This is a genomic window from Chitinophaga filiformis, assembly GCF_900102545.1.
Lineage (GTDB): Bacteria > Bacteroidota > Bacteroidia > Chitinophagales > Chitinophagaceae > Chitinophaga > Chitinophaga filiformis.
Window position 1 is genome coordinate 119252 of record NZ_FNBN01000001.1, and the last position, 57671, is coordinate 176922.

Consider the following 57671-nt stretch of genomic DNA (forward strand, 5'->3'; position numbering starts at 1 on the left):
GATGAGCCAATGATCGTATCAATGTATGATCTTGCGCTGAAAGGCAAACATAACTTGTATAATTCAATGGCAGCGGGTATTGCAGGACGCACCATGGACATCAGGAAAGAGAAGATCCGCGAGAGTCTTACTTCTTTCAAGAGCCTGGAGCACCGCATGGAGTATGTAGCTACTGTGCGCGGAGTGGATTTCATAAATGATAGTAAAGCAACCAACGTAAACTCTCTGTGGTTTGCATTGGAAAGCATGGAACATCCTGTAGTACTCATCATGGGTGGTGTGGATAAAGGAAATGACTACAGCGCGATCCAGGATCTGGTAAAAGAAAAAGTAAAAGCTATTATCTGTCTCGGTGTTGACAATGCCCCTATCCAGGAAGCATTATCCAACGATACACCAGTGATGGTAGATACACGCAATATGAAGGATGCTGTTCAGGCAGCATTCCAGCATGCAACAAAAGGAGATGTAGTATTGCTCTCCCCTGCCTGCGCCAGCTTCGACCTCTTCAAGAATTACGAAGACAGAGGCAAGCAGTTCAAGGAGGCAGTCAAAGAACTGTAACCGGCTTGTTGTCTGAAAGTAATACACTCAGACAACCGGCGCCAAAAGAGTGAAATGGACGTACTTCATAGGACCAAAGGAGACAGAGTGATATGGACGATCGTTATCTTCCTGTCACTGGTAAGCCTGCTCGCTGTTTACAGCGCCACGGGATCGCTGGCGTATCGGGAACAGGGAGGTCACACGGAGTACTATCTATTCAAACAACTGAGCGTACTGGGCATGGGGCTGCTGATCATCTACTTCGCACATCGGGTGAACTATACTATTTACTCACGTGCCGCGCAGATAGGATTTCTTGTCTCTATACCTTTACTCATCTACACACTGGCATTCGGACACAACATCAACGACGCCAGCCGTTGGATAAGACTGCCAGTTATCAACCTGACATTCCAGACATCGGACGTAGCCAAACTGGCCATATTCATGTATGTGAGCAGACAGCTGTCCAAACGGCAGCACGTGATCACTGATTTCAGGAAGGGCTTTTTGCCCATCATTATACCGGTAAGTATCATCTGTATGCTGATCATGCCGGCAAACATGTCTACAGCCTTGCTGCTGGGCGCCAGCTGCATGATTCTGTGCTTTATAGGCCGGGTACCTGTCAGGTTCCTGGCTTCCATGGTCTTAGCTGTAGTGGTACTCGTGTTACTCATGTTTGCCATTGCGAAGATCACCGGCCTTGAAATGCGTACACAAACCTGGATCAACAGGTTGGAACATTTCTCAGGAGATGATAACGCAGAACAACCTTACCAGGTGCAACAGGCGAATATCGCGATTGCCGGCGGAGGCGTACTGGGTAAGGGTCCTGGCAACAGCACACAAAGAAATTTTCTTCCTCATGCATATAGTGACTATATATATGCAACAATTATCGAGGAGTATGGTATCTTTGGCGCCTTTTTGATATTGATGGCCTACATGTTGCTACTCTTACGCAGCATCCGCATATACAGGAAATGCCCTTACGCATTCGGTGCATTTCTCGCAGTAGGACTCAGTGTCACGCTTGTAATACAGGCACTTACAAATATGGCAGTGAATGTGGGCCTGTTCCCCGTAACAGGGGTTACACTACCACTGGTAAGTATGGGAGGTTCTTCCGTAATCTTTACCAGCCTGGCCATCGGAATTATACTCAGCGTATCACGCAATGTGGAAGAACTCGAAGGCAAGAGAATAGAACAGGAGCGGATCGCTAAAGTGATGGAAGAAAACGGTATACAACCGGCAGCTTAAAACAACCAAAGTAAAAACGATACATATGCAACGCAGAATAATCATAGCAGGTGGCGGAACAGGAGGACATATCTTCCCGGCTATTGCTATTGCCAATGCGTTGAAGAAGATAGACCCGGAAACAGAGATCCTTTTTGTAGGCGCCAAAGGAAAGATGGAGATGGAAAAAGTGCCACAGGCAGGCTACAAGATCGAAGGACTCGAAATAGCCGGGTTAAACCGTAGTAACATGTTGAAAAACCTGTTGCTGCCTTTTAAAGTGATCAAAAGCCTGGGACAGGCACGCCGCATTATTGAACGTTTCCAGCCACAGGCAGTGGTGGGCGTTGGCGGTTATGCCAGTTTCCCCATCCTGCGTAAAGCGCAGAGCAAAGGCATCCCGACACTGATACAGGAACAGAACTCCTTCGCCGGTAAAGCCAATATGGTATTGGGCAGGAAAGCAAGGAAGATCTGTACCGGTTACGAAAACATGCAGAAATTCTTCCCTGCTGATAAGATCATCTTCACAGGCAATCCTGTAAGAAATAATATCACGCAGTCGTCCGTAACAAAGGAAGATGCATTGCAGCACTTCGGACTGAAAAGCGGTAAAACAACCGTATTCGCAGTGGGCGGCAGCCTTGGCGCGAAAGCGATCAACGAAGCACTGCATCCGCTGCTGTCCAGCTTTGTAGAGAAAGATATCCAGCTGATCTGGCAAACAGGTAAGCCATATTTCGAAACAGCAAAGAGCGCAGCAGCCGCATACTCATCTCATGTAAAGGTGTTTGAATTCATCAACCTGATGGACTTCGCCTATAAAGCAGCAGATGTAGTGATATCACGTGCAGGAGCACTGGCCATTGCTGAATTGTGTGTAGTGAAAAAGCCAGTCATATTCGTACCATACCCCTTTGCAGCAGAAGATCATCAGACCTTCAATGCACAAAGCCTGGTGGATAAAAAAGCAGCTATCATGATTAAAAATGATGATGCAGCCGCACAGCTGGGAACAACATTATTCAGCCTGGTACAAAACAAAGCACTGCTGGAACAACTGGCAGAAAATATCGGCAAACTGGGTAACACCAATGCTGATATGGTTATCGCAAAAGAAGTAATGGGATTAATAGGGTAATCAGTAATACGCAATTGAGACAATGGATCTGAACAACATAAAACGTGTGTACTTCATCGGCATCGGAGGCATTGGCATGAGCGCCATTGCACGCTTCTTCAATGAGAAGGGTGTGCAGGTGAGCGGTTATGACCGTACCGAGACGGCGCTTACCCGCCAGTTAGCTGAAGAAGGCATGCAGATCCATTATACCGACGATGTAGAACTGTTAGACAAACAGGCAGAACTGGTAGTGTACACACCCGCCATTCCTGGCTCCCACTCAGAACTGATCTGGTTCAAGGAACAGGGATATGAAGTGGTGAAACGCAGTGATGTATTACAGGAGATCACCAGGAACCTGTATGCAATCACAGTAGGTGGCACACATGGTAAAACCACTACCTCTACCCTGATCGCACACATACTCAGGCATACCGGTTATGGCTGTAACGCTTTCCTCGGAGGAATCAGCGCCAACTATGACCGTAACTTCTGGAGCAGCAGCAAACAGGTGGCTGTGATAGAAGCCGATGAATATGACCGTTCTTTCCTGAAACTGCATCCTGATGTGGCAGTATTAACCGCCATTGATGCAGACCACCTGGATATTTACGGCACAGAAGAAGAAGTACAGGAAGCATTTATACAGTACACCCGCAACATCAAAGCAAAAGGCACACTGGTGGCTAAGCAGGGTTTGCACCGCGCTGATGAACTTAAAGGCAATAACCACATCTGGTATCACCTGGACGACAACAAAGCGAATATATATGCCAACAATATACAGCCAACAGAAGGCGGTTATATGTTCGATGTGGTACAGAAAGACTGGAAACTGAAGAACATCTATCTTCCTGTTGGCGGTACCCACAACATCGAAAACACCGTAGCAGCCATCGCTGTTGCACACCTGCTGGGTATCGAAGATGATAAGATCAAAGCAGCTATTGCCGACTTTAAAGGTATCAAACGCAGGTTCGAGTACCTGGTGAAGAACGACTATCAGGTGTATATCGACGACTATGCACACCATCCGGAAGAATTGCGTGCACTGATCACCAGCGCCCGTGCATTATTCCCCGACAGGAAATGTATCGTGCTGTTTCAGCCGCATCTGTACACACGCACACGCGACTTCGCAGACGGTTTTGCTGAAAGTCTCTCGCTCGCAGATGAGGTACTGTTACTGCCTATCTATCCGGCCAGAGAACTACCAATCGAAGGTGTACACAGCGAAATGATAGCGAAGAAGATCAGTAAGCCCGTTCAGGTGATACAAAAAGAAGATGTGTTACCCTGGATAAAAGCGAACAGTGCGCCACTATTTATCACGGCAGGTGCAGGAGACATTGACCAGTTCCGGGAACCCGCACAGGAAATACTGACTGGAAAGGGCATCATAGACAATGAAGAAGTAAAGAAAGACGAATAAAAAAAGTATAACACCCAATGCAAACCAAAACCCGTAAAGTATTAAAACGAATCGGCACCGCCCTGATGTGGTTAGGGGTGCTGGCGGGCTTTGTTGTCATCCTGGTAGCCGCAGTGAATGACAAGAATGATGGTAAATGCACAGGGATCGTTGTGAAATTGCAGGGAGACGAGGGCAACTTCTTTATTGAGGAAAGAGATATCAAAGCACTGGTAGCAGACAAGGACATCAATCCTGTCGGCAAACGGATCAAGGATATTAATACAGCTAACCTGGAAAAGATCGTATCACGTGATCCCTGGGTAAAGAATGCAGAGATATTCCTTGACAATCAGCGCAAACTGAATATAAAAGTAACACAGCGTGAGCCGGTAGCGCGCATATTCACGGCGGCCGGCAACAGCTTTTACTTCGATACGGAAGGAGACCGGATTCCGGTATCTGCCCGTTACACCGCCCGGGTACCGGTGTTCACAGATTTCCCCGCAGACTTTCCGGCAAATGCTGCAAAGTTGAAAGGAGCAGACAGCTCACTGGCGGCAGGAATTATGACCCTGGGCACCTATATCATGGAAGATCCCTTCTGGTCTGCACAGGTAGAACAGGTAGTGATCACGCCGGCACGCGAATTTGAGATCATCCCGAAATTAGGCGATCATGTTATTGCCTTCGGCGAAGGAACCGATGTAGAGAAAAAGTTCAGCAAACTGCTGGCGTTTTATAAAGAGGGACTGAATAAAGTGGGTTGGAATAATTACGCAAGGATTAATGTTGCTTATGAAAATGAGGTTGTATGTACAAGAAGGAACGGTGAGGAATTATCCAGGAAACTGGCAACTGCAGATAGTGCACGTAACGCCGGAGGGGATTCTGCCGCAAAGTTCCTCATACACCACGATGAAATAACGCAAGCAGAAACAACATCGATGATGAAGAAGCAGGCAAAAGTGACGACACCTAAGCCGACGCAAGCTAAAGCCAAAGTGGCAACACCAAAGCAGGCGCAGGCCAAAGTAACATCTAAGCAGGCATCTTCAAAACCGAAAGTACAAAAGGTTACGGCAGCCGATAAAAAGGGGCCGAAAGCAGTGTATAAGCCGGTTAAAAAATCTGTCAACACAACAAAAAATAATAGAACGCCATGAATCAGGAAGCTCCCATCATTGTAGGTCTCGATATTGGAACTACAAAGATTGCTGCCATCGCAGGAAGAAAGAATGAATACGGGAAACTGGAAATCCTGGGATTTGGTAAAGCCCCATCTTTCGGTGTTCAGCACGGAATGGTGCTGAATATTGATCAGACTATCAAGGCTATCCGCCAGGCCCTGGAAAACTGCTACGCTTCTAATCCGAATCTCGAGATCAATGAAGTATATGTTGGTATTGCCGGACACCACATCAAGAGTCTGCAGACTCGCGGTGACATCGTGCGCAGCGATACCGAAGCCGAAATTTCTCAGAAAGACATCGATCAGCTGATCAATGACCAATATAAAACTGTGATTCCCGCCAGTGATCAGATCATTGACGTGATACCACAACAGTATATCGTGGATAGCCTCCAGAACATCACCTACCCTATCGGTATGTCAGGTGTAAAAGTGGGCGCCAACTTCCACATCATCACCGGCGACAAGAACGCTATCCGTAATATCAACCGTAGCGTGGAGAAATCCGGTCTGAAAATACATGACCTGGTACTGCAGCCACTGGCGTCTGCAGCAGCAGTAATGTGTGATATGGACTTCGAAGCAGGCGTTGCTATCGTAGACATTGGTGGTGGTACAACAGACCTCGCCGTGTTCTATGAAGGTATTCTGAAACACACAGCCGTGATCCCATACGGTGGTGAGAACATCACCAACGATATCAAAAACGGTCTGGGTGTACTGAAAACACAGGCAGAACAGATGAAAGTGCAGTTCGGTTATGCTTTGGCTGATGAAGCTAAGAATAACGCGTACATCACTATTCCTGGTCTGCGTGGACAAAGCCCGAAAGAGATTTCTGTAAAGAACCTGGCCCACATCATACAGGCACGTATGAGTGAGATCATGGACTTCGTGGTGTATCATCTGAAACAGATCGGTATGGACAATAAGATGCTGAATGGCGGTATTATCCTGACCGGTGGAGGTTCCCAGCTGAAACATCTCATACAGTTAACTGAATATACAACCGGTGTAAGCGCACGTATCGGTTATCCGAACGAGCATCTGGCCAGCGGTCATATTGACGAACTGACCAAACCTATGTACGCTACCTGCGTTGGTCTCATCCTCAAAGGTTACAATGATTATGAGAATGACCGCAGAGCACTGGAAGAGAACTATGTAAAGATCAATACCAGCTACCTGGCAAAAGAACAGGCGGCAAAAGCGGCGCTGCAGGATGAAGACGCGTGGGAAGATGAAGAGCCGACCGTTGAGCAGATACAGGAAAGAAAAGCTAAAGAACGGAATGCTTCGCTGAAAACATTCCTGGACAGGATGAAGACAAAGATCATAGACATGTTCACGGAAGAGGAAGATGCGAAACTTTAACAGGGTATTGTCGGTATATGGCGCAATTGTTGCAGCCACAAACGATTTAAAAATCAAGTAATTAATAAAGGGATAATTAATAACGTAGAAAAGAATTGTGGGCATTATTAATTATACTAACTAACCCATAAAAGAGATAGAGTCATGATACATTTTGATCTTCCCAAAGAAAAATCTTCCATCATCAAGGTGATAGGCATTGGTGGTGGTGGGAGCAATGCGGTGAACCATATGTTCAACCAACGCATTGAGGGTGTGAATTTTATCATCTGTAATACCGACGCACAGGCTATTGCAAACAGCCCCGTGCCTAACAAAATACAGTTAGGACCACACTTGACACAGGGACTGGGCGCAGGCGCCAATCCGCGCATCGGTGAACAGGCGACGGAAGAGTCCTTTGAAGAAATCAAAAAGATCTTGGAGGTGAATACCAAGATGGCCTTCATTACTGCAGGAATGGGTGGTGGTACCGGTACCGGTGGCGCACCTATCATCGCACGTATATGTAAGGAGCTGGGTATTCTTACGGTGGGGATTGTTACTACTCCTTTCTCTTATGAAGGGAAAAAAAGGATGGCGCAGGCAGATGAAGGTGTCAGCAGATTGAAAGATTATGTTGATACACTGCTCATCATCTCTAATGACAAGCTTCGCCAGAAATACGGCGATCTGAAATTCAAAGCTGCCTTCGAAAAAGCAGATAACGTACTCGCTACCGCAGCAAAATGCATCACCGATGTGATCAACTCAACTGGTCAGATCAACGTGGATTTTGCGGACGTTTGTACTGTTATGCGTAATGGTGGTGTGGCCATCCTCGGTGCTGCTACTGCAGAAGGTGAAAACCGTGCACAGAAAGCAATCGAAGAGGCACTGACTTCTCCATTGCTGAATGATAACGACATCCGTGGTGCTAAATGGATCCTGATCAACATTTCCTCTGCAGAAGGTGAGTTCGAACACACCCTGGATGAAATGGATACTATACAGGCATACGTTCAAAGCCAGGCAGGCGAGGATTGCGATGTGATCCTCGGTGTGGGCTATGACACTACCCTGGATCGTAAACTGGGCGTAACCATCATCGCGACTGGTTTTGAACAGAAACCGATCCAACAGGTAAAAATGACTCCACAGGATCCTTCCCAGGAACAGCCTAAAATTGTAATGCAGCTGGGCCAAGATGGTGATGAAAAGAAAATGAATAATCAGCAACAGACATTATTCGTTGAACCAGCGGACCTGATGGCGCCCCGCCTGGTAGAACCTGTGGTTACCCAGCCTGCAACTACCTTCACTCCTCCTGCTCCTCAACAGCCGGAAAGGTTAAACTTTACACTGAACGTTGAACCTTCTGCTGTGACTACCCAGCCAATGGCAGGATACGGTGCAGGTGTAAATGTTATACAACCTACTCCTGCAGCCGGTGGTTACCCTGCAGGTCCTGCATACATCTACATTGAGCCGGGAGGCAACACACCAACATCTCCGGATGTTCCGGAAATGAAAATGGTTTTCAGGGATGAAGATCAGGCACCCGAAATACCTTCAGATATCCAACTGCAGGCTTTCGAAGAACAACTGGAAGAACAAAAACGCAAACAGGCTGAACGCGTGGCAAAACTGCGCAGCATCAGCTTCAACGTGAAAGGAATAGATAATAACACAGAAATGGAAAATGTTCCTGCCTACATCCGTCGTAATATCAACCTCGATAACGGCGCGGGATCAGCAGAAAACTTCTATTCTAACTATACTATTTCCGACGGTCAGAATAACCAGGCGGAAATTAATACGATTAATACCTTTTTAGATGGGAAAAAACCCGATTGATCTATTCGGACGTTTGATTGTTTTTTAGTTGTGTTAAAGAAAAGTCCTCCGGTTCCCCGGGGGACTTTTTTTATCCGTTAAGCACTTTCTATAAGGTAAACTATCAGGAATAAACTTACCAGGAATATAAATCCCGTCAGCAGGGTAATGAGCAGAGAAGAGTGACTATAAGTTCCGTCTGTCAGCTGTGCTTCCGTACGTTTGTAACGAATATAAGAGAACACTGTAGTAGCTGCCCCAACCGCCACCAATAATATACCTACGACAGCAGAATAGCCCCTGGAATGAACGGCATAATCCTTTCCAAGTACCAATGATATCTGCTTAACAAACAGCGAAAATTTGACCACTACAAAACCAAACGCCATGATCCCTATACTTGTTCTAGTCCATGCAAGTAAAGTACGCTCGTTTGCAAGATGGTCGCTCGGATTTCCTCTTTTTTGATCTTCTGCCATCAGGATTATTTTCTATAAAAGATAAACCAATTCCGCTTAAAATCATCCACCACTTCCCCACATCTATCCATTCCCCACCCCCTCCCCTCTTCGTAAATTTGCTTATGCAAAAGACAGTAAACAAGGTTGTAAACAACCACCCGATAAGCGGCTCTCTGAGCGATTATTACTTCTACAGTCCTTTGCCCTATCAGGACGGCAAAGCGACAGATCCATTCCTGTTATTACATCACCACGGACCAATGACCTTACCACCTTTCAACAGTGGTATGCCTTTTGGCCCTCACCCGCATAGAGGCTTCGAAACAGTGACCTGGATTATCAGCGGACACGTAGTACATAAAGACTCTCACGGTTATCATAGCAGAATTGATGCAGGCGGCGTACAGTGGATGTCGGCAGCAAGGGGATTGATACATAATGAATATGTGGAGAAGTCCTTTAAGGAAGAAGGCGGAGACCTTGAGCTCTTACAGCTCTGGATCAATCTGCCAGCTAAATTGAAGATGAATCCGGCTAAATATACCGGCTTGCAGAAAAACGATATTCCGGTAATAACTGCAGACAATGACAAGGTGCAAATAGCCGTCGCAGGAGGCAGCTGGAATGGTCATAAAGGCGCTATTAATTCCCTTACAGGGGTCAATGCAGCCCTGATCACCATGCAGCCTGATAGCAAGGCAGATATCAATGTGGCGGAGGGCAGGAATGTCTTATTTTATGTATTGCGGGGCAATGTAACTGTGAATGGCACAACAGCCGGAGACAGGTCGCTGGTGCTCTTTAATAACGACGGTGATACCATCAATATCACAACCAGCAGTGATGCCATTATCCTTTATTGTGATGGAGCGCCATTAAATGAGCCTGTTGCCTGGCATGGCCCTTATGTAATGAATACGCAAACCGAGATTATGGAAGCAATGAGAGATGAGCGTATGGGAAAATTTGGGTTCTATATAGACTAGAAGTGAAAAGGCCAGCATAATGCTGGCCTTTCTATTAAGAATGTATGATCCGTCGTAATTGCAGGTTCGTGACAGGCGACACAACCAGCGGATATTTTTCAATCGTTACGTAGCTGGAATCCAGTCCAAAACCACGCTCTTCCGATAAGCTGATCTTCTTCAGGAAGAAGTACATACGCATTACCAAACGCTCGTAAAGCGGCAGGTCATTATCATGCGAAAGGAATTTCTCCATTACGATAAACTGGAAGTCCCCTACTACATTGTTCTTACTCAGAGATTCATAGCGGCTGGTGATGTTCACTTCCTTATTACGCACCATGTCTTCCACCACCATACGGAACATCAGGTTAATACGCTGCTCCACTTTAAAGCCCAGTCTGAATTCCACTCTGATCACCTCATTCGGAATGATCGTCTGTACGGAATATTCACTCAGGTAAGGCTCATCCACAACATCTACGTGTACAAACCAGTATATATCTGCCCTTTTAGGCTTCTTATTCAGGATAGAATAAATGATCTTATGTTCAATCTCCTTCGGATTGTCAGCACTACTCATATAAACCAGGTGAGTGGCATATTTAGGGATGGTGCTGTCATTACTCAGCTCCTGGATCACCGGAAGATGGTCTTCCAGCCTTACAAATTCCACGTAACGGTTCTTGATCTTCCTGGATTTGAACCATACCATCATGACCAGGAAGAGGATCCCAGCCACTATTACGGTCACATAACCGCCATGCATGAATTTCACCAGGTTGGCAAAGAGGAAAGAGAACTCAATAGTAAAATAGATAACCAGGTAGATCAGTATCAGGCCAAGCCGGACCCTCCGCGTATATAAATAAAAGGCAAACAGGCAGGACGTCATCAGCATACAGATGGTGATGGACAATCCATAGGCCGCTTCCATGGAGCTGGACTCCTTAAATATCAGTACAATAGCTACACAACCTACAAACAGCATGGTGTTGATACCAGGTATATATAGCTGTCCACGCTCTTCGGTAGGATAGTTGATCTTTAATTTAGGCCAGAGGTTCAGACGCATAGCTTCTGAAATGAGGGTAAAAGACCCGGATATCAGTGCCTGGCTGGCGATAATGGATGCCAGGGTGGCAATCAATACTCCGAAGATGACAAACCACTCAGGCATGATAGCGAAGAATGGGTTCTGGTCTTTAGGGATGATCTGTCCTTTCTGGGTGAGTAACCAGGCGCCCTGACCAAGATAGTTCAGGATCAGACAGGCCTTTACAAAGATCCAGGATATCCGGATATTCCCTTTACCACAGTGCCCCAGGTCGGAATACAGGGCTTCTGCCCCGGTGGTACACAGGAATACCGCTCCTAATATCATAAACCCACGAGGGTAGGTAGTTAACAGTTCGATAGCATAATGAGGGCTGAATGCTTTGAAGATAGCAACATCGTCCACGATGTGCGACAGTCCCAGCACACCCAGCATAGAAAACCAGATCACCATGATAGGGCCAAACAATTTACCGATAGATACGGTACCAAATTGCTGTACTACGAACATGGCGGTGATAATGGTCAGTACAATCTTTACAATAGTAAACTGGCTGAGGTCTTTAAATACTTCCAGGGTTCGCAAACCTTCTATAGCAGAGGTAACAGTGATGGGTGGGGTAATGATCCCGTCGGCGAGGAGGGCAGCCCCTCCTATCATCCCGAAGATAACGGCCCATTTGGCATGCCGTCTGACCAATGCATATAATGAAAAAATCCCGCCTTCACCTTTGTTATCGGCCCGAAGTGTCAGGATCACATATTTAATAGTCGTTTGTAACGTTAGGGTCCAGATGATACAGGATATAGCACCGATAACCAGCAGGTCGCTTACAGGGTTATTGCCTACAATTGCCTTGAAAACGTATAACGGAGAGGTTCCAATATCACCGTAGATAATACCCAAAGCTACTACTAAACCGGCCAGGCTTACCCTGTTAATGTCTTTTCTCACGAAAATATGTATTTAATAAAAAAGCCACCAAAGTTAGGTGGAATTGCGCAGATGTACAAATATCAAAAAATACGCTTATAAAAAAACCCCGTCTCGTTTTACACGAGACGGGGCCTTATATCTTCTTAGTGAGACACTATTAGTTAGCTGGAGCTAAATCAACAGTTGAAGACTCACCAGGAGTGTTTTGTTTGATGAAGCGACCGCGATCGATACCTTGTTTATCAGCCAGGTAGTCGATAACTGCATCTACTCTTCTGCTGCTCAGGTCAACACCACCTTTCTTACCTTTAGCACCAGCGTGGCCGGTAACCAGGATGTTACAAGATGGGTTAGCTTTCAGTGTGCTTGCAACGCTTGCCAGAACAGCTTCGTTGTCAGTAGCAACTTTAGTAGAGCTACCTTTGAAGCTTACGCTAGGCAGAACCAGTGTGTTACAAGCTGTTTGTTGTACCATATTTTTGCAGCACTCAGGATCTGGGCATTTACCAACACCATCAGCGTCAACTGGCTGGCAGTAAGTTGGAGTAACCAGTTGTTTATCCTTGAAGTCAGGAACACCGTCACCATCAGTATCTTTAGCTACACCGTGAACATCAACTGGAGCACCAGCTGGTGTGTTAGGCTCACGATCAAACTGGTCAGTAACACCATCACCATCAGCATCAGGCAGTACCGGAGTAGGCAGCTTCATGTGACGAGGAGCGCTCAGTTCGTTGTAAGCGTAGTTCAGCGGATTTACCCACCATAATGGCTCAACGCGTTTAGCGGAGTTACCCAGGTTGAAGTTCAGACGAATGCTGGTATAGCTGAACGCATCTTTGTGACTGGTGTATGGAGAGGAATAACCGTCCAGATAGTCATCAAAGTACAGAGTATATTTCTCTTCGATACCGATGTTGAAACGTTTAGAAATTCTGTAAGCGATACCGGTACCGAAATCAGCACCATGACGCCACATTTGGTTGTCGTTCTTACGACCGATGTTAGCTCTGTTACCCTGAGATGGAGCGTTCTGCTCGTAATCACCGTCTAACAGGTTTTTCAGCTGATCCTTGATGTCTTTACGAGGAGCAGAGAAGTTAATGCTGCTGTAGTTGTAAGCTGCACTACCGTTCAACGCATCAACGTCAACGTCGATCAGACCAAGGCTGTAACCACCGAATACATACCAGTTGATCTTAGGCTGTGCCTTGTAGAACAGGATGTTGCTCAGAGAAGCCATCAGGTCAAAAGACAGCTGGTGGGTAGCAGTTTTATAGTTAGCTACGATCAGACCGTTGTTAGCTGCTGCGGTTGCTGCCCATGCATTGCTACCAGTGGTGATCGCTGGCCTTAATCTGTAATCCAGACCTTTATCGAAGGAACCGGTATACTCAGCTCTGATCGAGATAGTATGACCCAGAGATTTTCTCAGGGAAACACCACCACCAAAACCAGGTCTAGCTGGAATAGTACCGTTGATCAGGTGCAGACCACCATGGAAACCTAATTCCCACATATCGCGAGGTTTCGCAGGGAAATCATACTGATGGTTGGAAAAGTTGTTCTGTTGGGCCTGTCTTGACGCTGGTACTTTACTTGAATCCAGGGCATCATAAACAGGGGTAACTTGTGCAAAACTGGAGGACGCCGCTAGGAGACTCATAGCGCCTGCCAGTAATAAGTACTTTTTGCTTGCCATAATTGTTTTCTATTTAAAAACTGTTAAAAATTTACTAATAACCCGTTTTTTTACCCAGCAAAGGTAAAATTCTCAGATGAATATTCAAATTTTTGTTACAATATTATTTTCATTGATAACTAGTTAACTACTAGTGCTTAGGTAAAACAAATGTTATACCTTAATTTGAATCGGTATATAACGAATAAGCATATTTGTTATAACTAAAACAAAGTAATGTTAAAGTTATGTTACACCCATATATACAAATTAGGGGCCAAATTGTTAAAATTTGACATTTTAAGCATAGCTTAGCAATCTTTTTAAAGCACCTATGGACGAAATTAAACACCTGATCAGTAAGGAATTACAGGATTTTGAAAGCAAATTCGCAGACGCTGTAAAAAGTCATGTCCCCCTTTTGGACAGGATCATGCATTACATCGTTAAACGTAAAGGCAAGCAGATCAGACCCATGTTTGTGCTTTTATCTGCCAAACTCTTTAAAGCCGACATACAGGAAAGCACATATCACGCCGCCGCCTTCGTAGAATTGCTTCATACAGCTACACTCGTTCATGACGACGTGGTAGACGATGCCAACGAAAGACGGGGCTTCTTCTCTATCAATGCACTGTGGAAAAACAAAATAGCCGTGCTGGTAGGAGACTATCTCCTGTCCAAAGGATTACTACTTTCAGTAAATAATAATGAGTTCAAAGCCTTAAAGATCCTCTCAGAAGCCGTAAGGGAAATGAGTGAAGGTGAACTTCTGCAGATAGAAAAGACCCGCAAGCTCAATATTAAAGAAGACATCTACTTCGAGATCATCCGCCGGAAAACAGCCTCCCTCCTCGCCTCAGCCTGCGCGGCCGGCGCCTGGAGCACTACCAACGACGATGAAACGACAGAGAAAATGCGCCTTTTCGGCGAGAAAGTAGGTGTGGCATTCCAGATCAAAGATGATCTCTTCGACTATGGTTCAGAAAAAATAGGCAAACCTACAGGAATTGACATAAGGGAAAAGAAAATGACCCTCCCGCTCATTTATACACTGGAACATGCTACTCCGGAAGTCAGAAGGAATATTATCAATATCGTCAAAAATCACAACACCGATAAAGACCGCGTTGCCGAAGTAATAGACCTGGTCAAAAAATCTGGTGGTATAGAATATACCCAACAGAAAATGTTCGAGTACCGCGACGATGCACTGGCCATCCTTCACAGCTTTCCGGAAAACAATATCCGCACCGGCCTGGAAACATTAGTAAGATATACCACAGATCGTACTTTTTAACCAATAAAAACTTATCTTCCGAGACAGAACATTATTCAAAACAACTTTAGATACTAACTCAGGCACTAAATGCAAAAACGCTGGACAGTCCGATCTTATCAACCGAAACAGGAAGCATTGCTCCAGTCGTCTTTGCGTATTCACCCGCTGCTATGCAGATTGCTCGTACAACGCGGTATGCATACTTACGATGAATCACGCCTCTTCTTCCGGCCAACACTCGCAGATCTGCACGATCCCTGGCTGATGAAAGATATGGATAAAGCGGTCTCCCGTATTGAACAGGCCTTTTTCAGAAATGAAAAGATCCTTGTTTTCGGCGACTATGATGTAGATGGCACCACCGCCGTAGCTACTGTTTTTGACTTTCTGCATTCTCTATATAATAATATCGAATTTTATATTCCTCACCGCTATAAAGAAGGATATGGTATTTCCCAGCAAGGGATAGAATATGCAAGGGATAATGACTTTACCCTGGTTATTGCATTAGACTGTGGCATCAAAGCCATCGACCAGATCACCTGGGCCGCCGGCAATGGCATAGACTTTATTATCTGTGACCACCACCTGCCGGATGCAATATTGCCTCCTGCTGTTGCCATCCTGAATCCGAAACAATACGACTGCCCTTATCCATATAAAGAGCTGAGTGGTTGTGGCATCGGTTACAAACTGATCTCCGCTTTCGCACAGAAAAGAGGTGTGCCCGATGAAAAAGTGCATAATTACCTGGACCTGGTAGCTACCAGCATAGCTGCTGACATAGTACCAATGACCGGAGAAAATCGTGTACTGGCATTTCATGGATTAAAGAAAGTAAACTCATCTCCACTTCCAGGCATACAGGCATTGATAGAACTCAGCGGATTAAAAGAACAACTGACCATCTCCAACCTTGTATTTGTGATCGCTCCACGCGTTAACGCTGCAGGCAGAATGGATGATGCAAGAAAAGCAGTGAATCTTTTCGTAGAGAGAGATAAGGATAAGGCAATGGAAATTGCCAAAGTGTTGCATGCCGACAATTTTGACAGAAAAGAAATAGACGGTAACATCACCAAAGAAGCAGTTGAACTGTTGCAGAACGATCTTACACTGCAGGATAAAAAATCTACCGTTCTTTATAAACCCGACTGGCACAAAGGTGTTGTAGGAATTGTTGCTTCCCGACTGATTGATAAATATTATTACCGGCCTACTATTATTCTTACACTAAGCAATGATAAAGTGGCTGGTTCTGCACGTTCAGTTACCGGCTTCAATGTATATGAAGCCATTCACCAATGCAAGGAATTGCTTGAGAATTATGGAGGTCACTTCTATGCAGCAGGCATGACATTAAAGCCTGAAAATGTTGCTGCATTCCAAAAGAAATTTGAAGAAGTGGTAGCCACTACTATTGATCCGGATCTACTGGTACCGGAAATAGTGATCGACACCGAAATACAACTGAAAGATATTACACCCGCTTTCTTCAATATACTGCGTCAATTCGAACCACTGGGACCGGAAAACCTACGTCCCGTTTTCCTCGTCAGAAATGTAACAGACAGCGGTTATTCAAGGCTTGTCAAAGATGAACATATTAAGTTCTCCGTAAAACAGGGCAAGTCTCCCAATGCATTAACGGGCATAGGATTCTACATGTCCGAAAAATTCCACATTGTAAACAGCAAAGAACCCTTCGATATGGTCTTTACCATCGATGAAAACGAGTGGAACGGTAAGATGAATCTGCAACTCAAAGTAATTGACATCAGGGCACATCACTAAGTAATAATACTTATTACCGACTAACACTTGCTATTACAACTTTACTTTTTTCTGTTGCAGCAGCCAGGTATATAATGCAGTATCTGCATATGCTCTTGTCCAGGCATCATGCCCTCCTGTAGGATTTTCCGTATACTTAACCAGGTTACTTCCACATGCTTTTAAAGCATTCACCATATCCCGCGAGCCGGATACAGCTACCGTAGGATCATTGGCATTATGGAAGTCCCATATCGGCATATTCTTCAATACACAAGCCTGCGATGGCGTACCTGCACCGCTGATAGGCACAAGAGCCGCAAACTTCTCAGGACTTGTCTGTGCCCAGTTCCAGGTACCATATCCACCCATACTTAATCCGGTTAAATAAACACGTGAACTATCCACATGATATTTCTTCAGCACTTCTTTATACAACTGTTGTAAAACATCAGTATTCCACCAGGAGGCAGTGCACTGTGGAGCAATCATTACAAACTGCTTTCCTGTTACCACTCTTGGTAAACCTATTTTTCTGATCACATTAATATCGTTTCCTATTTCCCCTACACCGTGCAAAAAGATCACAATAGGCCATTTATAGGACTTTTTCTCATTGTAAGTGTCGGGAACATAAAGCAGGTAATCGTCAATATTTCCACCCTTGTAATCCATTGTTTTCACTGTAATACCTGGGGTTTGAGGATCAAACACGTCTTCTTTGGGAGGATCAGGAATTGTATCCGTTCCGTCGCCGCCGGGTGTTGCGGCATCATTCTTTTTGGAACATGCTACTATATTGCCTAATAGAACAATCAGTAGCACATAAAGAAATCTCTTAAATACTCTTCTTTTCATATGTGTGGCATAAATGAAAAATCCCGTCTCATGTGCTATGAGACGGGATCCGGGTTATTATTTCTTATTACAAACCTACTATATTTCTATCAAACTGCCACTGGAAACACCCAGGTGCATCCTACGGATGCAGGCATTTATCTATCTAAATAGCGGATTAATTTTTCTTTTCAGCACTCATTAATTCTACACTTCTGTTCACAAAGGCCGTAAGGTCAGCACCCGTCAGCAGGTTCTGAGATAATAACGCTAAATCTGCCAGATTTCGTACCTGCTTCTGCTGTTTATCGTTATCATTTTCTTCCAGGATCTGGAGATAGATAGGATGGTTTGCATTGATGGTCATATTGATCTCATCAGGCATGTTGGCATACCAGCTCATACCACTACCTCCTACTGCTGCCATATCTTTCATACGACGCATAAATTCCGGACGGGTTACGATCACTGGCTGGGCATCTGCACTCAGACCTTTCAGTTCTACCTTCACATGCTCCTGCGGAATATGCTGGAAAAGTTCCTTCAGTTTGCTTTCCTGATCAGATGTTAATACACTTTCTGTCTTTTCATCTTTATCTACCAGGTTATCTGCAATATCAGCATCTACGCGGGTGAACATCATGCTATCCCACCTTGGCTCCATATTGTTGATGAACGCAGCATCGATAATAGTATCCAGCTTTACGATCTTATATCCTTTGTTCTTCGCAGCCTGTATGTAGCTATCCTGCTGTACTGCATTTGTTGCATACAATACAACCAGCTTTCCATCTTTGTTAGTCTGCAAAGCACTTGCTTCTTGCTTGTATTCTTCCAGTGTATAGAACTTGCCAGCCTCAGTAATATCTTCCATGAGCAGGAATTTGTTTCCTTTCTCCTGGAATTTATCATCGGTCATCATACCATACTTGGCAAACAAGCCGATGGATTCCCATTTCTCTTCGAAACTCTTACGGTCATTGCGGAAGATCTCATCCAGTTTATCAGCTACTTTCTTAGTGATATAAGAGCTGATCTTTTTCACGTTCGGATCTCCCTGCAGATAACTGCGGCTTACGTTCAGCGGAATATCCGGACTATCTATCACACCATGCAATAACATCAGGAATTCAGGAACGATATCCTTCACTTCATCTGTCACGAATACCTGGTTGGAATACAGGCTGATCTTGTCTTTCTGTACCTCGAAGCTCTTGCTGATCTTAGGGAAATACAGGATACCTGTCAGGTTGAACGGATAATCCACATTCAGATGGATCCAGAACAATGGCGCCTCTGCATACGGATATAATTCTTTATAGAAATTGTGATAATCTTCTTCTGTCAGCTCAGTTGGTTTCTTCGTCCATGCCGGGTTGGTATTATTCAACTGCTTGTCTGCAAATTTTACAGGCACAGGCAGGAATTTACAGAACTTCTCCAGTATGTTCTGGATACGATGTTCATCCAGGAATTCTTCACTTTCTTCATTAATGTGCAGCACAATGTCAGTACCACGGTTTTCCTTCGTAGTCTCTTCCAGCATATACTCAGGACTGCCATCACATTCCCAGCGTACAGCAGGCGCTTCCTGCTTGTGTGATTTGGAGAAGATCTCTACCTGGTTACTCACCATGAAGGAGGAATAGAAACCCAGACCAAAGTGGCCGATGATATTGGCGCCATCTGTCTGACCCTTGTATTTTTTCAGGAATTCTTCTGCACCGGAGAAAGCTACCTGGTTGATGTATTTATCCACTTCTTCAGCAGTCATACCCACTCCCATATCGGAAATGGTCAGTGTCTTCTTTTCTTTATCCAGCTTCACAGTAATTTCAGGGGTGCCCAGCTCACCTTTAAACTCTCCGACACTGGCTAATGTTTTTAATTTTTGGGTAGCATCAACCGCATTACTCACCAGTTCGCGGATGAAGATCTCATGGTCTGAATAGAGGAATTTCTTAATAATGGGGAAAATGTTCTCTGTCTGAACACGTATTGCTCCTTTCTGCATGGGTGTCAAATTTTTTAAAAGTTTTCCTGACAAAGGATATGCCAGCAGACATTAAGCTGACAAACTGTCCGGCGAGGGCCTCAAAACAGACCTTTTTCATACCGTCGCTTGTTCGACGCTTATTCGACGCTTATTCGTCCTTTGTTCGACCAAGCAGGCTTACATGCAGAAATGGCACTTTTTCACCCACAGCTTAACAAATAAATCATATGAACACCGCCCGGATTTTAACGCAAAAAATGTAGTTTTAACATCCTGACCCCGATGAACTGTTGAGATGTAAGTTTTTACCCAAACCCTCTTTATAAAAACCTCTATTTACATGAAAAGACCTTTACTCCTTTTCTTTGCTGCAGTTTGTTTTGCCAATGCCAACGCGCAGACGCAACCCGCTGCCCAGTCGCTGCCTTACCAGCAGCCATTCAGTACCTTACCACCCTCATCCACGACCTATCCGGACGGATGGCAGGGATGGACACTTTCCGGATCGCCTTCAGGCAACTTTAATGTGCTGCCGCCAGCATCCGACAAGGCCCTTGTAACCGGCAGCGCCTCCAGCACTGCCAACGGCGTATATAATTATTCCGGAAAACTGGGCTTCCTCAATAGCGGCAGTGTAGATAACTCACTGGTACTTGCATTGAACACTACAGGCCAGATCAACATTGCTCTCCAGTACGACGTAATGACGCTGCGTAACCCTTACGACGGTACCAGCAACACCCGTATCAATGAAGTAACCCTGCAGTACCGTATCGGGAACACAGGCAATTTTACCAATATCACCGGTGTTGAGTACCAGAATGGTACCACTCAGCAAACCGGTTCCGGTGTGACTACACCGCTCGATTCTGCCCACAGGTCATTGACACTGCCAGCTGCCTGCGAAAATCAGCCACTGGTACAGCTGCGCTGGGTAAACCGTCAGATCAGTGGCGCCGGCTCCCGTCCTTCGTTTGCCATCGACAATATCGTAGCCGGCAGCTCCGGTGCAGATGTAACGCCACCCGCTATCGACAGCCTCTTCCCGGCCAACAACGGCACCGGCGTATCGCCAGCCGCTCAGCCTACTATCTTCTTTACAGAAAATATCAAGGCGGGCAGTGGTCAGCTGATACTGCACAACGTTACAGCCGGCACACAGCAGGTATTCCCTGTAGATAGTGCCGCAGTAATTATCAGTAACAATAGCCTGACACTGGCCGTGACGCTGCAACCGCAGCACAGCTACTATATCACCTTGGATGATGGTGCCATACTTGACCTCAGCGACAATGTATTTGCAGGCATCACCGACAACAGCACCTGGGCATTCTCCACGGGTACGCAGCAGTTGTCATTCGACTTCAACGCCTGCATTACAGGCAGCATCACCGGAGGGTTCAAACAATACAGCGTAAGCGGTGCTCAGAAATGGGATTGTACCACCTTCGGACAGAACGGCAACGGCGTACAGATCAACGGATACAGTGGCGGTCCGATAGAAAATGAAGACTGGCTCATCTCCCCCGCCTTCGATCTTTCTTCCGGTTTTGACTATCCGCTGCTGGATTTTGCCAGCCGTACAGCATTCTCCGGTCCTACCCTGCAATTGATGGTATCCTCCAACTATGATGGTATCAGCAATCCGCACACTGCTACCTGGACACCAGTGAACGGACGTTTCCCTGCCCTGCTGTCAGATACCTGGACTGTTTCAGACAGTATCAACCTGGCAGCGTTCAAACAGCCGAATGTATATATCGCTTTTGTATATACCTCCTCTCCGTCTATTGGTGCAGCCCGCTGGACATTGGACGACTTCCATATCACCAATAGTCCTGTGGCGCCTAAGCCTTCCCTGGATCTGAATACCAGCAGCATCGACTTTGATTATGTGCCTGCAGGACAGCAATCAGCTCCGCTGCCATTTACCTTCCAGGCCAACGACTTCATTGACAGCCTGGTCCTGGTGTCATCTTCCGGATTCTCTATTGCGAAAGACAGCAATGGCGTATATAGCCAATCGCTGACCTATCTGCAGGATTCACTCAACGGTCCACGGACAGTATGGGTGAAATTCCATCCTACAGCAGCAGATCAGAACTATACCGGCACCATCACCTTCGACAGCGACAGCATCCATGTGCCAGCTATCAGGCTTTCCGGTACTTCTCTGCGCTCACTGAAAGTGGTAAACTGGAATATCGAATGGTTCGGTAGTCCCGCCCAGAATCCGGCTAATGACAGCCTGCAACAGGCCAATGTGACCACCATTCTCAAGAAACTAGATGCAGACATCTTTGCACTGGCAGAGGTGGTAGATACAGCCCGCTTCAGAGCAGTGGCTAACCAGATGCCTGGATACAGCTATATTATCTCTGATTTCGGTTCTTATGCAGATAGCATCAAGGATGTGGATTACGCTTCCGCCCAGAAACTGGCCTTCCTGTATAAAACATCCGTTATCAAGGGAATAAGCTCTTATGGCGTATTACGTCGTGGTGGCAGCAGCGATGCTTATTACAACTGGTCATCCGGCAGATTCCCGTTCCTCCTGGAAGCCAGGGCTAAGCTGAACAACGACAGCGCCCTGATCCGCTTTGTATTGCTGCATGCAAAAGCCAATACTGGTACTGCCGCAGATAAGATCGAGTCCTGGCACAGGCGTAAAAACGGCAACCTGGAACTGAAAGATAGCCTGGATGCCCAGTATCCGACAGCCAACTTTGTGATACTTGGCGACTTCAACGACGCACTTAATAAGACTATCACGACAGAACTGGCGCCAGATACAACCACTTCTTACATAGATTTCATCAACGACAGTACACATTATAAACCGCTGACCCTGCCGCTCAGTTTGCAGGGCCAGAAGTCAACCGCTTCTTTTAACACCGTGATTGACAATGTACTGGCTTCTGATGAAATGGCACTGAGCTACATCCCCGGATCTGCCCGTGTAAGGATAGAGGTGGAAAAACTGGTGAACAGTTACAGCAGCACCACTACTGACCACTACCCAGTGCAGACAAACTATAACCTGCACGTATTGGCCCATCCGGCGCCGCTGGAAGACTTCTCTGCCACCGTTGACACCGGAGATGTGAAATTGACCTGGAGCACGCCTTATGAGCTGAATACCGCTTATTTTGTGATACAGCGCTCCCGCAATCAGCAACAGTTCGAAAACGTAGATACAGTGTCGGCGCATGGCACTACTTCCCTGCCAAACAGTTATGTAACTTATGATACCCGTCCATGGCTGGGATCGTCTTACTACAGGCTGAAAACAGTAGGATTGGACGGCACAGTCAGCTATAGCAGCAATGAAAGAGTGATTATTACCCTTAAAGACCTGATACAGAAACTTTTCTGGTGTATCTTTGGCCATCAGTTACAGGTGTATCTGGATATCGAAAGACCAGGACAGGCCATTCTGCAGCTGGTTGATATGCAGGGGCATGTGAGACAGACGACCATGACGACTGTAAACAAAGGAAGAAATATCAAGACATTGGATATCAGTAATTTGTCTAATGGTGTGTATATTCTGCGCGTACAAAGCAAGGAAGGCATCCAGACAAGCAAGATACTTGTTAACCACTGATCTTTTTGAAAAAGCCATTAATTCAGCCGGCCTGTATTACAATACGGGCCGGTTTTTTTGCTGCCACATATTCCGAATATCCTATTTAGCTCTAAATAAGAACATCTAACCAGGAAATTTTATATTCCCCTGCCCTCGCATCGCATGCCTGAACCGAATGGTTTGATAATCAGGAACTACCAGGCACATCAAAGTAATAGACTTACAGGAGTTGATTAATCTTTCTGCAGCGTTCGGATAGCTTACTGTCGGCTTAGCATCGGCTTGGAGTCGGCTTACCATTAGAGTACTAAAATGGCATCAAGAGGTTATTTAAAGGGTATCTATATATCGATGGGATATTGAAGTGACCTATAAATACTATTTTGATGACGATTTGTATTGTTATTGGTAGCTTAGTCGGGTAAGACAAGTAAGCTATTTATAACCTCAAAAAACCTTTTTATCGCCATTGTTAAAGACAATATTCTCATGCAGCTTGTACGGGGTACTCCCGGGTATCCCCGGGGTGTAGTGTGCCGGGGGTGATACCCCTGGGATCGTGTGTACGGGTGATAACCGCGGGTTCCGCGTAGCGGTGAAATCCCCGGAAACCGAAGATCCCCGGGGGGACAGAACGGATACCGCGCAGATGCAACCGGGGACAAATGACAATCATCCACGGCAATCAGCTCCGTAAATGCTGTATTTTTGTACCGCGGGGCGATAATCCCCCGCCCCGCGGTACAAAAATCAATCCCCGCATTTATTTGCTGGTGTCAGCAATTTCAGTATCTTTGCACTCCTAATTTTTTTTAACAAATTCAAAAACAGGGAAATTTATGAACTACGAATTGATGGTGATTTTTACCCCTGTGCTGTCTGAGGAAGACTACAAAGCTGCTCAGAAAAAATTCGCTGACCTCATTAAAGAGAACGGCGGAGATGTAACGCACGAAAATCCCTGGGGATTAAAATCACTGGCGTACCCAATCCAGAAAAAGACCACGGGCATGTACCTGGTACTGGAGTACAGCGCGCCATCCGACCTCAATGAGAAGCTGAAGATCCAGCTGAACCGTGACGAAAATGTACTGCGTCACATGATCACAGCATTAGACAAGTATGCTGTACAGTACAACGGCCGCAAAAGACATGGCGTGAACGCTGATTCTAAAACCGTAGAAGCTTAAAATTATGGCAGTAAAACAAGAAATTAAGTACTTAACCGCCGTAAAACAAGAGAAACGCGCGAAGAAATATTGCCGTTTCAAAAAGTTAGGCATCCGGTATGTGGATTACAAAGACGCTGAGTTCCTGAAGAAATTCCTGAACGATCAGGGTAAAATGTTACCTCGTCGTATCACTGGTAACTCTCTGAAATTCCAGCGTAAAGTAGCGCAGGCTATTAAAAAAGCCCGTCAAATGGCTTTGTTACCTTACGTTACTGACCTTTTAAAGTAAACAAACCTACTGGCTTCCTGGTCTATGCCAGGGAATTAAAGGTCCTTAAAACTAATTAACAATGCAAGTAATCTTAATACAAGACGTAGATAACCTGGGCCAGAAAAATGAGCTGGCTACCGTGAGAAACGGTTATGCCAGGAATTTCCTGATCCCGCAGAAATTTGCGGTAGAAGCTAGCCCTTCTAACCTGAAGCAACTCCAGGAGCGCCTGAAAGTGCAGAAAGTGAAAGAAGAGAAAATGCTGGCTGAAATTGCCAAAGTGGTGGAAGTGCTGAAAGCAGGTCCCGTTAAAATTGGCGCTAAAACCGGTACTTCCGGTAAGATCTTCGGTAGCGTAACTGGTGTGCAGATCGCACGTGCTATTAAAGAGCAGAAAGGTTACGAAATCGATCGTCGCCGCATCCACATCCTGGATGACGTAAAAGAGTTAGGTACTTACAAAGCAAGACTCGATTTCGGTAAAGGCAACGAAGCTGAACTGGAATTCGAAGTAGTAGCTGAATAAGACTACATATTCTTCCAAAAAATCCCGTCTCGTTCTAAATGAGACGGGATTTTTTTATGTGGTTATTTATCTTTGCGCCATCATATGAAAAAGTATTTACCTCTATTTTTTATTGCAGGCATGATGGCCGCCTGCAATGATCAGGAAACCAGTAACAGCACTTCAGATACTTCACATATAGAGGAAGCCCCCTCAATTGGAAAAGTTCCCGCCGACACAGATACCTTCTCTGTCGGCAGCAGGTTTTTTACTATTTATCCGCTGGAACACTCTTCCTTTCCAGTAGTAGTATCTACTCCTCATACTGATAGTCTGGAATCCAACCTCCAGCAAGACAGCACCCATGTAAAACGCCTGGGGGATACGCTGATATTTACACTGAACAATGGCGAAATACGAACCCTTGTCAATAATAAAAAGGACGACCCTGATGTATACTGTGACTACGTATATGCAGGTTACATACCCGAGATTCATCATTATCTTGTTTTCGGCAGTTACTATGAATCCGACGACCGTGTACTGGTCAATGCCGATAATGGAGACACTACTCATATATGGGGCAGGCCAATCATCTCTCCTGATCACAAACATGTGATATGCCCCTCATTAGATCTGATTGCAGGATTCTACAACAATGGGTTCCAGCTCTTCTCCTATCGCGATAATAAGCTGATACTTGAGGGAGATGTGCAGTTTGACAAGTGGGGTCCCGGACAAACGAAATGGCTGGATAATAATACTATTGAGACCGAATATGTGGTGATGGACTCTGAAAAGGAGATACCCAAAACAGTGAAACTGATAATGAAATAAACGGATCTGTTTATCCGGAAGAAAAGGAACATCTGGCGGTGTTCCTTTTTTTATTTGGCTTGTAAGGGAATTCCCCCTTTCAGGGATGCGACAAATGCATTAACTTCCTTATAAATCCCCCCAGATGAAAAAGACCTTAAGGATATCATTGTTGCTGCTGACAGTCCTGACTTTTGTCTTCTCTGTCAGTCAGGCACAGGTCAAACAGGAGCCGCTTTCCAATATTGAAGGCAATGCCCAGTCTATCACCAATAAACTGAAAGCTGCATTGACCTTAACAGAAGCCCAGCAACCAAAAATATTGAGCGCTGTTACCAACTTTCTGCAACAGCGGGCTACCATCCTTTCACTGAACAATAGTAACCCAAAAGCATACGATACCAAGCTAAAAAGCTTTCATAACGGCTTCCAGCGGAAACTGAAAACAATCCTGACGCCGGAACAATTCACTGGTTTCCAGGAGCTGAAACCAGTGAATAATGACATGACCAATGTCCTGGCACAGTTATTTTATTAGTGGTTAGCTCCAGGCTTTACGCAGGAATCTCAGCCAGTTGCCATGCATAATGTTATCAATATCCGCTGCGGAATATCCTCTCTGTGCAAATAAAGCAGGGATCTTCTGGAGATCGGCGATCGTCTCCAGGTCATAAGGGCTCTGCTCTTTCCCGAAAGCACCGTCCAGGTCTGATCCTATTCCCACATGCAATGCATTACCTGCCAGCTGGCAGATGTGGTCCATATGATCGACCAGTACATCCAGGGAGGCTCCCATTTCCTTAGGCTGAGATACCCCTCTTACCCATCCCGGCACCATCATCCAGGCATCCATGGCGCCTCCTATTACAGCTCCGCGGCTGATCAGTTCCTTGAGCTGCTCATCAGAGAATTGCCGGTTATGATTGACCAATGCACGTACGTTGTTATGGCTGGCCCATACATGTCCATGGAAATGCTCCATTGCTTCCCAGAAACTGTCGTCACACAAATGCGTGGCATCCAGGATGATGTTCAGCCTTTCCATTTCCTTCAGCAGGGCATGCCCTTTAGGTCCCATAAAGCCGGTAGCATCTGTACCCTGGGCATAACGGCCGGGGCCATAATGCGCAGGACCTACCGCCCGTAAGCCGTTGTCATAAGCACGCTGCAGGTAACTAACATCCACAATTGAGTCCGCCCCTTCCAGGCTGAGGATATAACCAATAGGTTTGCTGGTATTTGGCGTGCCATCATTCCATAATGCCAGGTGTTTCTCCAGAGCTGCCAGATTGGTGATCTGAACCATTTCCCCTGCATCCTCCATCGCTTTATACCAGGCCAGCTGTCCCTGTGTCTGGGCCCATGCCTGCTCAGGCGAGAACCAGCCGGGTAGCGGATTGTCAGGTGCTACAAACCGTGCTATCTGTGTAGCTACTACCAGCCCGATATTTCCCTTACGCAATTCAGGGAATGACACCACTCCTTTCGCACGATCCGGTTTATCAGTCATTCCAACCTCGCGCTTCCTGATGTCTTCTACCGGCAGTCGCAGGTTACGGTTCCATTCCATCGCATTCATGCTTAGATCGAGATGCGCGTCTATTATAAACATGTCAGTATTCTTTTTGATAAATTAGATCATGATCTTTCTGTCCCGCGCTATTACTTTCCAATAGGCAACACAATTGTTGTCTTCCACTACTCCTACACGATCCTGCAGGGCTACTGTCGGACAGATATGCACCGGAACGCCATAGAACACCGTCCCCACAGGATATAAGGAAGTATCCGGCACTTCAACAACCATATGCTCTTCACTATGTCCCTTTGGTGTTGCACCGGGTATATCAAGGAAAAGCACTCTCGGCTGCGGCATCTCAGATGCGATGGATTTATGTCCCAGGTCTACACACAGGTGTTTGTCATCAATGATAGAGATTACCCTTGTTACCACGACAGCCGCGTATGCAAAGTCCTGCTCAGGAAGCTCCCGCCGGTATCCCCAGTCCCAGAAGATGAAGGTACCGGGGCTGCATTCAACGCCGGGACGTTCTGCATGAAATGCATAGGTAGGCGTACCACCTGCTATGATCTGCGGAGCAACGGCTCCAGTCGCAGTAATAGCAGCTGCCAGTGTTGCTGCCGGCGCAAAACCTGCATTACATTTCTCTCTGCGCACTGCTACATCTGTATCATGCAGCTGACCATCATAAGCATGTAAACCAACAGGTGTGATGCCTGGCATATGCTGCAGCTCCTGGTAAAGTTCTAGCGCTGCATCGCCGGCAGGAATGCCTGTTCTGTTCATGCCTATATTCAGATCAAGATAGACCGGAATAGTACGTTTTGCAGCATGGAATACAGCAGCAATAGCCATTGCGGCAATGCGGTTGTCGACCAGGCAGGAGTACTTTGTATCAGGATATTGTTCCACTACCTGCAGCAGCCGGCTGATCTTCGGCCCCATAGGCTGATAAGCCAGCAATACATCCGCAGCACCAGCCAATCCCAGCATTTCTGCTTCTGCGATAGTGGCACACTTGAATTTATTGATCCCTTCTTCCTTCAACAACTGCACGGCTTCTACCATTTTACTCGTCTTGATATGGGGACGCAGCCGCTGTACATCACTTACTGTCTTTTTCAACAGCAGGATGTTCTCACGCATACGCTCCGGATAAACGAGTACCGCAGGCGTATCAACAGTATTGATATTATGTAATTCGTACCAATGCATGATTATGAATTAAGACCCGGTGGTGCTGACTAAAAAGGGTCCCCCTTCTCGGGTAGGTGATAGAGACGAAACAGCTTCTACGCAATTCTGAACGCCTTCGTTTTACTTTTTAGTCAGCCCCACCCGATCGATTTAGTGCAATTCAAACAGTGCTTCGATCTCTACCGGAATGTTATCTGGCAATGAACCGAAACCTACTGCGCTACGTACACCAATACCATTTTCTTCACCCCATACTTTTGCAAACAGTTCGCTGCAACCATTGATCACATAAGGATGACGACCAAAATCGGGTGAACAGTTCACCATACCTAATACTTTAATTACACGTTTTACCTTGTCCAGGCTACCCAGGTTAGCTACAATGGTAGACAGCATAGTGAGACCTACCTGTCTTGCAGCCAGTTTACCCTGTTCCATATCGAAGTCAACACCAATACGGCCAATGATCAGGTTCTTATCATCCTGTACAGGACCATGACCAGACAGATACAGGTATTTGCCATCTACGAGGCATGGCTTGTATACACCCAATGGCGTTGGCGCTGGAGGCATTGATAATCCTAATGCGTTAAAATTTTCTGTTGGTGTCATACGATCACTGTTTTGCTTATAAGTTAGATAAAGAGGTTTAAGATCAAACACCCGACCAGTCCTACAACAGAAACGATGGTTTCCATAATTGACCAGGTTTTGAAAGTATCTTTCACAGACAAATTAAAATATTCCTTGAACATCCAGAAGCCGCCGTCATTCACGTGAGAGAACATAAGACTGCCGGCTCCGGTAGCCAGTACCATCAGACTTGGATGTACTGTTGTGCCTACTACCAATGGCGCCACAATACCCGCGGCTGTCAGTCCCGCTACGGTAGCAGAACCCACGCTTACGCGGATCAATGCTGCAATGCTCCATGCTAATATCAGTGGGTTCATGTGCATGCTACCTAATCCATCCTTTATCACATCACTTACTTTACTATCCAGCAACATCTGCGTCAGTGCGCCGGAACCACCGATGATCAGGATGATAACAGATACATCACGGATAGCATCTTCCATCACACCCATCACTTTTTTAATAGGCCATCCTCTGCGGAGGCCCAGTACATATGCACCATTGAGCACTGCGAGCAACATCACGATCACTGGGTCTCCCAGCCAGCTGGCGATGTTGAAGAGCGCACTGTCAGGCGCTGCTTTGAGCTTCAGCAGTGAGGTGGTGGCCAGTAGCAAAACAGGCAACAAGGCTGCCAGTATGCTGGTAGCCATACCTGGCAACTGGTTATCCGGCAGGGCTGCGGCGGTGAACAGCTGTGCAGGCTCCTGTGTATATTTTTTTAGGAAACGACTGAAAACAGGACCTGCCAGTACAATAGCCGGAATAGCTACCAGGAGGCCATATATCAGCGTTAATCCCATATTGGCATGGAAGGCTCCAACCAAAGCCGTAGGCGAAGGATGCGGCGGTAAATAGCCATGCGTGACCGACAATGAGGCCAGCATCGGAATACCCAGGTATACGGCAGGCAATTTGGTACGTGCTGCTACTGTAAAGATCAGCGGTACCATCAGTACGAAACCGATATTATAGAACAAGGGAATGCCGACAATAAAACCTGTCAGCATCAGCGACCACTGCACATATTTACGTCCGAACACCTGCATCAATCCATTGGCAATGCGTTGCGCAGCGCCACTTTCAGCTACCAGTTTACCCAGCATACTGCCAAATACGATAATGATAACGAGTGAGCCCAGGGTTTTGCCAATCCCCGTCTGAATGGATTGGGTAATATCCGCAATAGACATTCTCTCTGCCGGTTCCCTGACAAGGTTCAGCGCCATGCCCATAAAGAGGCATACAATGAGGAATGCAATGAATGTATTTAAGCGGAAATACGCTACCAGTAATACCAGCAGCAGGATGGAAGCAAATACTACACCTATTAAAGCCATGAATTAGTTGGATGTTGGCAATAGCCTGTTAATTATTCGTAACGTAATGCAACTATCGGATCCAGACGTGAAGCCTTAATGGCAGGATAAATACCTGATGCCAGCCCTACAGCGGCACAGATGACTATCCCTGTCGTTATCCATAACCACGGAATGATAAAATCGGTTTTCAATAATAATGATACGATGTTTCCTACCAGCATTCCCAGAATCACACCCAGCAAGCCACCCAACAGACTGATGATAACAGCTTCGTACAGGAACTGTTGCCATATCACCTTCCTGGTGGCACCCAATGCCTTGATAACACCTATTTCGCGGGTACGCTCTGCTACCGATACCAGCATGATATTCGTTAATCCGATAGCAGAACCAAACAATGTGATCGCACCAATCAGGATGGCGGCAAATACGACCACACCTAAGAGGTTAAACAGCATCTCTGCAACACTGTCACTTTTATTGATATAGAAATTTTCTTCTTCTTTAAGCGTGAGATGGCGGATGATCCTGAACAGGCCAGTAGCTTCGCCTATCGCAGATTCCATTTTGGTGATATCTTTTACAGAAACACCCAGGTTGTATGTTATATTCGGATTGTTAAATATTCTGCGTGTATTATTCACCGTTGTAATAACCACATTGTCGGCGCTCATAAAGCCACTGTTTCCTTTTGGCTGCAATACACCCACAACGCGGTAACGCACATTACCCACACGGATACTGCTGTTAACTACATTCCGCAGGTTATCACCGAACAGTTTCTTTGCTACATCCATACCAAGCAAGGCTACATTCCTGCCTGACTCCACATCCAGCAGGTTCAGGTTACGACCATCACGCAGTGTATAGTTTGATAAACGCAGGTAGTTCTCATCCCCTCCTATCACGCGTACGTTGGGATTCGTCTTCTTGTCATCCTTGTACACAGTGGCATTACCGGTGGCATTGGTTGACACACTTACCACCGCCGGGAAGGTATATTGTTGCTTAAAGTCCATAGCTTCCTTGTAAGTAATGGGAATATTACTATTGGACGTTTTTACTTTGGATTTTTTGTCGCCTTTTGTTGCTCCTCCTCCACCACCAATACGTATCCTCAGTGCCCGGCTCTGGATATTGAAGCTGTTGGCTCCCATATTGGCAAAGCTGCTATAGATACTGTTTTTCATACTGTCAATGGCGGTAAAAATGCCCACCAGGGCCATAATACCAAAACCAATGATGGCTACAGTGAGCCCTGCGCGCAAACGGTTGCCGCTAACAGAGCGAAAGGCGAGGGAAAATGTGTCACGGAACTGCATGATTTAAAGTTAATAAAAAGTTTTTTTCCGCTACTTTTATTATACAAATGGCCTGATGCCGAATCCTCCAACCATAAAAGAAATTGCCAAAAGGCTGAATCTGGCTGCTTCGACCGTTTCCAGGGCGCTGCACAATCATCCGCGTATCGGGCTGAGAACCAGGATGAAAGTACAGGAGCTGGCCCGGGAACTCCAATATGAACCCAATCAGACCGCTATTTTCTTTCAGCAGAAAAAAACTTTTACCCTGGGGATTGTATTGCCGGAATTATCGGAGGCTTTCTTCTCAGCCGCCATCAGTGGCATAGAAGATACCGCCAATAAGAGCAATTACATGGTACTGCTGGGGCAATCTCACGATGATACCACCAGGGAGCAGAAGATCGTGGAAATAATGAAGAACCACCGGGTGGACGGGCTACTGGTTTCCCTGGCCAAGAATACCGTGAATTACGCACATTTTGAAATGCTGCGGAAGTATAATATCCCTGTCGTATTCTTTGACCGTATTCCCAATATGCCCAACATTCATTATGTGGCTTCGAATATGGAATCGGGTACTATACAGGCTGTTTCCTTCCTGCTGCAACGCGGTCACCGTGTGATCGGGATGATCAATGGGCCCGAAAAACTGATTGCCAGTCAGCAACGTACTGCAGGCTATCAGAAAGCCATGCAGTTGCAGCGCTTAAAATACGACGCCAGTCTCAATATAAACGCTGATCTCACAAAAGAAGGCACCCGCAACGCTATGCGGCAACTACTGGCACATAAAAGAAAGATCACTGCTATCGTGGCCTTCAATGACTATGTATCCCAGGATGCCGTGCAATATGCGCTTGAACAGGGCCTGGAGATCAATAAGGATATTACTTTCGTTAGTTACGCCAATCTGCCGCTGAGCAGTTATATGGCATTCCCTCCCCTGGCCTCTGTAGAGCAGTATCCATACCTCCAGGGACAAAAAGCCACTGAGATCCTGCTGGAGCTCCTGTCGGGTAAACTCTCCCCGGATCAATATCAACAGATTGTGATCGATTCCCGCCTGGTGATTGCACCTGCCAGGTAAATTTGCGCAACCGTTTGTCCAATCATTCTCTCAATTCTTATCGTTATGTTTGAAGCATCGCAATCTTATCAACCAGCAATGCAAGGAATATTAACAGCTTATGGATTAGTGATGGATGAATGTAGCATCCAGCCATTCGGCAGTGGGCTTATTAACGCCACCTGGAAAGTATCTCATGCTGATAAAAATTATATCCTGCAGCGCATCAATCACCAGGTGTTTAAAAAGCCTGCGCTGATTGCACAGAACATCAGTGCTATCGGACAGTACCTGGATAAATATCATCCTGATTATTTCTTTGTGCAGCCCGTACAGACCATAGACAAACAGGATATGGTCATTACACCGGAGGGAGAATATTTCCGCCTGCAGCCATTTGTGGCCAACTCGCGCAGTTATGATGTGGTGAACAACGAACAGCTGGCATATGAAGCAGCCAGACAGTTTGGGCGTTTTACAAGATTGTTGTCGGGCATGAATATCGATGAGATACAGGTTACGCTACCCGACTTTCATAACCTTACTTTGCGTTACGCCCAGTTTGAGCAGGCTGTTAAACAAGGTAACGCTGCACGTATTGCCGAAGCGCGTGAAGACATCAATACTATCCGCAGATATAACCATCTGACAGATATATTCACAGCTATCCGGCATAGCCCTTATTTTAAAGTAAGAGTGATGCATCATGATACGAAGATCAGCAATGTGCTGTTTGATGCTGACAACAAAGGTATCTGTGTGATAGACCTGGATACCGTCATGCCGGGATATTTCATCAGTGATTTCGGAGATATGATGCGTACCTATCTCTCTCCTGTCAGTGAGGAAGAAACGGATCTCAGTAAAGTGCAGGTGAGAAAAGAATACTATACAGCGATCATGAATGGATACCTCAGTGAGATGAAAGATGAACTGAGTGTTACGGAACGCGCGCACCTTGTGTATGCTGGACAGTTTATGGTCTATATGCAGGCCATCCGTTTTCTGACGGATTACTTCAACAATGATATTTACTACGGAGCAAGATATGAGCAACATAACCTGTTGCGGGCGAGGAACCAGCTTACATTGCTTGAAAGCATTACTCAACAGGAGCAAACTCTTTCTTCTGTGGCGACACACTAACGCCACTTCGTTTGAAAAGCAGCACCAACAAAAAACCGGCCGAGTGGCCGGTTTTTCTATTTCTATTTTATCTTAAATAAGCTCTAGTAATAGTCCGGGGAAGATACCCAGCAGTATCACAATCGCTGCAGTGATGATGAGCATCACTTTGAAACCGCTGGTGATAGGTGCTGTTTCAGCTTCGCCCTGTTTGAAGTACATCGCAATGATGACACGGAAGTAATAGTAAGCACTGATAGCGGCACAGATAACAGCCACAATTACCAGCCATAGGAGGTTACCCTGCTCTATAGCGGCTGTCAGTACAAAGTATTTAGCAAAGAAACCTGCTGTGGCCGGGATACCTGCCAGTGAACATACAAAGATAGTAGTTGTGATAGCCAGTACAGGTTGTGTACGCGCCAGGCCATTGAAACCATCGAAAGTATAATCTTTCAGTTTGATCATCACAGCGAAGATACCGATGGTAGCTACACTGTAAGCTGCTGCATACAACACAATACCCTGTGTAGCATGTGTGTTAATTGATACTACCGCCAGCAGCATAAAACCTGCCTGGGCGATACTGGAGTAGGCCAGCATACGTTTTACGCTCTGCTGGAATACTGCTGTAAAGTTACCGATGATCAGGGTTGCGGCTGTGATGATAGCCAGCAGCAGCTGCCAGTCTGCGGTAATACGCTCACCTATAAAGGCGCCATGGAAGATCCTGATGAAAGCGATGAAACCACCGGCTTTTACCACGGTTGCCATGAAAGAAGTGAATACGGTAGGTGAACCATCATATACGTCAGGCGTCCAGAAGTGGAATGGCGCTGCAGATACTTTGAAAGATAATGCGAAAGCCACCAGGATGATACCGCACAATGCCAGTGTATTCACTTTGCCGGCGCCCAGTCCGAGGTCGGCTACATTGAAAGTACCGGTAGCTCCGTAGATCAGGGTGATACCCATCAGCAGGATACCGGTAGAGAAGGAACCCATCAGGAAGTATTTCAGGGAAGCCTCGCTGCTTTTAGGCGTCTTTTTATCGCTGCCTGCCAGTATATACTGTGGAATAGAAATGATCTCTATTGCCAGGAAAAGCATTAATAAACTGCTGAAAGTAGATGCCAGTGTGATACCTGAAAGGATGAAAAAGATCAGTGCGAAATAATCCGACACATGCTCTCCTACATTCTCAAACGCACTGCCCGAGAGCAGGAAGAAAATCAGTGTAGCGCCCAATGCAATGGCATTGAACAGAATGCTGAAACGGCTGATAGTGATCATGCCGTACAAGGTACGGTCACCTGCTTCAATGGTGGATAACTCAGCCAGGTTGGCTACCAGACAAGCCAGCAGAACAACTATGGCTATAAACTTAATGCGCTGCTTATTACTTACAAATAAACCCGCAAACATCATTACAACGCCCGATAAAGCAGTAGATATTAATGCATTCATATTCCTGTGTTACGAAAGAACAACTTTTTAATAAACCTTGTTAACCAATTCAGTAGTGCTGCTTACCAGTTCCAGCATAGGCTTTGGATATACACCTAATACCAGAATGATCACTACGATAATACTCAGTACCAGCAACTCATTTCCTTTCAGGTCGGTAGTGGTCTCTGTCAAAGCATTGCTCTGACCGAAGATCACCTTCTGCACCATATTCAGCGTATAAACCGCTCCCAGGATAACACCCAGACCGGCAACCGCCATAAACCATACATTATATTGGTACAGACCGCTCAGCATCAGGAACTCCCCGATAAAACCGTTGGTCAGTGGTAATGCGATATTGGCGAAGCTGATGGTTACGAGGAAGATAGCGATACCCGGCGCATACTGCGCGATACCACCCATCTCGTTCAGGTTCTTGATCTTCAGACGCTGCTGGATGATCTCTACGATGATCCAGAGACCGATGATATTGATACCGTGGTTGAACAGCTGCACCATCATACCCTGTAAGCTCTGCTCATTGTTGGTGAAGATTGCTGCACTCATCAGGCCGATGTGGGCAATGGAAGAGTAAGCGATCAGGCGTTTGATGTCTGACTGTACGATAGCGATGCAGGATGCGTATATGATACCGATGATAGACAGCACGATGGCCACATCAGACCACATATAAGCGCCTTTCGGCAGTACAGGCAGTAACCAGCGGATCACACCAAATAAACCCATCTTCACCATGATACCGGAAAGCACCATTGTCACAGGTGTCGGAGACTGTTCGTAGGTATCCGGCTGCCAGGTATGGAAAGGGAAGATCGGCATCTTGATAGCAAATGCCACGAAGAACAGCCAGAACAACCATGACTGGTCCTGCGGCGCTACTCCGCTATTAATAAAGCTGGCGTAGCTGAAGGAGTGCTCAGGTGATTGCAGGTAGATATAGATCAGGCCTATCAGCATGAGCAGTGAACCTGCAAAAGTGTATACGAAGAATTTGAATGTAACAGGAATACGTTTTTCGCCACCCCAGAGTGAGCAGAGGAAGTACACCGGAATCAGTGCCAGTTCCCAGAAAACGTAGAACAACAAAGCATCATAAGCGGTGAAAACACCTACCAGTCCTGCCTGAGAAAGCAGCATCAGACCGTAAAAGCTGTTTGCACGCTCATATTCCCTGTTGAAAATAACAATAAAGATCAGCAGGAAAGAAATGGCTGTCAGTAAACAAAGCATCAGGCCCATGCCATCCAGTCCTACGCTAAACTGTGCACCCAGCTGAGGTATCCAGTTTGCAGTGAACTGCAGACTGGCGGGGGCAGTCCGGAACTGGAACAAGGCACCAAGCGTTACTGCCAGCGAAGCCAGGGATGCTATCAAACCCAGCGCTTTCGGTCCAGACCCCTTCAGACCAAACGTAATCAGGCCCGCAACTAAAGGAATCAATATGAGTAATACTGTCAACATAATTATATCTAAACTTGTCCTTTTTTAATGATGGTGCTGGTTTCTCCTATTTCAGCAGAAAGCCTATCACAAATAAAACTACCATTCCGATTACCATGGCGAAGATGTAGAAGCCTACCTGTCCGCTCTGCAGCAGTCTTGCCTGCTGGCTGCCCCAGTGTACGCCACGACCTACGCCATTTACCAACCTGTCAATACCTGATTTCTCAATCGCTTCTTCAAAGAAACGGCTCAACATCATCAGGGGTTTCACTATGATTGCATCGTATAACTCATCCACATACCATTTGTTTTCCAGTACTTTGGCAATACCGGTACGTGGTTCTCCATTGTCTTCATAATTGCGGTACCAGCTGCGTGCAAAGAAGATGGTGATGATCACCAGCACAGAGCTTAATCCCATCAGCAGCCATTCTGTGTTGTGGGACAAATGCTCATGTTCATGTACGAATGGCACTGAACCTGCAAATACAGGCGCCAGGTATTCTTTCAGGAGGCTGTGTGTACCGAATACTTCCGGCAGACCAACATAACCGCCTATTACTGAAAGAATAGCCAGTACGATCAGCGGAATAGTGATAGCCACCGGACTTTCGTGCAGGTGATGTTCCTGTTCGTGTGTACCACGGAACTTGCCGCAGAAAGTGATGTAGTATAAACGGAACATGTAGAAGGCAGTCATCAGCGCTGTGATCAGGGCTACTGCATACATGATCTTATTGAAGGCGAAAGTTTCAGCGAGGATCTCATCTTTAGAGAAGAAACCTGACAGACCAGGAATACCGGCGATAGCCAGACAGCCGATCAGGAATGTGATGTGCGTAACCGGCATGTATTTTTTCAGTCCGCCCATTTTATTGATATTCTGTTCACCGCCCATTGCGTGGATCACAGAACCGGAACCAAGGAACAAGAGGGCTTTGAAGAATGCGTGTGTCATTACGTGAAACACCGCAGTGGTATAAGCGCCTACGCCCAGTGCGAGGAACATATATCCCAGCTGACTCACGGTAGAGTAAGCCAGTACTTTCTTGATATCATCCTGTTTCAGGGCGATGGTAGCTGCCAGCACCGCTGTAGCCAAACCTATTATTGCAACAACGGTCTGAATACATGGAGACAGGGTGTATAACACATTGCTACGTGCGATCATATAGATACCTGCTGTTACCATCGTAGCTGCGTGGATCAGGGCAGATACAGGAGTAGGACCCGCCATCGCATCCGGTAACCAGGTATATAAAGGCAGCTGGGCAGATTTACCGGCAGCACCTACAAACAGCAGGATGGCGATAACAGGGATCATCTTATCACCCTGGCCAATGGCTGCTGCTTTTTCAAATACTTCAGGGAAAGTAACACTGCCAAACTTCACGATCAGTCCGAATATACCCAGCAGGAAGCCGAGGTCACCGATACGGTTCATGATGAAGGCTTTCTTGGCAGCATTGTTATAAGCGGTATTCTTGAACCAGAACCCGATGAGCAGGTAAGAGCAGAGCCCTACGCCTTCCCATCCGATGAACATCATCACATAGTTGGCGCCCAGTACAAGTATCAGCATGGAGAAAACGAACAGGTTCAGGTAAGCGAAATAACGTGCAAACCCTTCGCTGGTTTCATCATGCATGTAAGAAGTAGAGTAAATATGGATCAGTGAACCAACACCGGTAATGATCAGCAAAAATAAAGCGCTCAGCTGGTCTACCTGGAATGCGAATGGAATGTGCAGGCTACCTACAGAAATAAAATCAAACAACTGCACTGTCTGTGCCTGAAACCCGGGGGCTTTTACTTCCAGGAAGATCAGCAAGCTAATTACAAAGCCAGCTAATACAGCTCCGCTTCCTACTATACCCGCCAGTGATTTGGAGAGGTATCTTCTTCCCAATCCATTCACCAGGAAACCTAATAATGGTAAAAATGGTACCAGCCAAACTAGATGTATCATCTATTCAAATACTAATTACGATTTACAATTACGATTCAAGCTGTTAGTTCTTCAGCCTGTTCATGATATTAATATCCACCGACTGTGAATTCCTGTATACCATTACGATAATGGCCAGTCCTACGGCAACTTCCGCGGCAGCTACCACCATGATAAAGAATACAAAGATCTGCGCGCCGCTGGCATCTACACGACCAGCGTCTGCCCACATTTTAGAGAAGGCTACCAGCAGCAGGTTTACTGCATTCAGCATCAGCTCTACGCACATGAAAATAATAATGGCATTTCTGCGCATCAGCACACCGGTCACCCCAATGCAAAAGAGTGCTATGCTTAAGAAAATGTAATATTGAACAGGCATCTTTAAAGAATTACAAATTGATCAATGACGATTTACAGATGTTGTGGTTATGCTTCCCTTTTCCCGATGATCACCGCACCTACCATGGCACTCAGGAACAGGATGCTGCTGACTTCAAAAGGAACTACGTATTGATTGAATAAAGTTTTACCAAGGTTGGAGATCAGCCCTATTTCTGCTGCTCCGGGTTGAATAGGTGTTACATCGGCTTCACGGAGTGCACCCAGTAATACGAGCAACAGGGCACCACCACTGATAGCGCCGGCATATTTCAGCCAGTTGCGCTTCTGCGGTTCTATTTCTGCATTCAGGTTCATTAACATGATCACAAACAGGAACAATACCATGATCGCTCCCGCATATACGATGATATGCACCACAGCCAGGAACTGTGCGTTGAGCATAATATAGTGCCCCGCTATGGTGAAAAAGGTTACTATCAGGCAAAGGACACTGGTAACGGGATTCTTACTCAATATCACGCCCAGGGCGGATATAATAGAGATGATTGAAAGTACCCCGAAAACGATTTGTTGTAAACTCATTCCCATTGCTATAATGACTATTATGTGTTTTAGCTAAGACTGTCTTTTATTATGCTTTATTCTTTTCACCAGGCGCTGGAATCAGCAGGTCCTGTTTTCCATAAATGAAACCTTCGCGTTTGTAGTTAGCAGGTGCAAATGTTTCTGTCAGATAGATAGCATCTTTCGGACAAGCCTCTTCACAAAAACCACAGAAAATGCAACGCAGCATATTGATCTCATAACGGGCAGCGTATTTCTCTTCACGGTACAGGTGTTCTTCACCTGGTTTTCTTTCTGCTGCTTCCATTGTGATCGCTTCTGCCGGACACGCTACTGCACATAAACCACATGCAGTACAGTTCTCACGGCCTTCAGCATCACGGTTCAATATATGCAGACCACGGAATACAGGGCTGAACGGACGCTTCTGCTCCGGATAACGCACTGTTTCCTTCCTCTTCCAGATATGCTTAAAGGTGATGATCATCCCCTTTATAATATTCCACAAATAGATCTTCTCGATGAAGGTCATCGGCTTACGGTCTACCTGTCTTGCCCTACTTGTTAAAGCTTGCATATTATGCTATTAAAATAAGTCGTTAATTAATGTGTGCTGCGATACAGTACAATCGCTCCTGTTATCAACATATTAGCCAGTGCCAGCGGGATCATGTAGTTCCAGCCAAGACGCATCAGCTGATCGTAGCGGAACCTCGGGATCGTCCAGCGTACCCACATAAAGAAGAACAGGAAGCAGATGATCTTGATGAACAACGCTACTGTTCCCAGGATGGTCACCAGGTTAGGCGCCAGTCCCAGGCTGTCCATATACGGGAAGGAATAACCACCGAAGTACAGGCTTGCCATCAGTGCAGAGCTGATGAACATATTGATGTACTCTGCGAACAGGTAGAAGCCCAGTTTCATGGAAGAGTACTCCAGGTGGTAACCACCATTCAGCTCACTCTCTGCTTCTGACAGGTCAAACGGTGTACGGTTACACTCTGCAAAGGAACATACCAGGAATATCACGAAGCCCAATGGCTGGTATAATACGTTCCAGCCGCCATGACGCTGCTGTTCTACAATCTCTTTAATGCTTAAGGTCCCTGTCATCATCAGCAGTGCGATAAGTGACAAACCCATTGCCAGCTCGTAAGAGATGATCTGGGAAGCCGCACGTACAGACGCCAGCAGGGAGTATTTATTGTTGGAGGCCCAGCCACCCAGCATAATACCGTATACGCCCAGGCTCACTACTCCGAAAATGTATAAGATACCGATGTTAATATCTGCGATCTGCAGGGATATCGTATGACCTGCAATGGTCAGTGTATCTCCCCAGGGAATTACCGCGCTTGTCATACAAGCTACGACCATCGCGAGGGAAGGACCGAGAATGAAGAGGAAACGGTTGGAATTGCCGGGGATAATCTCTTCTTTGAAAAAGAGTTTACCACCATCGGCCAGCGGCTGCAGTAATCCCATAAAACCAGCCCTGTTAGGACCAATCCTGTCCTGGATAATACTTGCTACCTTTCTTTCACCCCATGTAGAATACATAGCGACTACCAGTGATATCACCAGTACGCCTGATATCAGCACGATCTTTTCGAGGATAAAGAACCAGTCTATGTTCATCAAATACGAATTATATCAATTACGAATAAAGAGTGAATTACTTTTTGTTAAAGTCATCTGAGTGTGCCGGACCATCTATCTTAGACAGATCGATCTCTGGTCTGTTCACCTCACTGATGTTGTGAATATCAAGCAGCAGTTTAGGCTGACGTCCATCCAGTACTTCTACCAGCGTATCTTTCGGTTTGTGAACGCCTACGTAGTGACCCTGAGAAATAACGCTATGGCGATCTATCTTACGAGGTCCTTCTATCACCCAGTCTTTCACATCTTTCTTATCGAAGCGGCAGGTATCACAGATCCATTCTTCTACTTCACCGTATTGATCTTTGCGGGCAGTTACGCGGAATATTTCATCACCACGCATCCAGAGCACTGTCTTGCCACAGCATTTCGGATCTTCACACTGGCGGTGTGCATCTACCGGTTTCAGGAACCATACACGGTTCTTGAAGCGGAAGGTTTTATCTGTCAGCGCACCTACAGGACAAACATCAATCACGTTACCGATGAAGTTATTGTCCAGGGACTGCTGGATATAAGTACCAATTTCTGCTGCTTCTCCACGTCCGAGTACACCATGTTCACGCTTTTCAGTCAGCTGATCGGCGGTGAACACACAACGGTAGCAGAGGATGCAACGGGTCATGTGTAACTGTATCTTATCGCCGATATCGATCCTGTCGAAGGTACGGCGTTTGAATTCGTAGCGGGTGGTATCTGCACCGTGTTCATAGCTGAGGTCCTGCAGATGACATTCACCTGCCTGGTCGCACACAGGGCAATCCAGCGGATGGTTCAACAGCAGGAATTCCACTACTCCTTTACGTGCTTCCTGCACTTCAGGAGAGGTGATATTAGCCACTTCCATACCATCCATTACGGTAGTACGGCAGCTGGCTACCAGTTTCGGCATAGGACGGGGATCAGCTTCTGATCCTTTGGTTACTTTCACCAGGCAGGTACGGCATTTACCACCGCTACCCTGCAGTTTGGAGTAGTAACACATTGCGGGCGGCACGATATCTCCACCAATTCTACGGGCAGCATTCAGGATGGTAGTGCCCGGCTCCACTTCCACGGAGATATTATCGATCTTAACCTTAAAGAGTTTCTTTTCTTCAGCCATTTTGCATCGCTTAAATTGATTCTTATACAGCAGCAGGAGCAGCTATTTGCAATGGATCTGCGTAATGTGCCAGTCCGTAGTTACGTTTGGTCGCTTCTTCAGGATGCAGCACATGCCATTCAAACTCGTCACGGAAGTGACGGATAGCAGCAGCCACCGGCCAGGCAGCAGCATCGCCCAATGGGCAGATAGTGTTACCTTCTATTTTACGCTGGATATCCCACAGCAGATCTATATCACTCATTTTGCCCTTACCATTCTCGATATTCTGCAGTACACGCTTCATCCAGCCGGTACCTTCACGACATGGGCTACACTGTCCGCAGCTCTCATGGTGATAGAAACGGGCGAATGTCAGGGTGTTCTTCACAATACACTGGTCTTCGTCCAGTACGATGAAACCACCGGAACCCAGCATGGTACCGGTAGCAAAGCCACCGTCAGCCAGACTTTCGTACGTCATCATACGTGGTTCACCTTTTGCAGTTTTCAGCAGCAGGTTGGCCGGCAGGATAGGTACGGAAGAACCACCGGGGATACATGCTTTCAGGCGTTTGCCATTAGCGATACCACCACAGTATTCGTCGGAGTAGATAAACTCTTCTACTGAAATATTCATCTCGATCTCATATACCCCTGGTTTGTTGATATTACCACAGGCAGAGATCAGTTTAGTACCGGTAGATTTACCAATACCGTATTTTGAATATTCTTCACCACCGATACGCAGGATAGGCACCACAGCAGCGAGTGTTTCCACGTTGTTCACCACAGTCGGGCAATCCCACAGACCTTTTACAGCCGGGAATGGCGGTTTAATGCGCGGGTTACCACGTTTACCTTCCAGGGATTCTATCAGGGCAGTTTCCTCACCACAGATATAAGCTCCGGCGCCACGTTGTACATATATTTCGAGATCAAAGCCAGTACCCTGGATATTCTTACCCAGCCAGCCATTTTTCTTTGCTTCTGCGATTGCCTGTTCCAGGATGTCGGGGATCCAGGCGTACTCACCACGAATGTAGATATAGCAGCTGTTGCAACCCAGTGTATAGCTGGAAATGAGCAGGCCTTCTATAAGCAGGTGAGGGATAAATTCCATCAGGTAACGGTCTTTGAATGTACCGGGCTCTGATTCGTCTGCATTACATACCAGGTAGCGGGGTACGCCTTCTGGTTTTGCAATGAAGCTCCATTTCATACCGGTAGGGAAACCGGCGCCACCACGACCTCTCAGACCGCTCTTTTTCACTTCATCCAGCACCTGGTCAGGTGTCATGCTTCTGAGCGCTTTTTCTGCTGATCCATAACCTCCGTTGGCCCGGTATACATCATAGTACCGGATGCCTTCTATGTGCGCTTTGTCAAAAAGTAGTTTGCGTCCCATCTTACTTTTTATGATTGTAGACCGTATTCCGGTCATTCCAAGTTTTAGTTTGCTTTAACCCTGCATTCCTCAATAATAGCATCTACCTTTTCAGGGGTGAGGTGCTCACGGAAGTGTTTACCCAGCTGCATCATCGGAGCGTATCCGCATGCGCCGAGGCATTCTACCGTTTTGAGGGTGAACAGGCCATCTTTGGTGGTTTCACCCACGCCGATGTCCAGTTTCTTTTTGATATAGTCTATGATGTTGTCTGAGCCACGCAGCATGCAGGGGCCTGTCTGGCATACTTCAAATACGTATTTACCTACAGGCTTCAGGTTAAACATCGAGTAAAAGGTAGCCACCTCGTACACTTCGATCGGTTTGATCTGTAACAGGGAAGCCACGTAATCCATGGTTTCCGCGCTCAGCCATCCGCCAAACTCTTCCTGTGCCAGATGCAGCACGGGAATCAGGGCGCTCTTCTGTTTCCCTGCCGGGTAACGGGCGATGATCTCTTTTACCTTATTCAGTTTCTCTTCAGAAAACATAACTATGAAAGAAAAAATTATTAATTAAGCATCCAGTTCACCTGCTATCAGATTCAGGCTACTCATACAGATAACGGCATCGCTCAGCATTGCGCCTTTGATCAGTTCTGCATAAGCCTGGTAATATATGAAACATGGGCGGCGGAAGTGCAGCCTGTAAGGGCTACGGCCACCATCACTGATGAGATAGAATCCCAGTTCCCCGTTGGCGCCTTCTACAGGATTGTACAATTCGCCTGGCAGGATATCAGATTCACCCATGATGATTTTGAAGTGGTAGATCAGCGCTTCCATTTTGGTGTATACCGCGCTCTTTTCTGGCAGGTAGTAAGCAGGTACATCTGCGTGGTATACATCTGAAGGCAGGTCTTTCAGCTTATCCATTGCCTGACGGATAATGCTCAGGCTCTCCCACATTTCGGCATTACGCACCAGGAAACGGTCGTAGCAGTCGCCGGTGGTACCTACGGGTATATTAAATTCGAAATCTTCGTAAGAGGAATATGGCTGTGCCACGCGCACGTCGTAATCCACACCCGCAGCGCGCAGGTTAGGACCGGTAAAGCCATAGTTGATGGCTCTTTCCGCGCTGATAGGGCCTACGCCCTGGGTTCTTTCCATGAAGATACGGTTACGGTTCATCAGGGTTTCGAACTCCTTCAGCGCTACCGGATATTCTTTCAGGAAACGTTCTATTTTCTCAAATGCCGCAGGGGTAAAGTTTCTTTCAAAACCACCTACACGGCCAATATTTGTTGTTAAACGGGAACCGCATATCTCCTCGTAAATTTCGTATGCCAGCTCACGGTATTTCATGAGATAGAGGAAGCCGGAGAAGGCGCCGCTATCCACACCTACCACACCGTTACAGATCAGGTGGTCGGTAATACGTGCCAGTTCCATGATGATCACACGGAGGTAGTCAACGCGCTTGGGGGTTTGAATACCCAGCAGTTTTTCTACGGTCATGTGCCATCCCATATTATTGATAGGAGATGAACAATAGTTCAGACGGTCTGTTAAAGGAGTGATCTGGTAGTAAGGACGGCGTTCTGCTATTTTCTCAAATGCACGGTGGATATACCCTACAGTAGATTCTGAACTCACGATACGCTCACCATCAATTTCCAGGATATTCTGGAATACCCCGTGCGTAGCGGGGTGGGTAGGGCCCAGGTTAAGGGTTTGTGTTTGCCTCTCTATGGAGCCTTCCGGCAGTGTGATATGTTGCTGCTCTGACATGTTCAAACGAATAATTTATTAAATGCCAATATGCCCGCCGCGGCCGAACATTTCATCATCTTTATCGGTACGGGTCTGATCTTCCAGCGGAAATTCCTTACGCATGGGGAAATAGGTCATTTCATCCACGTTCAGGATACGTTTCAGGTTCGGGTGCCCTACGAAGTTCACGCCGAAGAAGTCGTATGTTTCCCTTTCCATCCAGTTGGCTGATTCAAACAGCCGGGTAGCTGTGAATACGCGTGTATCCTCAATGCTGGTGTATACTTTGAAACGCAGTCTCACCCTTTCACGGAAGTTGTACAGGTGATATACTACTGCGAGCTCCTCCCCTGTTCTGTTGGGGTAGTGTACGGCAGTGAGGTCCGTTAAAAAACGAAATTGCAGTTCCTCATCATCGTACAGGAACTGCATTACTTTTAGGTTCAGGTCTTTAGGTGCTGCAAATGATAGCATCCCAAAGGATTCTTCCACCTGGCTGATTGATTCCCCAAACTTTTCTGCTAACCTTTGCTTTATATAGTCGTTTGTCAAAGACATTACGATTTCAATTTTCTATTTCAGATTGACTTTTCGGATATGATCTTCTTCTTTCGTGTAGATTACTCGATACCGTAAGAGTTCAATAATTCCTTATATTTCTCGCTATGACGGCGGCGCAGACTTTCCTGTCCTACCAGTTCCTGCACACGCATGAAGCCGTCAATAATCGCTTCAGGACGTGGAGGGCAACCGGGAACATACACATCCACCGGAATCACCTGATCTATACCTTGTAATACGGAGTAAGTATCGAATACACCGCCGCTGCATGCGCAGGCGCCTACGGCTACTACCCAGCGGGGTTCAGCCATTTGCAGGTATACCTGGCGTAATACGGGACCCATTTTCTTGGAAATTGTGCCCATTACCATCAATAAGTCACACTGGCGGGGGGTGAAGGCCATTCTTTCAGAACCGAAGCGGGCCATATCATAGGTAGAGGCCATGGTTGCCATAAATTCGATACCACAGCAGGAAGTAGCAAAAGGCAGCGGCCAGATGGAGTTCTTACGCGCCAGACCAATTACCTGGTCGAATGTTGTTGCAAAAAACCCTTCCCCTGCATACCCTTCGGGTACTTCTACACTCTTCACTTTTTCATTATACTGAACCGGACGTGCCATACCATGTCAGATTTAAAAAATTTCACAATCAGATTTGACCTAAACGCACACGGGATTGCCAGCCACCGGCAACCCTTCTGCTAAATATTCTATATAAGTATCAGTCTTCCCATTTCAGCGCTCCCTTCTTCAGTATGTAGAAGAAGCCGCCCATAAAGAACGCCACAAACAGTAACATGGCCATGAAGCCATCCCAGCCAAGTTCTCTGAAATTCACCGCATAAGGATAAAAGAAGATCACTTCTACGTCAAAAAGCACGAACAGTATGGCGGTTAGGAAGTACTTAATGGCTACTGGCTGACGTGCATTACCTTTTTGTTCAATACCACTTTCAAAGGTAGCAAGTTTGTCGCTGGTTTTACGTTTTGGCCCCAAAAAATGCGTGGCGAGCATTGTAATTCCAACAAAGCCCAGTGCAGCTATAAGCTGCAAAACAATGGGAAAATAGCTAAAAGGAGTAGTTGCTGACAATAATTCTGTGTCTGTAAACATAAGCTTCCCTGTATAAATCGTTCTCCGAATGAGCAAAAATAGGCTAACTAATGCAAAAATCAAATCTTATGAAGGATTAAAATATTATCTTTTTTCACCAACCGGCAATAAAAAAGCCTCCTGTCGCCCGACAGGAGGCTTTCATATAACTTTTAATCCCTTATTTTTTGTTACCCTGAGCTGGTTTAACAGCTGCCGCTTTGGTCTTGTTTTCCTGGTTTTCCTGGATCGCTTTTACCGTGGCGTTGTTAGGATCGATAGCTAATACTTTATCCATCCAGATCTTCATATTTGCCTGATCGTCCTTATTGTAGTAGTAGATCATCATATACTGATAAGGGAACATCAGCTGGGAAGGCTTGTTCATCTTCTCGTCACCTTTGATCTCAAAGAATTTCTGGAAGTAAGGAACTGCCACGCCTGATTTTGCTTCAGGATCTTTTGCCATGTTGGCACGACCTCTCCAGTAAATACCCAAAGCTTCGTTGTTTGGATATTTAGCTGCGAAAGCGCCCCAGGTTGAATCTGCTGCATCGTATTCACGTGCGTAGATTTCCATGGTACCTTTGAAGAACATATCCTGTACTTTACCGCTGTTCTGCTCATCGGTAAATTCATTTACCAGTTTGCCATACCACTGTGCTGAACGTTTAAAGTCGTGCATTGCTTTGAAGTTGTCTGCAACGGCTCTGTATTTTTCAACATCTTTTGCGGTATCTGCCAGGGCATATTTCTCCAGGTACATACCTGCCAGTGAATCGTTCACAGCTTCCTGTGCAGAGTCAGTTACATGCTGCTGATAGATTGCGCTCAGCAGTTTGTAGTCGTTAGCCTGCAATTTAGCGTCACCAACGGATTTAGCGTATTCTTCGATCACCTGTTTACCGGTAGTGGTATCACCTTTCTGCAGATAAGCATCTGTCAGCAGGCGTACGAATTTACCTTTATTACCTTCGGTTGTCTGTGGTAATACGGCTTTGGTTTTATTGATAGCAGCATCGTAGTCTTTACGGTAGAATGCGATAGCAGCCAGGTTGTATTCGTTTTCCAGTTTACCAGCGCCTGTACCTACTACTTCCATATATTTCTCCAGGTATTTCGCTGCATTTTCGAGTGACAGCTGAGCTTTGGTTGGAGTGATATAGAACTGATACAGTTCATAGTAAGCAGGTGCGTAGTTAGGATCCATGTTGGTAGCCTTTGTCCAGTCGTTCACGGCATCCTGCAACAGTTTAGCGTTGTAGTTTACCAGACCTTGTTTCAATACGGCTTCAGCGTTGTTTGGATCCAATTCCAGTGCTTTATCGTAGGCAGTGATTGCTTTACCACCGTTTTCACCACCGAGGTAGCGGTAAGCGTCACCTAATTCGATGTAATCAGCAGGTTTTGCAGTATATACTTCTTTCTTTTTACGGCCTTCGTTGTTCAGCAGTTTTTCCATTACTGACAGTGCGTAACCGCGGTCACCACCTTTTATTTCGGTGTTTGCATCTGCAATAGCACGTGCTACGTCGCCATTGCGTCCTTCAGAAGCTGTGTTAGCTGCTTCAAATTTCTGTTTTGCTGCTGCAGCATCACCTTTCAGCAGGTCGATACGGCCAAGGCCTACCTGCAATAAAGGTGAAGTAGGTACAGCCTGCAATCCTTTCTGAAAAGTTGCGGCGGCACCGGCGTCATCGTGCAGGCCCAGCTGCGCGATACCGAGGTAGTAATAACCTCTGTCGTCAGTTGGCTTTGCAGCTATTGCTTTTTCCAGGTTTCCTTTGGCTGTCTCATACTTGCCATAATACAGGTCTTTCAATCCATCTTCTACAGATTGGGCCATGGCGCCGTTCGCGACGCACAGCAATGCAACAATTAAACTTTTCCGTCTGTTCATGAGCAATCCGGTTTTTAATTTTAGTTGTGTTAGTTTTTTACTTAATGTTCGCTTCCCTGAATACTACATTCAATCTCGCAGGGAACAGTCTGAATTTCGCAATGATCATCTGTCCTTCATAACTCCCCAGGAAAGTGGCGAACCCTGATCCCAATCCTGAATATGGTTCTTTCAAGCAATAGAACAAACCACGTTTAAGCTGGTAGGAACCAAGAGCGATGTATGCCTGATATGGTTTTACAAATTCTGAACCATAATCTGCCCTCACCTTGACCACTTGCACTTTATTTGTAAATTCTATAGAAGCTGAGTCGTTCGGATCTGAGATCCAGCTCACTCCTATTACACCAATCGCATCTTTCATTTTAGCCACATAATCAACCACTTCGGGATTCGTTTTAGCAGCCATTACATTAGGCGGCAACGGTTTTCCCTTGTTGATTGAATCGCGGACATATCTTACCGTACTTGAATTCTGATTATCAAAAACTATCTGGTGTTTCGTGGAATCAGACCCGTCCATAATTTTCCGCACCTGGTCCATTGTGAGGATGCTGTCGGGATTACTACGGTTAGTAATCAGCGCTACTCCATCCCAGGCTAACAGCAGGCTTTGCGGCGATATCTTCAACTCCTTGAAATATGCTTTTTCTGCTTCGCTGAAATCTCTTGTTACGAAAATCAGTCTTGAACTGTCTGCTAACAGATCTTTAAAGCATTCTGCTTCGGGCTTATATTCAGCAATGATATGCGCGTTCTTATAAAGGGATTCGAAAACCTTGATTTCGGCTTCCATCAGCGGGCGATAGGTTTCATCCACACTGATTCTGATGGTCCCTGCAGTTGGCGTATCCTGCTGCACCCCGGACTTGTTGGCTCGTCCGCAAGATGTCAGTAAAGCTGCTACAGCTAACGAAATAACAGCGATCTGGCTTCGCCTGATTATTCTGGTCATCATATGTTCGTCTCTTATTTAATCCTTTTGATGAAATAGGTTCTTCGTTCCTCTATATACACGGAAAAGACCATACGCAATTAGTATGACGCCAAAAATTGTCAGTATAGTCTGTGACACCTGAAACTGTCCCAGGTTATATTTCTGCGCAAAGATTGCATATAGGCCCAAGAGCAGAAAAAATACACCCCTGATTAATTCCCCGAGCGAACGATAATTTACCTTAGTCCGCGTGTTTCCAGATCTTTCTTGTTGCATTAGCATTGTTAGCGAATTACAAGTATACAAAAAAATATTTCCAAATAAATACCTGTTCTTTTAGAGGATTGTTAAAAAAAAGCGGTTCCGACCCTATCTCCTTCACCCTAAACCAGCCACTACAGCAGGTTTCAATAATCGTCCGGCATACACACATTTTTTCATATTCAATCTACATCTAATTAAATAAGAACTTGTTAAAACCATGTTAAATACTGGTACTTCCAGCGCTATGTTGTACACAATCATGAAGATATATACTCATTAAAAAGAAAGTATAGTATTAATCATTGTTATCATATAGATGCGGAGAAATTCAGATTCCATAACACGTGGCTGTCTTAATTTACGGCCCATCCAGCCTAATATACAGCAGTTCAGGATTTTACCGGGCGCATAAAATAATGTTAAAATCTTGTAGGTTTGCGGAAATTATGAAAATACTGATGGTATGCCTGGGGAATATTTGCCGTTCCCCCCTGGCAGAAGGAATATTAAGGCACCTTGCCCTTCAGCAGGGACTGGATTGGGAAATAGATTCTGCCGGTACGGGTAACTGGCATGTAGGCGATCCTCCTGACCGCCGGTCGGTGAAAGTAGCACAGCGTCATGGAATAGACATTTCCGGACTGCGGGGCAGGCAATTCCAGTCAGCGGATTTTGACCGGTTTGACCGCATTTTTGCTATGGACCTGGACAACTACAGGGATATACTGCTTAAAGCAAGAACTGAGGAAGATAAGGCTAAATTACAGCTGTTGCTGGACGATCAGCAACCCGTGCCCGATCCGTGGTACGACGATGCCTTATTCGAACCGGTGTATAAAATGATCTATGAGGCATGTGAAAAGATCGTAGCTGGCAAAAAATAAATTACTTTAAAGCATAATTGAACAATAATGATAAAACCCAGTATACCAAAAGGTACCCGCGATTTCGGGCCGGTAGTGCTCAGAAAGCGGCAATACATTTTCCAGACCATCCGTGAAACATTTGAACTGTTTGGGTTCCAGCCTCTGGAAACCCCTACCATGGAGAACCTGGACACACTTACTGGTAAATACGGTGAAGAAGGTGATAAGCTGATATTTAAGATCCTGGACAATGGTGATATCCTGGGACGCGCCCAACAGGCGAAGGATAGCCGGGAACTGGGTATCTTATTATGTGAAAAGGCCCTGCGTTATGACCTCACTATTCCTTTTGCAAGATATGTGGTGATGAACCAGAATGAACTGGCACTGCCTTTTAAGCGGTATCAGATGCAGCCGGTATGGCGCGGAGATCGTCCAGCGAAAGGCCGTTACCGCGAATTCTATCAATGTGATGCGGATGTAGTAGGTAGTAATTCATTGCTGAATGAAATAGAATTGCTCTTAATCTACGATACTGTGTTTACCAAACTTGGTATGGAAGGATATGAGGTAAGGATCAACAATCGTAAGATCCTTGGCGCATTGGCTGAACTGGTAGGACAACCCGAGCTTCTAACTGACATTACCATCTCAATCGATAAGCTGGATAAGATAGGTCTTGACGGCGTTAAAGAAGAGTTACAGCAAAGAGGACTTTCTTCCGATGAAATTGCCATCATTGAAAACTTCCTCAGCATTGAGGGCAACAATGAGGAAAAACTGCAACAGTTAAGTACTCTCTTCAAAAACTCCCCTACCGGTCTGAAAGGCGTAGAAGAATTATCTTATGTGCTGCATACACAGCCGGATGCCTTCAAAACCACGCCGATCCTGGATGTAACGCTGGCGCGCGGTCTGAACTACTATACAGGTATGATCGTAGAAGTAAAAGCGCCTTCGTCCGTAAAAATGGGCAGCATCGGTGGCGGTGGCCGCTATGATGATCTTACCGGCCTGTTTGGTCTTCCAGGCATTTCCGGTGTAGGTATCTCCTTCGGTGTAGATCGTATCTATGATGTACTAGAAGAACTGCAGTTATTCCCTGCTGATGCACAACAGGGTACACAAGTGCTCTTTTTCAATCTCGACCGCCAAACGGAAGGTATTGCCTTCAAACTGGTGATGCAACTGCGTGGTAAGGGCATTGCTTCTGAATTGTTCCATGAGCCGTCAAAGATGGATAAGCAGATGAAGTATGCGAATAAACGGAATATCCCTTATGTGATCATTATGGGTGAGAGTGAGGTGCAGGAACAAGTGGTGAGTGTTAAGAATATGGTGAGTGGGACGCAGGAGAAAGTGAAGATGGTTGATTTAGTGAATTATAATTTCTAAGGAAAATAATAATACAGGTAAAGGCCCGCGTGATGCGGGCCTTTGTTATTTAATACTTTCAAGGAATTTCCGAACTCTTCGCTCTTCACCGTAGAAGAACTGGTCTTCCACTCCCAGGCTATTGTAATAATCCTCTTCGATACGTTCCTCTAAGGTTTTGTGAATACCTCTTTTTCTGTCATCAAGTATTTGCTGCCAAATCTTCGCAACCCTATCTGCCCTTTCCTTTCTCAACTCTTCTCTAATTTGCTCTTCTTTCCTTTTCTCTTCCTCCTCATCTACAAAAATGATCATAATTATAAATTTTGACGTTAACTAATCTGGTTTTAAAATATTGTGCCCGGTTACATACCTGAATCCCTGTTTATCTATCACCGCTATTTTTATCACCCCACCTACAGTCGGAATTTTCTCTATAAATGTCTGAAAGGTCATTTCTAGTTTCAAAAAGAGATAAGCCATATTAACGGCCTGCTGCAGACTTAATTTTGATAAAGTCTGTTGTATTTCCGAATCTCCTTTCTTATATCCCAGTTTCAAATCGATCTTGTTAGCGAGTTGCCCCACGTAAACAGGGGTGATAGATTCCAGCGGCAAATTGAAATCCTCCATCATTTCTTCTAATATGCATGGGATAAAGTCCAAAGATGAATGACTCTTTTCTTCTAAAATTTTTCTACTTATATTATCCTGACCTTCGATCACTACATAACTCTTCTCAGATATTCTTTCATAACTCACATATTTCCACTCACGCTCCTCAATACCTTGCACAACTGCCTTGTCTATAACTATTCTATATATAATCGTCTTTTCAGTAATTGACTCGTAGTGAGTAAACAGCAATATACTTCTTCCTATATAACCTCTTACTGCAATACATGCTCTTACCTTTTCTTCCATAAACCTGCAAAAATCCATTACCCTGGTTGCAACCGTTTTGCTATAATAATTTTCGTCTTCCTCATTAATGGCAACCAATTCCTGTATCAGATGTTCAATCGTCTTACGTCCTATCTGTGAAGCTCCTGCTAATGTTATTGCAGTAAACTTATCGAACTGGAAAAGCTTTTCTGCGTAGTCTGTAGTATGAGATGGCTTCTTCTCAAACAAGCCGATTAGCTCATTCCTGTTAATGCTGATCTCATTGCTGTTCGCATTCCCCTGTTTACGCTTTAAATAGTCCATGAACTGATCGTAAGTCACTACGTTCTTACTAAATGTGGCTAAAGAATCGGCGATCACCGCTACGCCTTTCTTTGCAATTACAGATGCAATAAAAGTCATTGGTTTTTGATTGGGTAAAACAATGGTTTCGACAAAAGCACTAATCACGAATTTATATACACATCACAAACCAGCCAAATTATTTTTCACACAACAAACTGATAGGCAAATGGTTAACACAATAACGTAAATATTATATAATAAAAAGCTCTACAACTATAATTCTATCGAATGCAAAAACGGCTGTCCGCATAAGCGAACAGCCGTTTCTTTCAATAGTATATGTTTATTACTTTCCTTTCTTAAACGCTTCCAACCCACACTTCAACCAGCTGGCATATTCACTCGCACGGGGAGTATATCCTACAGGCTTTGTTAACAACTTCTCATCAGGGCTGATCAGCACATAATAAGGCTGCGAGTTGTTCACAAAATTCTCGGTTTGCATCGTAGCATATTTATCACCGATAGTTTTAATTTCCTTCTTACGACCTGTATTGGTAGTAAAGAGGAACTGCTGATCTTCCGGTAACAATTTCCTGTCATCCACATACAATGATACCAGGATATAATCTTCTTCTATTAATGTTCTCACTGCCTGATCAGGCCATACATTCTCTTCCATTTTACGACAGTTCACACATGCCCATCCTGTAAAGTCTATCAGGATCGGTTTGTGCTGCTCTTTTGCCAGTTTCAGCGCTGCTTCATAGTCATTCACCACATTTGCCTCAACGCCTTTAGCTGCGTCCTTATAAAGGCTATAACTCAATGGCGGAGGAAAACCGCTGATCAATCTGCGGTTAGCATATTTGGTATTTGTTACACCTGGCAGCAGGTACAAAGTCATTGCAAGGAAGATCAGGGCCAGCACCCAACGGGTAGGACTGATCTTCTTCAATGGTGCATCGTGCGGGAAACGGATCTTACCCAACAGATACAACACAATGAGGAAACCACAGATAATCCACACGGCAAAGAATACCTCACGTTTTACCAGTCCCCAATGTGTTACCAGGTCGGCATTGGAGAGGAATTTAATTGCCATTGCTACTTCAATGAAACCCAATACTACTTTCACTGACGTGAGCCAGCCACCGGACTTCGGCAGTGATTTCAACAGGTTCGGGAACATGGCAAACAATGCAAAAGGCAATGCCAGGGCAAATCCGAAACCAGCCATACCAACTGTCAGCTGCATAGCGCCGCCGTCGGTTGAGAGGGAACCTGCCAGCAATGAACCCAGAATAGGACCGGTACAAGAGAATGATACCAGTGCCAGTGTCAATGCCATGAAGAAAATACCGATAATACCACCTACGCTTGTTTTCGCATCCACTTTGCTGGCGAGACCGCTTGGCAAGGTGATTTCAAAGTAACCAAAGAACGAAATGGCAAACACGATAAAGATCACGAAGAAGATCAGGTTTAGCCATACGTTGGTAGAGATATTGTTCAGGATCTCAGGATCCAGTGAATCGAGGAAATGGAAAGGCAGGCTTAATAACACATAGATCAGGAAAATGAAGAAGCCATAAAGGCTGGCATTCAGTACTCCTGTCTTTTTATCCTGCGACTTTTTAGTGAAGAATGATACAGTGAGCGGTATCATCGGGAACACGCAAGGTGTCAGCAATGCAATAAAACCACCGATCACACCCAGGATGAACAATCCCCAGAGGCTTTTCTTAGCGGTTCCTTCTTCCCCACCACAGTTATTCACCGGATGGTCTTTGTCGATGGAAGCACGTTTCAGTGTTTGTCCGCCGGCGGTAGATTCCTGTAAGCCCGCTGCCACATTCACCAGGTTACCGCTTGCATCTACATTAAAACGGAACTTCACTTCTTCAGGACCTACCACTTCGTCGCCTTTCAGCGCCATGTAATTAACAGCGCCTTCCAGTTTTGTAACAGGACCATTCAGTTTTACGGTCACCAGCAGAGATACCTGGTTTTCGAAGTATTTGATCTCGGTATTATCGAATAAAGGCTCCGGCGCCTTTTTCAGTTCTCCTTCTTCTGTGATACCGGTAATCGCAGCTGCGCTGTCGACCGTTACACGGGTATTAGGTTCATCATCTTTCATGGTAGTGGAAAACAGCTTCCAATCTTTCTGTACAGTACCTTTCAGATGTAATATATATTCATGTTCACCCTTTTTCTCTGCTGTATACTCCCATTTGGCGACAGCTGCGGGAGCAGGATTCTCCTGTGCCCTGACAGCAAATACAGCGGTGATAAGGATAATGAACGTAAGCAACTGCTTCATATAAATAATAGGCTTTAAAGACTTATTACCATTCCAAATAATAAACGAGTTCCTCTGGGAACTCGTTTATTAAATTCTGTTTACCTCGCGGAAGATTGCTCATCCGTCGTTATAACTTATTTTCCTCCTACGCTGATAGCGAATTCCACTTCTTTCGGCGGCAGGCACTGGTGATCATCACACACCATAAATTCTACACTACCTTTCACTTTAGTAGCAGCCTTTCCTTTCACGGTTACTTTCTGCACGAAATTCACCTGGTTTTCGTAGTATTTCAGCTCAGAATCGAAGTTCTTATCGAATGCTTTATGCAGCTTACCCACTTCACGGATCTTACCTACAGGTGTTACCAACGGATTCTTCGTTAGTTTGAAGGTGGTAGGTACCGGACCTTCACCTGCTTCCTGTGCATACAGGTGCCATTTGCTATCTATGGTAGCTGTCATGTGCAGTTCATAGGTAGTAGCATCAATCTTCTTGGCGGTAAAATCCCATTTCACCGGGTTTTCTATCTGCGCACTTGCCAGTATCGGCAAGGCAAATAAGAAAACTGCTGTTAATAATTTTCTCATACTGGATTTTTTAACTGGTTGGTTGGCTTGATTTTAAATATTGGGTGGTTCTTCCACCTCAGCATCAATTGTTATTGATAAGGCTTTGAAAAATGAGCTGCCCATCTGTATTACCCAATACTGAGCTGGTAGCTCTTTCTGGGTGAGGCATCATGCCAAATACATTACGCTCTTTGTTACAGATGCCGGCGATGTTACGCAACGCTCCATTTGGATTGGCGCCATCTACTACATTACCAAATTCGTCGCAGTAACGGAAAAGTACCTGGTTGTTCGCAAACAGGCCTTCGAGTGTAGCATCATCTGCATAGTAGCGGCCTTCGCCATGTGCTACCGGAATCTTCAATGCACGTCCGGTTACATCTTTGGTCAGGGATGCGGATGTATTTTCACTTTTCAGGTATACATTCTTACATACAAACTGCTGATGACTGTTCTGCAGTAAAGCCCCCGGTAACAGACCCGCTTCACAGAGGATCTGGAAACCATTACATACCCCGATCACACGGCCACCTTTGTTGGCAAACTCTATCACACTCTGCATCATGGGACTAAAGCGGGCAATAGCACCGCAACGCAGGTAATCTCCATAAGAAAAGCCGCCTGGCAGTACAATACAGTCTTCTTTAGTGAACTTGCTCAGGTCAGAGTCTTTATGCCACAGCTCTATTACCTCCTGTCCAAG

At 45.7% G+C, this 57671-nt stretch carries 51 protein-coding genes (2 of these 51 running past the window's edge); 20 read left to right on the forward strand and 31 right to left on the reverse strand.

Annotated features, from left to right (window positions below):
• The 7 genes from murD to ftsZ form a co-directional block, all read left to right on the forward strand.
• A protein-coding gene (gene murD, locus BLR32_RS00475) for a UDP-N-acetylmuramoyl-L-alanine--D-glutamate ligase (protein ID WP_089828282.1) crosses the window boundary here: on the forward strand, window positions 1–564 show its 3' end. 777 nt of this gene lie to the left of the window's left edge; 564 of the gene's 1341 nt are visible here — the last part of the coding sequence; the start codon falls outside the window, past its left edge; the stop codon is at window positions 562–564.
• A 54-nt stretch (window positions 565–618) separates the two neighbouring features.
• Window positions 619–1812, forward strand: coding sequence for an FtsW/RodA/SpoVE family cell cycle protein (locus tag BLR32_RS00480; RefSeq protein WP_089828283.1), 1194 nt, complete (start codon window positions 619–621; stop codon window positions 1810–1812).
• Window positions 1813–1837: 25 nt separating this feature from the next.
• The gene (gene murG, locus BLR32_RS00485; RefSeq protein WP_089828284.1) at window positions 1838–2932 is read left to right on the forward strand and encodes an undecaprenyldiphospho-muramoylpentapeptide beta-N-acetylglucosaminyltransferase; all 1095 of its coding nucleotides are present in this window, start codon (window positions 1838–1840) and stop codon (window positions 2930–2932) included.
• A 22-nt stretch (window positions 2933–2954) separates the two neighbouring features.
• On the forward strand, window positions 2955–4346 hold the full coding sequence (gene murC / locus BLR32_RS00490; protein WP_089828285.1) for a UDP-N-acetylmuramate--L-alanine ligase: 1392 nt from the start codon (window positions 2955–2957) through the stop codon (window positions 4344–4346).
• A gap of 17 nt (window positions 4347–4363) precedes the next feature.
• Window positions 4364–5491, forward strand: a complete 1128-nt coding sequence (locus tag BLR32_RS00495) for a cell division protein FtsQ/DivIB (RefSeq protein WP_143011309.1) — start codon at window positions 4364–4366, stop codon at window positions 5489–5491.
• Entirely contained in the window at window positions 5488–6891 is a 1404-nt protein-coding gene (ftsA, locus tag BLR32_RS00500) for a cell division protein FtsA (RefSeq protein WP_089828287.1), read from the forward strand. The genes BLR32_RS00495 and ftsA overlap by 4 nt, the downstream gene beginning before the upstream one ends.
• 144 nt (window positions 6892–7035) lie before the next feature.
• A complete protein-coding gene (ftsZ, locus tag BLR32_RS00505; RefSeq protein WP_089828288.1) occupies window positions 7036–8727 on the forward strand; it encodes a cell division protein FtsZ in 1692 nt (563 codons plus the stop codon).
• A gap of 77 nt (window positions 8728–8804) precedes the next feature.
• On the opposite strand, the gene BLR32_RS00510 is transcribed toward ftsZ, so the two are convergent.
• The gene (locus BLR32_RS00510; RefSeq protein WP_089828289.1) at window positions 8805–9185 is read right to left on the reverse strand and encodes a YidH family protein; all 381 of its coding nucleotides are present in this window, start codon (window positions 9183–9185) and stop codon (window positions 8805–8807) included.
• Between the two features lie 104 nt (window positions 9186–9289).
• Here BLR32_RS00510 and BLR32_RS00515 point away from each other — a divergent pair, with 104 nt between their 5' ends.
• Window positions 9290–10153, forward strand: a complete 864-nt coding sequence (locus tag BLR32_RS00515; RefSeq protein WP_089828290.1) for a pirin family protein — start codon at window positions 9290–9292, stop codon at window positions 10151–10153.
• Window positions 10154–10187: 34 nt separating this feature from the next.
• Here BLR32_RS00515 and BLR32_RS00520 read toward each other — a convergent pair whose 3' ends face one another.
• Together BLR32_RS00520 and BLR32_RS00525 are read right to left on the reverse strand one after the other, a co-directional pair.
• Window positions 10188–12143, reverse strand: a complete 1956-nt coding sequence (locus tag BLR32_RS00520) for a KUP/HAK/KT family potassium transporter (protein ID WP_176842112.1) — start codon at window positions 12141–12143, stop codon at window positions 10188–10190.
• A 139-nt stretch (window positions 12144–12282) separates the two neighbouring features.
• Window positions 12283–13827 (reverse strand): OmpA family protein, encoded by a 1545-nt coding sequence (locus BLR32_RS00525; RefSeq protein WP_089828292.1) that lies wholly within the window; start codon window positions 13825–13827, stop codon window positions 12283–12285.
• A 313-nt stretch (window positions 13828–14140) separates the two neighbouring features.
• Here BLR32_RS00525 and BLR32_RS00530 point away from each other — a divergent pair, with 313 nt between their 5' ends.
• Both BLR32_RS00530 and recJ read left to right on the forward strand, forming a co-directional pair.
• On the forward strand, window positions 14141–15106 hold the full coding sequence (locus BLR32_RS00530; RefSeq protein WP_089828293.1) for a polyprenyl synthetase family protein: 966 nt from the start codon (window positions 14141–14143) through the stop codon (window positions 15104–15106).
• 69 nt (window positions 15107–15175) lie between these two features.
• Entirely contained in the window at window positions 15176–16882 is a 1707-nt protein-coding gene (recJ, locus tag BLR32_RS00535) for a single-stranded-DNA-specific exonuclease RecJ (RefSeq protein ID WP_089828294.1), read from the forward strand.
• Between the two features lie 33 nt (window positions 16883–16915).
• Here the strand turns inward: recJ and BLR32_RS00540 are convergent, their stop codons facing one another.
• Entirely contained in the window at window positions 16916–17719 is an 804-nt protein-coding gene (locus BLR32_RS00540; RefSeq protein ID WP_089828295.1) for a carboxylesterase family protein, read from the reverse strand.
• 157 nt (window positions 17720–17876) lie between these two features.
• Window positions 17877–19712, reverse strand: a complete 1836-nt coding sequence (htpG, locus tag BLR32_RS00545) for a molecular chaperone HtpG (protein WP_089828296.1) — start codon at window positions 19710–19712, stop codon at window positions 17877–17879.
• A 322-nt stretch (window positions 19713–20034) separates the two neighbouring features.
• Here htpG and BLR32_RS00550 point away from each other — a divergent pair, with 322 nt between their 5' ends.
• The 6 genes from BLR32_RS00550 to BLR32_RS00575 all read left to right on the forward strand — a co-directional run bounded on the left by BLR32_RS00550 (window position 20035) and on the right by BLR32_RS00575 (window position 26585).
• Window positions 20035–23301 (forward strand): Ig-like domain-containing protein, encoded by a 3267-nt coding sequence (locus tag BLR32_RS00550; RefSeq protein WP_089828297.1) that lies wholly within the window; start codon window positions 20035–20037, stop codon window positions 23299–23301.
• An 821-nt stretch (window positions 23302–24122) separates the two neighbouring features.
• Window positions 24123–24473, forward strand: coding sequence for a 30S ribosomal protein S6 (rpsF, locus tag BLR32_RS00555; RefSeq protein WP_089828298.1), 351 nt, complete (start codon window positions 24123–24125; stop codon window positions 24471–24473).
• Between the two features lie 4 nt (window positions 24474–24477).
• Window positions 24478–24744 carry a 30S ribosomal protein S18 gene (gene rpsR / locus BLR32_RS00560; protein WP_089828299.1) on the forward strand — a complete coding sequence of 89 codons (267 nt, stop codon included), beginning with the start codon at window positions 24478–24480 and terminating at the stop codon, window positions 24742–24744.
• A 61-nt stretch (window positions 24745–24805) separates the two neighbouring features.
• Complete coding sequence (gene rplI, locus BLR32_RS00565) at window positions 24806–25252, forward strand: 50S ribosomal protein L9 (RefSeq protein WP_089828300.1); 447 nt, start codon at window positions 24806–24808, stop codon at window positions 25250–25252.
• A gap of 84 nt (window positions 25253–25336) precedes the next feature.
• Window positions 25337–26068 (forward strand): hypothetical protein, encoded by a 732-nt coding sequence (locus BLR32_RS00570; protein WP_089828301.1) that lies wholly within the window; start codon window positions 25337–25339, stop codon window positions 26066–26068.
• A gap of 124 nt (window positions 26069–26192) precedes the next feature.
• Window positions 26193–26585, forward strand: a complete 393-nt coding sequence (locus BLR32_RS00575) for a hypothetical protein (protein ID WP_089828302.1) — start codon at window positions 26193–26195, stop codon at window positions 26583–26585.
• Between the two features lie 3 nt (window positions 26586–26588).
• On the opposite strand, the gene BLR32_RS00580 is transcribed toward BLR32_RS00575, so the two are convergent.
• From BLR32_RS00580 to BLR32_RS00600, 5 genes are all read right to left on the reverse strand, one after another.
• Window positions 26589–27659 carry a dipeptidase gene (locus tag BLR32_RS00580; protein ID WP_089828303.1) on the reverse strand — a complete coding sequence of 357 codons (1071 nt, stop codon included), beginning with the start codon at window positions 27657–27659 and terminating at the stop codon, window positions 26589–26591.
• A 21-nt stretch (window positions 27660–27680) separates the two neighbouring features.
• A complete protein-coding gene (locus BLR32_RS00585) occupies window positions 27681–28784 on the reverse strand; it encodes a D-TA family PLP-dependent enzyme (protein WP_089828304.1) in 1104 nt (367 codons plus the stop codon).
• 132 nt (window positions 28785–28916) lie between these two features.
• Window positions 28917–29378, reverse strand: coding sequence for a RidA family protein (locus BLR32_RS00590; protein WP_089828305.1), 462 nt, complete (start codon window positions 29376–29378; stop codon window positions 28917–28919).
• A gap of 23 nt (window positions 29379–29401) precedes the next feature.
• Window positions 29402–30742 (reverse strand): gluconate:H+ symporter, encoded by a 1341-nt coding sequence (locus BLR32_RS00595; RefSeq protein WP_089828306.1) that lies wholly within the window; start codon window positions 30740–30742, stop codon window positions 29402–29404.
• A 32-nt stretch (window positions 30743–30774) separates the two neighbouring features.
• Window positions 30775–32046 (reverse strand): ABC transporter permease, encoded by a 1272-nt coding sequence (locus tag BLR32_RS00600; protein ID WP_089828307.1) that lies wholly within the window; start codon window positions 32044–32046, stop codon window positions 30775–30777.
• A 55-nt stretch (window positions 32047–32101) separates the two neighbouring features.
• Between BLR32_RS00600 and BLR32_RS00605 the strand changes: the two genes are divergently transcribed.
• A complete protein-coding gene (locus BLR32_RS00605) occupies window positions 32102–33115 on the forward strand; it encodes a LacI family DNA-binding transcriptional regulator (RefSeq protein WP_089828308.1) in 1014 nt (337 codons plus the stop codon).
• A 78-nt stretch (window positions 33116–33193) separates the two neighbouring features.
• Window positions 33194–34240, forward strand: coding sequence for a phosphotransferase enzyme family protein (locus BLR32_RS00610; protein ID WP_089829845.1), 1047 nt, complete (start codon window positions 33194–33196; stop codon window positions 34238–34240).
• Window positions 34241–34312: 72 nt separating this feature from the next.
• On the opposite strand, the gene BLR32_RS00615 is transcribed toward BLR32_RS00610, so the two are convergent.
• The 16 genes from BLR32_RS00615 to BLR32_RS00690 form a co-directional block, all read right to left on the reverse strand.
• Window positions 34313–35686 (reverse strand): NADH-quinone oxidoreductase subunit N, encoded by a 1374-nt coding sequence (locus BLR32_RS00615; RefSeq protein WP_089828309.1) that lies wholly within the window; start codon window positions 35684–35686, stop codon window positions 34313–34315.
• A 27-nt stretch (window positions 35687–35713) separates the two neighbouring features.
• Window positions 35714–37150, reverse strand: coding sequence for a complex I subunit 4 family protein (locus BLR32_RS00620; RefSeq protein ID WP_089828310.1), 1437 nt, complete (start codon window positions 37148–37150; stop codon window positions 35714–35716).
• Window positions 37151–37196: 46 nt separating this feature from the next.
• Window positions 37197–39101 carry an NADH-quinone oxidoreductase subunit L gene (nuoL, locus tag BLR32_RS00625; RefSeq protein WP_089828311.1) on the reverse strand — a complete coding sequence of 635 codons (1905 nt, stop codon included), beginning with the start codon at window positions 39099–39101 and terminating at the stop codon, window positions 37197–37199.
• 43 nt (window positions 39102–39144) lie between these two features.
• A complete protein-coding gene (nuoK, locus tag BLR32_RS00630) occupies window positions 39145–39462 on the reverse strand; it encodes an NADH-quinone oxidoreductase subunit NuoK (protein WP_089828312.1) in 318 nt (105 codons plus the stop codon).
• Window positions 39463–39509: 47 nt separating this feature from the next.
• Window positions 39510–40007: an NADH-quinone oxidoreductase subunit J family protein gene (locus tag BLR32_RS00635; protein ID WP_089829846.1), complete on the reverse strand. Its 498-nt coding sequence runs from the start codon at window positions 40005–40007 to the stop codon at window positions 39510–39512.
• A gap of 49 nt (window positions 40008–40056) precedes the next feature.
• Window positions 40057–40566, reverse strand: coding sequence for an NADH-quinone oxidoreductase subunit NuoI (gene nuoI / locus BLR32_RS00640; protein WP_089828313.1), 510 nt, complete (start codon window positions 40564–40566; stop codon window positions 40057–40059).
• A gap of 26 nt (window positions 40567–40592) precedes the next feature.
• Window positions 40593–41630 carry an NADH-quinone oxidoreductase subunit NuoH gene (nuoH, locus tag BLR32_RS00645; RefSeq protein ID WP_176842113.1) on the reverse strand — a complete coding sequence of 346 codons (1038 nt, stop codon included), beginning with the start codon at window positions 41628–41630 and terminating at the stop codon, window positions 40593–40595.
• A 37-nt stretch (window positions 41631–41667) separates the two neighbouring features.
• Window positions 41668–42759 (reverse strand): NADH-quinone oxidoreductase subunit G, encoded by a 1092-nt coding sequence (locus BLR32_RS00650; protein ID WP_089828314.1) that lies wholly within the window; start codon window positions 42757–42759, stop codon window positions 41668–41670.
• 22 nt (window positions 42760–42781) lie between these two features.
• Window positions 42782–44146 carry an NADH-quinone oxidoreductase subunit NuoF gene (gene nuoF, locus BLR32_RS00655; protein WP_089829849.1) on the reverse strand — a complete coding sequence of 455 codons (1365 nt, stop codon included), beginning with the start codon at window positions 44144–44146 and terminating at the stop codon, window positions 42782–42784.
• A gap of 44 nt (window positions 44147–44190) precedes the next feature.
• Window positions 44191–44676 carry an NADH-quinone oxidoreductase subunit NuoE gene (gene nuoE, locus BLR32_RS00660; protein ID WP_089828315.1) on the reverse strand — a complete coding sequence of 162 codons (486 nt, stop codon included), beginning with the start codon at window positions 44674–44676 and terminating at the stop codon, window positions 44191–44193.
• A gap of 24 nt (window positions 44677–44700) precedes the next feature.
• On the reverse strand, window positions 44701–45918 hold the full coding sequence (locus BLR32_RS00665) for an NADH-quinone oxidoreductase subunit D (protein WP_089828316.1): 1218 nt from the start codon (window positions 45916–45918) through the stop codon (window positions 44701–44703).
• Window positions 45919–45936: 18 nt separating this feature from the next.
• Complete coding sequence (locus BLR32_RS00670) at window positions 45937–46458, reverse strand: NADH-quinone oxidoreductase subunit C (protein ID WP_089828317.1); 522 nt, start codon at window positions 46456–46458, stop codon at window positions 45937–45939.
• Window positions 46459–46520: 62 nt separating this feature from the next.
• Window positions 46521–47084: an NADH-quinone oxidoreductase subunit B gene (locus tag BLR32_RS00675; protein ID WP_089828318.1), complete on the reverse strand. Its 564-nt coding sequence runs from the start codon at window positions 47082–47084 to the stop codon at window positions 46521–46523.
• A 100-nt stretch (window positions 47085–47184) separates the two neighbouring features.
• Window positions 47185–47577: an NADH-quinone oxidoreductase subunit A gene (locus BLR32_RS00680; protein ID WP_089828319.1), complete on the reverse strand. Its 393-nt coding sequence runs from the start codon at window positions 47575–47577 to the stop codon at window positions 47185–47187.
• A 160-nt stretch (window positions 47578–47737) separates the two neighbouring features.
• Window positions 47738–49456, reverse strand: coding sequence for a tetratricopeptide repeat protein (locus BLR32_RS00685; RefSeq protein WP_143011310.1), 1719 nt, complete (start codon window positions 49454–49456; stop codon window positions 47738–47740).
• A 37-nt stretch (window positions 49457–49493) separates the two neighbouring features.
• On the reverse strand, window positions 49494–50414 hold the full coding sequence (locus BLR32_RS00690) for a PstS family phosphate ABC transporter substrate-binding protein (protein WP_089828321.1): 921 nt from the start codon (window positions 50412–50414) through the stop codon (window positions 49494–49496).
• Window positions 50415–51103: 689 nt separating this feature from the next.
• Here BLR32_RS00690 and BLR32_RS00700 point away from each other — a divergent pair.
• Window positions 51104–51541 carry a low molecular weight protein-tyrosine-phosphatase gene (locus tag BLR32_RS00700; RefSeq protein WP_176842114.1) on the forward strand — a complete coding sequence of 146 codons (438 nt, stop codon included), beginning with the start codon at window positions 51104–51106 and terminating at the stop codon, window positions 51539–51541.
• Window positions 51542–51568: 27 nt separating this feature from the next.
• Window positions 51569–52918, forward strand: a complete 1350-nt coding sequence (gene hisS / locus BLR32_RS00705) for a histidine--tRNA ligase (protein WP_089828323.1) — start codon at window positions 51569–51571, stop codon at window positions 52916–52918.
• Between the two features lie 45 nt (window positions 52919–52963).
• Here the strand turns inward: hisS and BLR32_RS00710 are convergent, their stop codons facing one another.
• The 5 genes from BLR32_RS00710 to purQ form a co-directional block, all read right to left on the reverse strand.
• On the reverse strand, window positions 52964–53212 hold the full coding sequence (locus tag BLR32_RS00710) for a hypothetical protein (protein ID WP_089828324.1): 249 nt from the start codon (window positions 53210–53212) through the stop codon (window positions 52964–52966).
• Between the two features lie 21 nt (window positions 53213–53233).
• Window positions 53234–54205, reverse strand: coding sequence for a hypothetical protein (locus BLR32_RS00715; protein WP_089828325.1), 972 nt, complete (start codon window positions 54203–54205; stop codon window positions 53234–53236).
• Window positions 54206–54434: 229 nt separating this feature from the next.
• Window positions 54435–56414: a protein-disulfide reductase DsbD family protein gene (locus BLR32_RS00720; RefSeq protein ID WP_089828326.1), complete on the reverse strand. Its 1980-nt coding sequence runs from the start codon at window positions 56412–56414 to the stop codon at window positions 54435–54437.
• 116 nt (window positions 56415–56530) lie between these two features.
• Window positions 56531–56986: a protein-disulfide reductase DsbD domain-containing protein gene (locus BLR32_RS00725; RefSeq protein ID WP_089828327.1), complete on the reverse strand. Its 456-nt coding sequence runs from the start codon at window positions 56984–56986 to the stop codon at window positions 56531–56533.
• Between the two features lie 64 nt (window positions 56987–57050).
• Window positions 57051–57671 carry the 3' portion of a phosphoribosylformylglycinamidine synthase subunit PurQ gene (gene purQ, locus BLR32_RS00730; protein WP_089828328.1) on the reverse strand. Its footprint extends 72 nt past the window's final position, so only the last 621 of its 693 coding nucleotides appear in the window; its start codon lies off the right edge, out of view; it ends in the stop codon at window positions 57051–57053.

What these genes read in the sequence shown, in the direction of transcription:
- BLR32_RS00480 (WP_089828283.1), top strand. Translation starts at nt 619, where the DNA reads ATGGACGTACTTCATAGGACCAAAGGAGACAGAGTGATATGGACGATC.
- murG (WP_089828284.1), top strand. Translation starts at nt 1,838, where the DNA reads ATGCAACGCAGAATAATCATAGCAGGTGGCGGAACAGGAGGACATATC.
- murC (WP_089828285.1), top strand. Translation starts at nt 2,955, where the DNA reads ATGGATCTGAACAACATAAAACGTGTGTACTTCATCGGCATCGGAGGC.
- BLR32_RS00495 (WP_143011309.1), top strand. Translation starts at nt 4,364, where the DNA reads ATGCAAACCAAAACCCGTAAAGTATTAAAACGAATCGGCACCGCCCTG.
- ftsA (WP_089828287.1), top strand. Translation starts at nt 5,488, where the DNA reads ATGAATCAGGAAGCTCCCATCATTGTAGGTCTCGATATTGGAACTACA.
- ftsZ (WP_089828288.1), top strand. Translation starts at nt 7,036, where the DNA reads ATGATACATTTTGATCTTCCCAAAGAAAAATCTTCCATCATCAAGGTG.
- BLR32_RS00510 (WP_089828289.1), bottom strand. Translation starts at nt 9,185, where the DNA reads ATGGCAGAAGATCAAAAAAGAGGAAATCCGAGCGACCATCTTGCAAAC.
- BLR32_RS00515 (WP_089828290.1), top strand. Translation starts at nt 9,290, where the DNA reads ATGCAAAAGACAGTAAACAAGGTTGTAAACAACCACCCGATAAGCGGC.
- BLR32_RS00525 (WP_089828292.1), bottom strand. Translation starts at nt 13,827, where the DNA reads ATGGCAAGCAAAAAGTACTTATTACTGGCAGGCGCTATGAGTCTCCTA.
- BLR32_RS00530 (WP_089828293.1), top strand. Translation starts at nt 14,141, where the DNA reads ATGGACGAAATTAAACACCTGATCAGTAAGGAATTACAGGATTTTGAA.
- recJ (WP_089828294.1), top strand. Translation starts at nt 15,176, where the DNA reads ATGCAAAAACGCTGGACAGTCCGATCTTATCAACCGAAACAGGAAGCA.
- BLR32_RS00540 (WP_089828295.1), bottom strand. Translation starts at nt 17,719, where the DNA reads ATGAAAAGAAGAGTATTTAAGAGATTTCTTTATGTGCTACTGATTGTT.
- htpG (WP_089828296.1), bottom strand. Translation starts at nt 19,712, where the DNA reads ATGCAGAAAGGAGCAATACGTGTTCAGACAGAGAACATTTTCCCCATT.
- BLR32_RS00550 (WP_089828297.1), top strand. Translation starts at nt 20,035, where the DNA reads ATGAAAAGACCTTTACTCCTTTTCTTTGCTGCAGTTTGTTTTGCCAAT.
- rpsF (WP_089828298.1), top strand. Translation starts at nt 24,123, where the DNA reads ATGAACTACGAATTGATGGTGATTTTTACCCCTGTGCTGTCTGAGGAA.
- rpsR (WP_089828299.1), top strand. Translation starts at nt 24,478, where the DNA reads ATGGCAGTAAAACAAGAAATTAAGTACTTAACCGCCGTAAAACAAGAG.
- rplI (WP_089828300.1), top strand. Translation starts at nt 24,806, where the DNA reads ATGCAAGTAATCTTAATACAAGACGTAGATAACCTGGGCCAGAAAAAT.
- BLR32_RS00570 (WP_089828301.1), top strand. Translation starts at nt 25,337, where the DNA reads ATGAAAAAGTATTTACCTCTATTTTTTATTGCAGGCATGATGGCCGCC.
- BLR32_RS00575 (WP_089828302.1), top strand. Translation starts at nt 26,193, where the DNA reads ATGAAAAAGACCTTAAGGATATCATTGTTGCTGCTGACAGTCCTGACT.
- BLR32_RS00580 (WP_089828303.1), bottom strand. Translation starts at nt 27,659, where the DNA reads ATGTTTATAATAGACGCGCATCTCGATCTAAGCATGAATGCGATGGAA.
- BLR32_RS00585 (WP_089828304.1), bottom strand. Translation starts at nt 28,784, where the DNA reads ATGCATTGGTACGAATTACATAATATCAATACTGTTGATACGCCTGCG.
- BLR32_RS00590 (WP_089828305.1), bottom strand. Translation starts at nt 29,378, where the DNA reads ATGACACCAACAGAAAATTTTAACGCATTAGGATTATCAATGCCTCCA.
- BLR32_RS00595 (WP_089828306.1), bottom strand. Translation starts at nt 30,742, where the DNA reads ATGGCTTTAATAGGTGTAGTATTTGCTTCCATCCTGCTGCTGGTATTA.
- BLR32_RS00600 (WP_089828307.1), bottom strand. Translation starts at nt 32,046, where the DNA reads ATGCAGTTCCGTGACACATTTTCCCTCGCCTTTCGCTCTGTTAGCGGC.
- BLR32_RS00605 (WP_089828308.1), top strand. Translation starts at nt 32,102, where the DNA reads ATGCCGAATCCTCCAACCATAAAAGAAATTGCCAAAAGGCTGAATCTG.
- BLR32_RS00610 (WP_089829845.1), top strand. Translation starts at nt 33,194, where the DNA reads ATGCAAGGAATATTAACAGCTTATGGATTAGTGATGGATGAATGTAGC.
- BLR32_RS00615 (WP_089828309.1), bottom strand. Translation starts at nt 35,686, where the DNA reads ATGAATGCATTAATATCTACTGCTTTATCGGGCGTTGTAATGATGTTT.
- BLR32_RS00620 (WP_089828310.1), bottom strand. Translation starts at nt 37,150, where the DNA reads ATGTTGACAGTATTACTCATATTGATTCCTTTAGTTGCGGGCCTGATT.
- nuoL (WP_089828311.1), bottom strand. Translation starts at nt 39,101, where the DNA reads ATGATACATCTAGTTTGGCTGGTACCATTTTTACCATTATTAGGTTTC.
- nuoK (WP_089828312.1), bottom strand. Translation starts at nt 39,462, where the DNA reads ATGCCTGTTCAATATTACATTTTCTTAAGCATAGCACTCTTTTGCATT.
- BLR32_RS00635 (WP_089829846.1), bottom strand. Translation starts at nt 40,007, where the DNA reads ATGAGTTTACAACAAATCGTTTTCGGGGTACTTTCAATCATCTCTATT.
- nuoI (WP_089828313.1), bottom strand. Translation starts at nt 40,566, where the DNA reads ATGCAAGCTTTAACAAGTAGGGCAAGACAGGTAGACCGTAAGCCGATG.
- nuoH (WP_176842113.1), bottom strand. Translation starts at nt 41,630, where the DNA reads ATGAACATAGACTGGTTCTTTATCCTCGAAAAGATCGTGCTGATATCA.
- BLR32_RS00650 (WP_089828314.1), bottom strand. Translation starts at nt 42,759, where the DNA reads ATGGCTGAAGAAAAGAAACTCTTTAAGGTTAAGATCGATAATATCTCC.
- nuoF (WP_089829849.1), bottom strand. Translation starts at nt 44,146, where the DNA reads ATGGGACGCAAACTACTTTTTGACAAAGCGCACATAGAAGGCATCCGG.
- nuoE (WP_089828315.1), bottom strand. Translation starts at nt 44,676, where the DNA reads ATGTTTTCTGAAGAGAAACTGAATAAGGTAAAAGAGATCATCGCCCGT.
- BLR32_RS00665 (WP_089828316.1), bottom strand. Translation starts at nt 45,918, where the DNA reads ATGTCAGAGCAGCAACATATCACACTGCCGGAAGGCTCCATAGAGAGG.
- BLR32_RS00670 (WP_089828317.1), bottom strand. Translation starts at nt 46,458, where the DNA reads ATGTCTTTGACAAACGACTATATAAAGCAAAGGTTAGCAGAAAAGTTT.
- BLR32_RS00675 (WP_089828318.1), bottom strand. Translation starts at nt 47,084, where the DNA reads ATGGCACGTCCGGTTCAGTATAATGAAAAAGTGAAGAGTGTAGAAGTA.
- BLR32_RS00680 (WP_089828319.1), bottom strand. Translation starts at nt 47,577, where the DNA reads ATGTTTACAGACACAGAATTATTGTCAGCAACTACTCCTTTTAGCTAT.
- BLR32_RS00685 (WP_143011310.1), bottom strand. Translation starts at nt 49,456, where the DNA reads ATGAACAGACGGAAAAGTTTAATTGTTGCATTGCTGTGCGTCGCGAAC.
- BLR32_RS00690 (WP_089828321.1), bottom strand. Translation starts at nt 50,414, where the DNA reads ATGATGACCAGAATAATCAGGCGAAGCCAGATCGCTGTTATTTCGTTA.
- BLR32_RS00700 (WP_176842114.1), top strand. Translation starts at nt 51,104, where the DNA reads ATGAAAATACTGATGGTATGCCTGGGGAATATTTGCCGTTCCCCCCTG.
- hisS (WP_089828323.1), top strand. Translation starts at nt 51,569, where the DNA reads ATGATAAAACCCAGTATACCAAAAGGTACCCGCGATTTCGGGCCGGTA.
- BLR32_RS00710 (WP_089828324.1), bottom strand. Translation starts at nt 53,212, where the DNA reads ATGATCATTTTTGTAGATGAGGAGGAAGAGAAAAGGAAAGAAGAGCAA.
- BLR32_RS00715 (WP_089828325.1), bottom strand. Translation starts at nt 54,205, where the DNA reads ATGACTTTTATTGCATCTGTAATTGCAAAGAAAGGCGTAGCGGTGATC.
- BLR32_RS00720 (WP_089828326.1), bottom strand. Translation starts at nt 56,414, where the DNA reads ATGAAGCAGTTGCTTACGTTCATTATCCTTATCACCGCTGTATTTGCT.
- BLR32_RS00725 (WP_089828327.1), bottom strand. Translation starts at nt 56,986, where the DNA reads ATGAGAAAATTATTAACAGCAGTTTTCTTATTTGCCTTGCCGATACTG.